The sequence below is a fragment of the Pseudomonas sp. LB-090624 genome (genome assembly GCF_003205205.1).
Taxonomy (GTDB): Bacteria; Pseudomonadota; Gammaproteobacteria; order Pseudomonadales; family Pseudomonadaceae; genus Aquipseudomonas.
Genome location: NZ_QJRL01000006.1, coordinates 1 through 57,671 on the forward strand (window position 1 = coordinate 1; position 57,671 = coordinate 57,671).

A 57,671-nucleotide genomic window follows, 5' to 3' on the forward strand; every position below is an offset into this window, starting at 1 on the left:
ATGCTCCCGGGAGTACGCGCCGAAGGCCCCATCCATGGGGCCTCAGCGCTTGACGGGCATCCATGCCCGTCACCTCCCTCCGCATGCCCTTCGCTCGGCCTACTGAAGTCGCAATCTGTGTCGCCTGAACTATCGCGCGCTCAGAAGCAACAGCCAGAGCCAGAGCCAGAGCCAGAGCCAGAGCTAGAGCCAGAGCTAGGGCCAGAGCTAGAGTTTAGGCGTCGGGGGCGTGTGATGGTCAGCTCAATGCCCCGCTGACGCTGGCCCCGCCTTGGCAGTAAACGGTGGCTTGGCGAACCACACCAACAGGATCAACCCGGCAAACACCCAGGTCATCAAGGTGAAGTAGTCCACCGTGGACATCATGTAAGCCTGCCCGTTAAGCATCTGCTCCAGCTGCGCATAACTCTGTGGGCTGGCCCCACCCAGTTGTTCGAGGGTATGCCGCGTTGCCGGGTCAAACTGGCTGATGTTCTCGCTCAGGTAGGCATGATGCTGGTCTGCCCGACGAATCCAGATCCACGTCGTCAACGAAGCGGCAAAGCTCCCGCCCAGAGTACGAAGGAAGGTCGCCAGCCCCGAACCATCGGCAATCTGGTGCGGCGGCAGGTCGGACAGCAGGATGCTCAAGGTCGGCATGAAGAACAGCGCCACACCTATCCCCATGAACAACTGCACCAACGCCACATGCTGGAAATCCACTTCACTGGTGAACCCCGCACGCATGTAGCAACTGGTACCGATCGCCAGGAACGCCAGCCCCGCCAACACCCGCAGATCGAACCGGTGGGCATACTTGCCCACGAACGGTGACATGATCACCGGCAGCAGGCCGATAGGCGCCACCGCCAGGCCCGCCCAGGTCGCGGTATAACCCATCTGTGTCTGCAACCACTGCGGCAGGATCAGGTTGATCCCGAAGAACCCGGCATAACCACCGACCAGCACAATCGTGCCAACGCGGAAGTTACGGTGCACGAACAGGCGCAGGTTGACCACCGGGTGCCGGTCGGTCAGCTCCCAGATCACGAACACCGCCAGGAACACTACCGAGATCAGGCTGCCGACAATGATGAACGACGACTCGAACCAGTCCAGGTCGTTGCCTTTGTCCAGCACCACCTGCAAGGCCCCCACGCCGATGATCAACGTCATCAGCCCGATGTAGTCCATCGGCTGGCGGCTGGTGACCACTGGCCGCGCGCGCATCTGCTGGCGCACCACAGCGGCGGCGAACAGGCCGATCGGCACGTTGATGAAGAAGATCCACGGCCAGCTGTAACTGTCGGTGATCCACCCCCCCAGAATCGGCCCGGCGATGGGCGCCACCACCGTGACCATCGCCAGCAGTGCCAACGCCATCCCCCGTTTCGCCGGGGGGTAGACGGCAATCAGTAACGTCTGGGTCATCGGGTACAGCGGCCCGGCGACCACACCTTGCAGCACACGAAAGCCGACCAGTTCGGGCATCGACTGCGCGATACCGCAGAGGAACGACGCCAGCACGAACAGCAGCGTGGCCCAGATGAACAACTTCACCTCCCCAAAGCGCCGGCTCAGCCAGCCCGTCAATGGCAAGGCGATGGCGTTGCTCACCGCGAACGAGGTGATGACCCAGGTGCCCTGCTCGTAGCTCACCCCCAGGTTGCCGGAAATGGTCGGCAAGGCCACGTTGGCAATGGTGGTGTCCAGCACCTGCATGAACGTCGCCAGCGACAGGCCGATGGTGGTCAGCAGCAGGCTTGGCGGCGTGAACTGCGCAGCGGCATTGTTGCTCATCGCTGCGCCGTCTTGCCCGGAGCGCTGTTTTCATGAATCAGCTGGGCGATCAGGTGGTCGGCTTCGACCAGCTGGCGGTCATAGACCTGGGTGGTGTAGCTGGCTTGCTGGGGTGGCTGCTGGGCAAGGGTCGGGCCGCTCTGGTCGTGCAAGTCGACTTCCACCACGGTGGACAGGCCAATACGCAGCGGGTGGTCCTTGAGCTGGTCCGGGCTCAGGTGAATTCGCACAGGTACGCGCTGGACGATCTTGATCCAGTTGCCGGTGGCGTTCTGCGCTGGCAACAGGGCGAAGGCGCTGCCGGTACCGGCGCCGAGGCTGTCGACCGTGCCGCTGTACTTGACCTCGCTGCCGTACAGGTCGGCACTGATTTCCACCGGTTGGCCGATGCGCATGTCACGCAGCTGGGTTTCCTTGAAGTTGGCGTCGATCCACACCTGGTCGAGCGGGATTACCGCCATGGTCGCAGTGCCCGGCTGCAGGCGCTGGCCCAACTGCACGGTACGTTTGGCGACGTAGCCGGTGACCGGTGCCACCAACGTAGTGCGGGCGTGGTCGAGGTAGGCCTGACGCAGGTCGGCAGCAGCCGCCATGACCTCGGGGTGAGAGGACACCACGGTGTCGTCGACCAGCGCGCTGCTGGTGCTGAGCTGCTGGCGCGCACTGTTGACCGCAGCCTGGGCCACGCTCAGGTCATCGCGGGCGTGGGACAGTTCTTCTGCGGCAATCGCACCGCTGTCGGCCAGCACCTTGCGCCGATTGAAGTCCTGCTGCGCCTTGCGCAGTTCGGCCTGGCGCGTTTCCAGCTGGGCCTTGAGGGAGTCGACGTTGCTGTACAGCCCGCGCACCTGGCGCACAGTCCGTGCCAGCTTGGCTTCTGCGGACTGCAGGGCCACTTCGCTGTCGGCCGGGTCAAACTTCAGCAACACCTGGCCGGCATGCACCAGGTCGCCGTCATCGGCGCCAATGCTGGTGACCGTCCCGGTGACCAGCGGGGTGATCTCCACCACATTGCCATTGACGTAGGCATCGTCGGTGCTTTCGTGCCAGCGACCGACCAGGCTGTACCAGGCCCAGGTGCCGATACCGGCAAGGATCACCAGTAACAACAGGCCAAGCAGCCAGGCTTTGCGCTTACGCGAAGGCTCGGGCGCTGCGGAGGGAGTCGGGGTGTCAGCGGGAGTAGCCATGACAATACCTTGGATAATTCGTGACAGGGTTCAACGGTCGCCAAAGCGGCGGATCGTCAACGGGTCGCCAGCAGCGAGCAGGACTTTGGCCAGCAGGCCTTCCAGGGCCTTCAACTCTTCTGGGGCCAACGCACCGCATAATTCGTTCATGGCGCCAGCGCCGATTTCCGGCAGTCGGTCGGCCAGGCGCTGACCGTCGGCAGTCAGCGCCAGGCGCACCAGGCGGCGATCATCGGCGCAGCGGGTGCGCACGATCAGGCCCTTCTGCTCGAGGCGGTCGAGCATGCGGGTCATCGAACCGCTGTCCAGACCCAGGTAGCGGCAGAGCTCCGCCGGGGTATCCACCTGGTACTGGGTGACGATGATCAGCACCTTGAACTGCGCGGCAGTGACGCCCTCGGATTCAAGATGCCAGTCGAGGATGCGGTCCTTGAGGATCGCCGCCCGGCCAAGCAGCATGCCGATGGCGCAGGTCTGAAAGTTTTCGGGAGAAAAATGGGCCATCGGGGACTGCTCGGGTAATTGTGTAAAAATATTACTGCCTAGGCAGTGAATGTCAAAGCTTTGATTAGCCTGCTATGGAAAATTCATGATTTTGCTTCGATCGGCTCAACGCGAACCGTGTTGCAGAAGAGAACCCGAGCCGCAGTTACAGCGCTCGCAGGCCCAACGCTTCGACCGCCCCGCAGGCAATGGCCATGCCCACCAACTCCGCGAGGCTAGTGGCCTGCAGCCGCTTCATCACCCGACCGCGGTACAGGTCGACGGTTTTCACGCTGATGCCCAGTTGCTCGGCGATCTCACGGTTGTTCAAGCCTTGGGCCAACGGCACGAACACATCCCGCTCACGCGGGGTCAGGCTGTCTATACGCGCTTGCACCAGCGCTTGCGCCTGGTCACCCTGCCGCACGCGCCCGGCGTGCTCCAACGCCGCCTGCACACTATCGAGCAGCAACTGGTCGTTGTAAGGTTTTTCGATGAAGTCGCAGGCTCCGGCCTTGAACGCCCGCACCACGATCGGCACATCGGCATGGCCGCTGACAAAGATCACCGGCAGCGCCAGACCACGCTCGCGCATCGCCTGCTGCACCGCCAAACCACCCAGCCCCGGCATACGTACATCCAGCAACACACAGGCGGGGCCATCATCGACGCAAGCATCGAGAAACGCCTGCCCGCTGGCGAACGGCAGGGCCTGCAAGCCCACCGACTGCAGCAGCCAGACTGTCGAGTCACGCATCCCCTGGTCATCATCGACCACATACACCTTCGCTTGCACCGCCACGTCCCCCCTTATCCCCTGCTGACCGCCAGCCGGCAGCACAGTACCAGACCACCGCTGTCACCCGCCCGCGCCCACAGGCTGCCGCCAAAGCCTTCGATCAGGCTGCGGCTCATGCTCAAGCCAAGGCCCAGGCCGTCCGCCTTGCTGGTGGTGAACGGCGTGAAGATTTCATCCAGGCGTTCGGGTGCAACGCCTCGGCCTTGGTCGGCGACCTCGATCTGCACGCCGTCGCCCTCGCGCGCAGCACCGAGCAGGATACGTGACGGCCGCTCGCCATGCTGCTCGCGATTGGCATCGATGGCATTGCGCAGCAGGTTGAGCAGTACCTGCTCCAGGAGCACCCGGTCGGCATAGACCAAGGGCAACTGCCCCGCCATGCGCAATTCGACCTGCACCTGGTCACGCGCCGCTTCCCACGCACACAGGCGCATGGCTTCACCGGCCACCTCGGCCACATCCAGGGCCTGCAGGCGCCGTGGCCCTTTGCGCAGGAAGGCGCGCAGGCGGCGAATCACCTCGGCGGCATGAGTAGCCTGCTGGCTGATGCGCAGCAGGCCTTCCCCCACCCGCTCGCGGGCCAAGGGATCGTGCTCCAGGCTTTGCAGGTAACGCTGGCTGGCGTTTGCATAGTTGACCACTGCAGCCAGTGGCTGATTGATCTCGTGGGCAATGCCCGAGGCCAGTTCACCCAGCGTGGCCAGGCGCGCACTGTGGGCAAGGCTTTCCTGCGCTTCGATGCGCAAGGTGATGTCGCGAGACACACTGACTACCTCCACTACCGCGCCGGTGTAGGTCTCGCGGATCGCCCGGCTGGCGATTTCGAACCACCGGTAGCCGCCGCTGGCCTGGCGTACCCGGCAGGTCATGGTGTGGTAGCCGTCCTGGTCCAGAGCCGCGGCCGCCTGGCGCAGCACCTGGCGGCGCTCCCGCGGGTGCAGCAGGCTGTGCACGCGCAGGCCACGCAGTTGCTCGGGCCACAGCCCCAACAGGCGGTAGGCGGCCGGTGAAGCATCGAGAAAGCGGCCATCGGGGCTGTGCCGCGAGATCAGGTCGGTAGTGTTTTCGATAATCAGCCGGTACAGGCGCCTTGCGCGGCTGGCTTCGCGTGCACCTTGGCGCTCTTCGCTGGCGTCACGGCAGCGGCCCAGCACGCGCTGGCCCTGATCGTCCGGCATGAAGGTCCACAGCACGACGCGCTCGCCAACCTGCACCTCGACGTCACTGATTGCCCGGTGCTGGCGCAGGCAGGCACGTACCAGCGCCGCGCAGTTTGCCGGCAGCCAGCCCTGCAGGGTAGGCCCTTCGGCGACCCACGCCTGCAATGCCGGGTTCAGTGCCAGCGGGCTGGCATCGCCGGCCAGCAGCAGGCTGGGTTGGGGATCCTTGGCGAGCAAGGGGGAAACAGTGTTATCCAAAGTGACCGGCTCTTTTTATAGTAGTTTTACTATATTGCTATAGTCGATATTCCTACTACCATAGCGAATCGCGTAAAACTGCGACAGAGGGAGCGGCCCACCGTCCGCTTCCCTGCACCCTGAACAGAGCTAACAATCAGCCACCGGGGGCCAGGCAGCACAGCTGCGCCTGCCTCCCTTACAGGACTACCGCATGTCGATCTATGCCCAGGGCCTGATGCCCGCTGCCGTCAACCACATCGCCTTGACCCCACTGAGTTTCATCGAGCGCACCGCTGCCGTCTACGGCAGCTACCCCGCAGTCATCCACGGCGCCATCCGCCGTAACTGGCAGGAAACCTACCAGCGCTGCCGGCGCCTGGCCAGCGCCCTGGCCGGCCGCGGTATTGGGCGAGGTGACACTGTGGCGGTCATGCTGCCCAACACCCCCGCCATGCTCGAAGCCCACTTCGGCGTGCCCATGACCGGTGCCGTGCTCAATACCCTGAACGTTCGCCTGGACGCCGAAGCCATCGCCTTCATGCTGCAGCATGGCGAGGCCAAGGTACTGATCACCGACCGCGAGTTCCACACCGTCATCGAGGCTGCCCTGGCGCTGCTGCAGCACCCGCCGCTGGTAGTCGATGTGGATGACCCGGAGTACGGCGAAGGCCGCGCGGTCAGCGCGCTGGACTATGAAGCCTTGCTCGCCGAAGGCGACCCGGAATTTGCCTGGGAATGGCCGGATGACGAGTGGCAGGCGATTTCGCTGAACTACACCTCCGGCACCACGGGCAACCCCAAGGGCGTGGTCTACCACCACCGTGGCGCCTACCTGAACGCCCTGGGCAACCAGATGACCTGGGCCATGGGCCACCGCCCGGTGTACCTGTGGACCTTGCCGATGTTCCACTGCAACGGCTGGTGCTACCCCTGGACCATCACTGCCCTGGCCGGTACCCACGTGTTCCTGCGACGGGTGGACCCGCAGAAGATCCTGACCCTGATCCGTGAACACCGGGTCAGTCACCTGTGCGGCGCGCCGATCGTGCTCAACGCGCTGGTCAACATGCCCGAAGCGGCCAAGGCTGCCATCGAGCACCCGGTGCAGGCCATGGTCGCCGGCGCCGCACCACCTGCCAAGGTCATTGGCGCAGTGGAAGAAATGGGCATCAAGGTGACCCACACCTATGGCCTGACCGAAGTCTACGGCCCGGTGACCGTGTGCGCCTGGCACGACGAGTGGGACGCACTGCCGCTGGAAGCGCGGGCACGGATCAAGTCGCGCCAGGGCGTGCGTTACCCGACCCTCGATGGCCTGATGGTCGCCGACCCGCAAACCCTCGAACCGGTGCCGCGCGACGGCGATACCCTGGGCGAGATCTTCATGCGGGGTAATACGGTGATGAAGGGCTACCTGAAAAACCCCGAGGCCACCGCTGAAGCTTTCCGAGGTGGCTGGTTCCACACCGGTGACCTGGCGGTGTGGCACGCCGACGGCTACGTCGAGATCAAGGACCGGCTCAAGGACATCATCATTTCGGGTGGCGAGAACATTTCCACCATCGAGGTCGAAGACGCGTTGTACAAGCACCCGGCAGTGCTCGAAGCCGCCGTGGTAGCCCGCCCGGATGAAAAATGGGGGGAAACACCGTGCGCCTTCGTTGCCCTCAAGCCAGGCCGGGAAGACACCCGTGAGGCCGACCTCACCACCTGGTGCCGCGAGCACCTGGCCGGGTTCAAGGTGCCGAAGACGGTGGTGTTTGGCGAGTTGCCCAAGACCTCCACCGGCAAGATCCAGAAGTACCTGCTGCGCGACCGGGCCAAAGCACTCTGACGCCCGCGCGGTCAACCTCACTTTTTCAAGAGCAACCGATGACCACCTATTCCGCCCCCCTGCGCGATATGCGCTTCGTCCTGCACGACGTGTTCAACGCCCCGGCCCTCTGGGCCCGCCTGCCTGCCCTGGCCGAGCGGATCGACGCCGACACCGCAGACGCCATCCTCGAAGAAGCCGCCAAAGTCACCAGCCAGCTCATCGCACCGCTCAGCCGCAACGGTGACGAGCAAGGCGTACGCTTCGATGCCGGTACGGTTACCACCCCCGATGGTTTCCCTGAAGCCTGGAACATCTACCGCGCGGGCGGCTGGGTGGGCCTGGGCGGCAACCCTGAGCACGGCGGCATGGGCATGCCCAAGATGCTCGGCGTGCTGTTCGAAGAAATGCTCTATGCCGCTGACTGCAGCTTCAGCCTGTATTCGGCGTTGAGCGCCGGCAGTTGCCTGGCAATCGACGCCCACGCCAGCGAGGCACTCAAGGCCACCTACCTGCCGCCACTGTACGAAGGCCGCTGGGCTGGCACCATGTGCCTGACCGAACCCCATGCCGGCACCGACCTGGGGCTGATCCGCAGCCGCGCCGAACCCCAGGCCGATGGTAGCTACCGTATCAGTGGCAGCAAGATTTTCATCACCGGTGGCGAACAGGACCTGACCGAGAACATCGTCCATCTGGTGCTGGCCAAGCTGCCGGATGCGCCTGGCGGCGCCAAAGGTATCTCGCTGTTCCTGGTGCCCAAGTACCTGGTCGAGGCTGGCGGCGGGCTGGGCGAGCGCAACGCTGCCCATTGCGGTTCGATCGAGCACAAGATGGGCATCAAGGCGTCGGCCACCTGCGTGATGAATTTCGACGGTGCCACCGGCTACCTGGTCGGCGAGCCGAACAAGGGCTTGGCAGCGATGTTCACCATGATGAACTACGAGCGCCTGTCCATCGGCATCCAGGGTATCGGCTGCGCCGAAGCCTCCTACCAGAGCGCCGCCCGTTACGCCAACGAGCGCCTGCAAAGCCGTGCGGCCACAGGCCCGCAGGTGCAAGACAAGGTCGCCGACCCGATCATCCACCACGGCGATGTGCGGCGCATGCTGCTGACCATGCGCACCCTTACCGAAGGCGGCCGGGCGTTCGCCGCCTACGTTGGCCAGCAGCTTGACTTGGCGCGCTACGCGGAGGATGCCGGTGAGCGCGAGCATGCCCAGGGCCTGGTGGCGCTGCTGACCCCGGTCGCCAAGGCATTTTTCACCGACAACGGCCTGGAAAGCTGCGTGCTGGGCCAGCAGGTGTACGGCGGCCATGGCTATATTCGCGAATGGGGCCAGGAGCAACGCGTGCGTGATGTGCGCATTGCGCAGATCTATGAAGGCACCAACGGCATCCAGGCCCTCGACCTGCTCGGGCGCAAGGTGCTGGCTGACGGCGGGCAGGCACTGGCCAGCTTTGCCGCCGAGGTTCGGGCGTTCAGCGTGAGCGCACCCCTGCACCGTGAGGCTTTGCAGGCCAGCCTGGCGCGGCTGGAGGCGACCAGCGCCTGGCTACAGGCACAGGCCGTTGAAGATGCCAACCTGGTCAGCGCGGTGGCGGTGGAGTATCTGCACCTGTTCGGGCTGACCGCGTATGCCTATATGTGGGCGCGGATGGCGGCAGTGGCGCTGGCCAGGCGCGAGCAAGACAGCGCTTTTTACGGGGCCAAGCTGGCGTGTGCGGCGTTTTTCTTCCAGCGAGTACTGCCGCGGGGGTTGGGGTTGGAGGCCAGTATTCGGGCAGGCAGCGCCAGCCTTTACGGGCTGGAGGCAACGCAGTTCTGATGAACCGCCGGGGGCGCATTGCGCCCCCTTCCCCACCTGAGGCCGCTCTCCCACCTCAAGCACAGGCGCGCGAAGGGTTCTCAAACACTGAAAAACCGTTGCAAATCCGACGAAAAACCGTCACAACTGATAGTCATTCGCCATTACGCCGGTTCTCGTGGGCCCTTCAGCAAGGGTAGAATGCGCAAAACCCGGAGCCGCAATGAACCACGACCGCCTCAAGCCCAGCCCAGACGATGATGCCATCACCGACGCCGCCGCGCATTGGTGCATGCGCCTGCATGCCGAAGATTGCACAGCGGCCGAGCGTGAGGCATTCGCCCGTTGGCAGGGGGCTGACCCGCGGCATGCCGAGGAATACCAGGCGATGCTGGAAATCTGGCAAACCGCCGACCTGCTGCCGCGCACGGCCACCGTCATCGACTTCAACCCGCCCGTCAGGCCAGCCGTGCGCCCGCGCAGCTGGCGGCCACTGGCATCGGCGGCCGCCATCGCCCTGGCGGTGTTGCCGCTGGCCGGCTGGATGGGGTGGGAACAGGGCTGGCTACCCAACCACTACCAGCACTTCGAAGCCGGTGATCGCATGCAAACCGTGGAGCTGAGCGACGGCAGCACGGTGCAGCTCAACCTCAATACCGAGCTTACCTACCTCAACTACAAGGATCAGCGCCAGGTCACGCTCAAGCGTGGCGAGGCGTTCTTCAAGATACAGCACGACAGCAGTCACCCGTTCGTCGTACGTGCAGGGCGCGGCCAGACGCGCGTCACCGGCACCCAGTTCAACGTGTGGAAATATCAGGATCAGGTCAAGGTGACGCTGGTGGAGGGTTCGGTGCTGGTTTCCAGCGACGGCAGCGCCAGCGGCTATCGCCTCGGTCCTGGCATGCAGGCCAGCTACCACCAGGGTGATTTCGAGCCGCAACTGGAACAGAACGACGACTACAGCAACAGCCTGGCCTGGCGCAACGGCAAGCTGGTGCTCGACAACCTGAGCCTTGAACAGGCACTGCCGATGATAAACCGCTACCTCGATGCGCCGCTGTTGCTGGCCGATGCCAGCACCGGGCGCATTCGCATCAGCGGCGTCTACAACACCCGTGAAGTGGGGCGCCTGGTCAACAACCTGCCCAAGGTGCTGCCGGTCTACCTGACCCGCAGCAAGGACGGCAGCACCGTGCTCAACCGCATCTCGCCGCCCCCCGACAAGGGCTGACGCCCTCCCCGCCTTACAAGGTCATCGCCGCCAGCCAACCGAACGCCAGCAGCGGCAGGTTGTAGTGGATGAAGGTCGGCACCACGGTGTCCCAGATGTGATGGTGCTGGCCATCCACGTTCAGGCCTGAGGTCGGGCCAAGGGTCGAGTCCGAGGCCGGCGACCCCGCATCGCCCAAGGCCCCGGCAGTGCCGACGATGCACACGGTGGCCAGCGGATCGAAGCCCAGTTGCACGCACAGCGGCACAAAGATAGCGGCCAGGATCGGCACCGTGGAAAACGACGAACCGATGCCCATGGTCACCAGCAGACCCACCAGCAGCATCATTAACGCGCCGACACCCTTGCTGTGGTCTATCCACTGCGCCGAGGTTTCCACCAGGCTTTGCACCTCACCCGTGGCTTTCATCACGTCGGCAAAACCGGACGCGGCAATCATGATGAAGCCGATCATGGCCATCATTTTCATGCCTTCGGTGAACAGGCCGTCGGTATCCTTCCATTTGACGATGCCCGACAGCGAGAAGATCAGGAAGCCGACCATGGCGCCGATGATCATCGAATCCAGCAACAACTGGACAATGAACGCGGCGGCGATTGCCAACCCGGCCACCATCAAGGTCAGCGGGTTGTACTGCACACTGACCTGCTCCACCTGCTCGATGCGCGCCAGGTCGTAGTCACGCTTGCGGCGGTAACTGACGAACACCGCCAGCAACAGGCCGACGAGCATGCCGGCGGCCGGAATGGCCATGGCATGGGTGACATTGACGCCACTCACATCGATACCGGCCCGGGCGACGTTGGCCAGCAGGATTTCATTGAGGAAGATGTTGCCAAAACCCACCGGCAGGAACATGTACGGGGTGATCAGGCCGAAGGTGATCACACAGGCGATCAAGCGGCGGTCGATGCGCAGGCGGGTCAGCACGTACAGCAGCGGTGGTACCAGCAGCGGGATGAAAGCAATGTGGATGGGCAGGATGTTCTGCGACGAAACCGCGACCACCAGCATCAGGCCGATCATCAACCATTTGACCTTGCCGCCATGGGTGTGGCCCTGGCGGTCGATCATGGCCAGGGCGCGGTCGGCCAGGGCATGCGCCAGGCCGGACTTGGCAATCGCCACCGCAAAGGCGCCGAGCAGCGCGTAAGACAAGGCCACCGTGGCGCCGCCACCGAGGCCGCCGTTGAAGGCCTTGAGCGTGCCTTCGATACCCAGGCCCCCGACCAGCCCCCCGACCAGAGCCCCAATGATCAGGGCGATGACCACGTGCACGCGGGACAGGCTGAGTATCAGCATGATGCCGACCGCGGCGATCACTGCATTCATGGTTGGCTTACCTCATTGCGACAGAAAAAAGCGCGAACTCTGAAGCAGTGGGCGGCAGATGTCAAAAATGCCATGTTGCGGCGGATTACCAATGCCTGGCGCGAGGACCGCATCGGCAGAGATTAAATTGAACGTTCGAATAAAGAAAAATGCACGCGCGCCGACACAGTCGCTAGCCACACTCTTATTACAAGGGATCCGCCCCATGCCTTTGCGACAACTTTCCATCCAGTGGAAGATCACCCTGCTCGCCGGTCTCTGCCTGGCCGGCATCGTTACCCTGCTCGTCGGCCTGTCGCTGTACCGCATGGACCACAGCTCGGACCTGGTCAAGGCCAGCAGCATGCAGATGCTGACCGAAGCGGCGCAGTCACGCATCGAGTCGCAAGGTGAAGTGCAGGCGCTGAACATCCGCCGCCAGTTCATGGACGCCTACCAGTACGGCGCAGGATTTGCCCGCCAGGTGCTGTTCCTGCGCGAGCAGGCAGAAAAACGCTTTCTCGATGCGTTCGACCTGCGCGAGGTCATGACCCGCCAGGTACGCGCCGCCCTGCAGGCTAACCCCGACCTGCTCGGCCTGTCGCTGGTGTTCGAGCCTGACGCACTGGACAACAAGGACAGCCTGTTCGCCGGCAAGGCGGAACTGGGCAGCAACGAAACCGGGCGCTTTGCCCTGTATTGGTCGCAACCGCGCGCCGGCCAGTTGACCTCGATGGCCCTGCCTGAACATGACATGGCCGACACCAAAATCGGCCCCAGCGGCCAGCCGGCCAACACCTGGTGGGTATGCCCGCGTTCGTCCGGCAAGGTCTGCGTGGTCGAACCCTATTTCTACAACATCGATGGCCAACAGGTGCTGATGACCAGCATCGTCTTCCCGCTGGCGGTCGATGGCAAGATCATTGCCACCCTCTCCATCGACATCAACCTCGACAGCCTGCAGGCCCTGAGCCAGGAGGCCAGCCGCAGCCTCTACGAAGGCCGCACCACGGTCGGCATCCTCAGCCCGGTCGGTTTGCTGGCCGGCTACAGTGCCGACGCCAGCAAGCTGGCCCAGCGCTTCGATCAGGTCGATCCGTCCAAGGGCGCCGAACTGGTACGCAAGATGGCCGATGGCAAGCTGAGCATCCTGCACGACCAGCAGCGCCTGAAAGTGCTGGCGGCATTCCGGCCGATCCCCGACGCTCAGCCTTGGGGCGTGTTGCTGGATGTACCGGAAAACGCCCTGACTGGGCCAGCCGAAACCCTGAAGCAGGAACTGGACGCGCTGAACACCAGCGGCACCCTGCTGGAGCTGGGCCTGGGCCTGGCCGCCGCAGTGGTCGGCCTGCTGCTGGTCTGGCTGATGGCCCGTGGCGTTACCCGGCCGATCCTGGGCGTGGCCGCCATGCTCAAGGACATCGCCAGCGGCGAAGGCGACCTGACCCGTCGCCTGACTTACCAGAAGCATGACGAACTGGGTGAACTGGCCGGCTGGTTCAACCGCTTCCTCGACAAGCTGCAGCCGACCATCGCCGAGGTCAAGCGCTCGGTGCAGGCCGCCCGCGGCACTGCCGACCAGTCCTCGGCGATTGCCACGCAAACCAGCGCCGGCATGGAGCAGCAGTACCGCCAGGTCGACCAGGTAGCCACGGCCTCGCACGAAATGAGCGCCACCGCCCAAGACGTCGCTCGCAGCGCTGCCCAGGCCGCGCAGGCAGCGCGCGAGGCCGACCAGGCGACTCGTGAGGGCCTGGCAGTGATCGACCGTACCACCACCAGCATCGATACCCTGGCCGCCAACATGAGCGACGCCATGGCCGAAGTCGAAGGCCTGGCACAGAACAGCGAGAAGATCGGCTCGGTGCTGGAGGTGATCCGCTCGATCGCCGAACAGACCAACCTGTTGGCGCTCAACGCCGCCATCGAGGCAGCCCGCGCCGGTGAGGCCGGCCGTGGATTTGCGGTTGTCGCCGATGAGGTGCGTAACCTGGCCCAACGCACCCAGGAATCGGTGGAAGAAACCCGCCAGGTCATCGAGGCATTGCAGAACGGCACCCGCGAAGTGGTCGGTGCCATGGACCACAGCCACCGCCAGGCACAAGGCGGCGTGGAACAGGTCGGCCAGGCGGTTAGCGCTCTGCAGCGCATTGGCCAGGCGGTCACGGTGATCACCGACATGAACCTGCAGATCGCCTCGGCCGCCGAGGAACAAAGCGCAGTGGCCGAGGAAATCAACAGCAACGTGGCAACCATCCGCGATGTCACCGAGTCGCTGTCCGGCCAGGCCAACGAGTCGGCGCGGGTCAGCCAGTCGCTGAACAGCCTGGCCAACCAGCAGCAGGCACTGATGGACCAGTTCCGCGTTTGAGGCAAAGGGGCTACGCCTGTGGCCCCGCAGCTGGCTTCACCTCGTCGTCTACACTTGCCTCCACTGTCGACGGCGAGGTATGCATGAAAAGAATTCCAGCACTGCTGGCCGGGCTGCTGATGACAGTGGGCCTGGCCAGCACCGATAGCGCCGCCTCAGCAGAAAAGCCGGCGCCCATCCATTTTGGTGCCATCACCTGGGAAAGCGGCGCACTGACCACCGAAATCCTGCGGGTCATTGTCGAGCGTGGCTACGGCTACCCCACCGACACCCTCCCAGGCAGCACCGTCAGCATGGAAGTGGCTTTGGCGCGCAACGACATCCAGGTAATCGCCGAGGAATGGGCCGGGCGCAGCCCTGCCTGGGTCAAGGCCGAACAGGCCGGCCAGGTGATCGCAGTGGGCGACACGGTGAAGAATGCCGAGGAAGGCTGGTGGGTGCCGGCCTATGTGATCGAGGGCGATGCTGAACGCAAGCTGAAACCCGTGGCCCCCGAGCTGCGAAATGTCGAAGACCTGAAACGTTACCCGCAGGTGTTCCGCGACCCCGAATCACCCGACAAAGGGCGTTTTCTCAACAGCCCCAGCGGCTGGACCTCAGAGATCGTCAACACCCAGAAGCTCAAGGCCTATGGGCTGAATGATCTGTATAGCAACTTTCGCAGTGGCTCCGGCGCTGCCATGGATGCCGAGATCGCCTCGGCCATCCGCCGCGGCCAACCGGTGTTGTTCTACTACTGGAACCCGACGCCGCTGATGGGCCGTTACAAGCTCATCCGGCTGGAAGAGCCACCATTCGACGCCCAAGCCTGGGCTACGCTCACCGACGCGAGTAACCCCAACCCCAAGGGCAGCCGCTCGCTGCCGGCGAAACTGTCGATCGGCGTGTCCAAGGCCTTTCATGAACAATACCCACAACTGGTCAGCGTGTTCGAACAGGTCGACCTGCCCATCGACAAGCTGAACAAGGCCTTGGCTGAGATGAGCGAGCAACGCACGCCGGCGCGCGAGGCTGCCCTGGGTTTCCTGCGCGATAATCGCGAGGTGTGGAAACCCTGGCTGCCGACGGACGTTGCCACCAAGGTCGAGGGCAGCCTGTGAGCGGGGGCTTTCCGCAATCCTTGCAGTTCTCGTTTGCCGACATCGTCAACCGCCTGGTCGACTGGCTGGTGCTGAACTACGGCGACCACCTGCGCAGCGTCTCTGACCAACTGCTGCAAGTGCTGGTCGGCCTGGAAAACCTGCTGCGTCTGATCCCATGGTGGCTCCTGTTGCTGCTGGTCGGGTTGCTGGCCTGGCATGCCAGCCGCAGCCTGCTGCGCAGCGCCGTGCTGGTGGTACTGCTGGCACTGATCGGTATGCTCGGGTTGTGGGACAAACTGCTGCAGACCTTGGCCCTGGTGCTGGTGAGCACCGGCTTGTGCGTGCTGGTCGGGGTGCCGCTGGGTATCCTGCTGGCTTACCGGCCAATGGCCAGGCGGTTGCTGTTGCCGGTACTGGATGTGATGCAGACGCTGCCGGCTTTCGTCTACCTGATTCCAGTGCTGATGCTGTTCGGCCTGGGCAAGGTGCCCGCCGTGTTCGCCACCCTGATCTATGCCCTGCCGCCGCTGGTGCGCCTGACCGAACTGGGTTTGAGCCAGATCGACCCGTCGTTGCTGCAGGCCGCTCACGGCCTGGGCGCCAGCCGCTGGCAGCGGTTGCGACGTATTGCCCTGCCGCTGGCGTTGCCGAGCATCATGGCCGGCCTGAACCAGTCGGTGATGATGGCCTTGTCGATGGTGGTGGTGGCGTCGATGATCGGCGCCCGCGGGTTGGGTGAAGATGTACTGGCCGGGATCCAGACCCTGAATGTCGGCCAGGGTGTAGAGGCTGGCTTGGCCATTGTTGCCCTGGCCATGGTGATCGACCGGATCAGCCAAGCCTATGGGCGCAGTACACGCTAAGCGCAACCGACCACGGAACACTGACCATGCTGCACCTGCTGCTGACCACCTTGCTACCGATCATCCTGCTGATTGCTCTGGGCACTTTCCTGCGCTTGAGGGGGTTTCTGGCAGAACACTTCTGGCCCGGCGCCGAGCGCCTGAGCTATTACGTGCTGCTGCCGTCACTGTTCCTGCACGGTTTGGCCACCGCCAACCTCGATGGCGTACCCGTGCTGAGCATGGTCGGCGCACTGATGCTCTCGACCTTGGCCGGTGCTGTATTGCTGGTGCTGTACCAGGGTGTGGTGAGCCACGATGGCGCCGACTTCACCTCGGTGTTCCAGGGCGGCATCCGCTTCAACAACTACATCGGCGCCACCCTGGCCGCTGGCATCTACGGCAGTGCCGGAATTGCCCTGGCGGCGGTGGCCAACGCGGCCATCGTGCCCTTGGTCAACCTGCTTTGCGTACTGGTGTTCGCCCGTTTCAGTGCCCGCCACAGCTCACCGGCCCACGTACTCCGGGCGATCTTCGCCAACCCGCTGATTGTCGGCTGTGCGGCCGGCCTGCTGCTGCGGGTTACCGGCCTGGGTCTGCCGCCGGGCATCGAACCCACCGTCAAAGCCTTGGGCCAGGCCGCCCTGCCACTGGGCCTGCTGTGCGTGGGGGCGGCACTGGGTGGCGCCAGCCTCGGGCAGCAAGTGCGCCCGCTGATGGCGGCGTCGATGTTCAAGTTCATGGTCATGCCACTGACCACCTGGGGCCTGTGTCGTTTGCTCGGCCTGAGTGGCCAGGCGGCGGTGGTCGCCGTGCTGTTCCAGGCGCTGCCCACCGCTTCGTCGTCCTATGTAATGGCCCGGCAAATGGGCGGCAATGCGCCTCTGATGGCGACCATCATCGCCCTGCAGACGGTGGCGGCCGCCGCCACTCTGCCTTTGGTGTTAATGCTTACGCTTGACTAGACTGTGACTCATCCCACAGTTCGGAAACTTGCCCATGCGCTTTTCGTGGATGGTGATCGCTTTGATCTCGGCCCTGCTCGCAGGCCCCTTGCATGCGGCCGATCCGGCCAAGGCCGCGGTTGCCGAGGACAAGGCCGAGGCGCTCGAAGAAAAGGTAGTCGAGGATGCACCACCGCCGCAAAAAGCAGAGAAGCTGACCCCGAGCGAAGCACAAGCGGTCGACCCGGCCGGCAAGGCACCGCTGGATGACAGCATCACCTGCCTGGCCCGCACCATCTACTGGGAAGCCAAAGGTGCCGACAAGGAAGACATGACGGCCGTGGCCAGCGTGGTGCTCAACCGACTGGGCCACGATGGCTTCCCGGATACCATCTGCGGGGTGGTCAAGCAGGGTGTGGAAACCAAGGCCTGCCAGTTTTCGTGGTGGTGTGACGGGCGCTCGGACCAGGTCGAGGAAGCGCAACGCTACGACGTGGCCAAGGAGATCGCGCGCAAGGCGCTGAACCAGCAGTTACCGGACCCTACAGGTGGCGCGTTGTACTTCCATGACCGCACGGTGAGCCCGGATTGGGCCAAGGCTTATCGCCGCACGGCCAAGACCACGCACTTCCTGTTCTACAAACCCCACCCAGCGCTGGCCCGTTGAACAGGCAGATCAGAACCCGATGCTGCAGGTTGACGTTCCCGTTCGCGCCGGCACTGGTCGGGCTGGGTCCGATAAGGTTCGGCATTGCTTCCAGCCGGTGTTACGAATGATTACCAAGTAGTCGCACTTTTCCGCAGGCCAGTGGTCTACTCCCTCTTTTGCCGCCAGCAACGATTGCCGGCGTTTTCATTGCTTTGCACGAGCCCGGGCCAAAAGCCGCGGGCTTGTGTAGGATGAGCAGCGCATACCACGACGCTGCCAGTCATAGGGAGATCCACATGCGCGTCCTGTCATCCGTTGCCGCCTTGTCGCTGGGCCTGCTCGTTTCGAGCGGGGCACTGGCTGTCACCGGCGAAGAGGCGCAACTGATCGATTCGATCAATGTCTACCGCAGCCAGGCCCAGCCCTGCGGCGGCGAGGCATCGCTGGAACTGCCCCCCCTCAACAGTGACACTCGCCTGGCACTGTCGCCGGAGGGTACCCGCGACCTGCAGCAGGCGATGACCCGCGCCGCCTACCCCATGGTCAACGTGCAGGCCATCAGCCTGTCAGGGCCGCGCGATGCGCGTGCGGCCATGCATGCCATCGAAGAAAGCTTTTGCCAGGTGGTACTTGACCCGCAGTTCGTCGATATCGGCGTCAGCCAGGAAGGCCGCGACTGGCGCATCGTGCTGGCCCGGCCACTGCTCAGCGGCCGCCTCGGCGACTGGCAGGCCGAAGGGCAAAAGCTGCTGCAGGAGATCAACGCTGCGCGCCAAGTACCGCGCCAGTGTGGCGGCCAGCCCTTCGCCGCTGCCCCGGCATTGAGCTGGAGCACGGTTCTGGCCGGGGTCGCCGCCAACCATACGCGGGCCATGGCCAACCAGAACTTCTTCGACCACATCGACAAGGATGGCCGCACCCCCGGTGACCGGGCAGAACTGGCCGGCTACCTGTACCAGCAGATCGGTGAGAACATCGCCGCCGGGCGTGATACTGCGCGCAAGGTGGTCGATGGCTGGCTGGACAGCCCAGGGCACTGTGCCACGCTGATGAACCCGGACTTCCGCGAGCTGGGAGCCGCCTATGCGGTAGACCCGAAGAGCGATGCCGGCATCTATTGGACAGGGTTGTTCGGCACGCCGCAGTAAGCCTACCTGAGGGCGATCGATGCGGAAGTGAGGAATGGCGCAGGGCTTCAGACCGCTTGCCGGCCCTCACGCAGCCCCAAGGCAGTGCAGCCGAACCGCCGACGTATGCACTTGCCCAAATGGCTGGCATCCCCCAACCCCACTTCATCCGCAATCTGCGCCAGGCTGTGGCTGGAATTGAGCAGCCGCCAGCGCGCCTGTTGCAGGCGTATTTCCAGCCACCAGGCCTTGGCGCTGACGCCGTGGCTGGCCTGAAACTGCCGGTCTAGCTGGCGCCGGCTGATGCCCAGCTCTGCGGCCAGTTGCTCCACGGCCAGCGGCGAACCCAGGTGATGACGCATCAGCGCCTGCGCCCGCTGCACCTGGCGCCCCTGCCCGGCATCCAAGTCCAGCGAGCGCAAGGCATGACGGCTGTCACGGGTTTCATCCACCAGCATGTCGGCCAGCCCCTTGAGCGCGCGCGTTCGCCCACAAGCCCCTGACAGCAGCGCGACGGCGAGGTCGATGGCAGCAGTGCCGCCGGCACAGGTTATGCGATTACCGTCGATGCAGTACAACTGCTCACGCAGTACCTGCAAGTGCGGGAATGCAGCGCGAAACTCGGCTTCGTGGCGCCAATGCACCACCACCTTACGCCCCCGCATCAGGCCGCAGGCGGCCAGCAGGAAGGCGCCGTTATCAACCCCCACCAGCTTGACGCCGGCCTTGCCGGCCTGCCTGAGCAATGCCTGGTAGCGGGGGGCCAGTGCAGCTGTGGCCATGGCATTGCGCCCGCCAAATACTACCAGGTAGTCGAAACTGCCCAGGTCGAGCTGGCCGGCAACGGCCTCGACCTGCACTACTGCGCCGCTGCTCGATGTCACCGGGTCAAGGCTGAGCCCTGCCACGGTCCAGCTGCAGTAGCGTTGCTGGCTATAGTCCTCGTCATCGGCGCTGAAGCGCAATTTGTCGAGAAAGGCGCCAAATGGGAGCAGGGCAAAATCCGGTAACGGCACGATCAGCAAGCGGATGTCGGGTTGCACGGTTAACGTCCAGGAACGACCATTGAATGTCCAGATCATACTCTTGCAGATTAAGGGGTGCGCCATAGACTGACGCCCTCCCTGTCTTCTGGTATTTCCGGCATGGCCCTCGACACTTGGCTCATCTACTTGCTCGCCAGCATCGGCCTGTCGCTGACCCCTGGCCCGAACAGCTTGCTGGCGCTGACCCACGGTGCCCTGTACGGCGCGCGGCGGACATTGTTCACCATCGTTGGCGGGGTGTTCGGCTTCAGTGCCCTGATTGCCCTGGCAATGTTCGGCCTCAGCGCATTGCTGCAGACCTCGGCCTCTGTGCTGGGTGTGCTGAAGTGGGTCGGGGGGGCTTACCTGGTCTGGTTGGGCGTTCAGCTGTGGCGCAGCCCAGCCCTGCACCTGGAGCTGACCGGCCGCAGCGCACAACTGGGTAACGCGGGGTTGTTTCGCCAAGGCCTGCTGTCGGCCATGGCCAACCCCAAAGTGCTGCTGTTCTATGGCGCTTTCCTGCCACAATTCATCGACCCGCAGCGCGGGCTGGTGCTGCAGTTCGTGGTGATGGCGGCGACCTTTGCCAGCATCGAGTTTCTGGTGGAATACCTGCTGGCGCGCCTGGCGTTTCGCATTCGGCCCTGGCTGGCCAAAGGGGGCAAGGGCTTCAACCGTTGTTGCGGCAGTTTGTTTGCGTTGATTGGCGTGGCATTGCCGCTAAGCCGATAGCCTGCACCGCCCCTCTTGCCGCGACTGCCTTGGCGGGTTAGCGGTCACCCCTGACGTGCCTTGAACAGAAACACCAGCAACGCCAGGCCCGGCAGCGCGGCCCCCACCAGTGCCACCCCCGTCCAGCCAAACTGGCTGAACAGCGCGCTGGCCACTGCAGAGCCCAGGGCCCCGCCCAGGAAGATGCTGGTCATGTAGACCGCATTCAGCCGGCCGCGGCTGGCCGGGTCCAGCGCGTACACTTCACGCTGGCCGATGACCATGTTCATCTGCACCGCAAAGTCCAGCAGCACACCGGTCAGGCCCAGGCCAATCACGCTGTAACCCGGCACCGTCAGCCCCAGCAACAAGGCCACCGGCGCCAGCAGCAGCGCCAGCAGCGAACCGGCGCGGGCATGTCCGGCATCGGCAAGGCGACCGGCCATCGGCGCCGCAACCGCACCCACCGCACCGACCAGGGCGAACACGGCGATCTGGCTCTGCGACAGGCCATGCGCACCGGCCAGGGCCATCGGCACCGCCGTCCAGTACAGGCTGAACGCAGCGAACATCAAAGCCTGGTACAGCGAACGCTGGCGCAGCAGTGGATAACGGCGCAGCAAGGTCAGCAGCGACAACATCAGCCCGGCATAACTGGCCTTGTGCTCGGGGCGCCGCTGCGGCAGGGTCAGCGCCAGCAACAGGATGATCGCCAGCATGACTGCAGCGGCGCCAATGAATACCGCGCGCCAGCCAAAGTGGTCTGCAACCAGGCTCGACAATGGCCGCGCCAGCAGGATACCCAGCAGCAGGCCCCCCATGATGTTGCCGACCACCCGCCCCCGCTGCTGCTCCGGCGCCAAGTGCGCGGCCAGCGGGATCAGCATCTGTACCGCCACCGAACTGAAGCCGATCAGCAATGCATAGGCCAGGAACAAGCGGCCCTGGCCGCTACTGCTGGTGCCCGCCAGCAGCAGGCTGATGCAAGCCAGCACCGCGGTAGCCACCATCAGGCGGCGGTTTTCCAACAGATCGGCCAGCGGCACAAGCAGCAGCAGGCCCAGGGCGTAACCCAACTGGGTAAGGGAAACGATCAGGCTGGCATGTTCGGTGGACAGCCCGAGGTCTGGGGCGATCAGGCCGACGATAGGCTGGGCATAATAGATATTGGCGACGATTGCGCCGCAGCAGAACGCCAGCAACACGATTAGCGCCCGGCTCAGGCCGGCGGCGGCCGGTTGCGCTGCGGCAAGTGAAGGGTTCATGGGTGGTTCCTCGACAAGCAGTGGAATATGTTGGCCACCTTACCCTTGCGCCATGGCGCCCGGAATCCAGGCCCGGCGCAATGCGCCTTTGCGTACTGCGCAACGTCGCACGCCCTAGTTCAGCAATTTTGCGCAAAACTCGATAAAGGCATTCACCCGCCGCGAGCCACGGTGGTTGGGCAGGTAAAGGGCACTGATACTGTCGCTGGCCATGCCAGGGCTGGCCTGCCAATCGGTGAACACCCGCTGCAGGCGCCCGGCCTGCACATCATCACGCACCAGCCAGTCAGCCAGCAGCGCGATGCCGCTGCCCGCCAGCGCCGTTTCGCGCAACATATCGGCATTGGCACTGCGCAACGGCCCGCTTACGTCCAGCTCCAGGCTGTCCTGGCCGCGCGCCAGGCGCCAAGGTCGCGCTTTCTGCCCATAGCGAAAGCGCAGGCAGGCATGGTCGAGCAACTGACTGGGGTGTTGCAGCGGCTCGCGCCCGGCCAGGTAAGCCGGGCTGGCCACCAGCCAGCGCTGGAAGCGACCCAGCTGGCGGCATACCAGTTCGTCATCGGGCGCGGGGTCACCCAGGCGTATTGACAGGTCATAGCGCCCGTCGAGCAGGTCATCCAGGCGGTCGCTGAGGTCGATATCCAGTTCCAGGCCCGGGTAGCGTGCCAAAAACGGCCCTAGGTGCGGGGCAATGACCCGCCGGCCGAACTCCACCGGCAGGCACAGGCGCAAGACACCGACAGGCTCTTCGCCGCGATCGGCGACGCTGGCATCGGCCTCGTCCAGCGCCTCGAAGATACCCCGTGCACGTTCGTAGTAACGGGCACCGGCCTCGGTCAGGCTGACCTGACGCGTCGAGCGGTTGAGCAAGGTAGCGCCCAACGCCGTTTCCAGGGCATCGACCAGGCGCGTCACCGACGATGTCGCCAGCCCCAGCCGGCGTGCGGCAGCAGAAAAGCCTTGGGCATCGACGGTGGCCACGAACATCTTCATCGCCATGAGTTTGTCCATGTGCTGGCCGCCTTCCAAAACTCGGAAAGTTCTTACAAATCGCTGGGCAGGTCAAGCAGCGCGGCGTACGGCAATTACGTCCATAGTGGACTTATCTCCATCCAAACGAGGCATGCCATGACACCGACCAACCTGCTGACGCCACTGTGTTCTACAGCAGCGCGCCCCCTTGGCCCGTTTGAGATGGCTGCCGCCATGGAGAGGGGCTTATGCCGCACGCCATACCCGACCAAAGTATGAATCGCGTTGCATATATGAACACCTCGTTTAATGCATTTTTCGCCGCCTGATCTAAACTTTTCACCACAAACCAGCAAGTTCAGCCCTGCGACAATCAGCCTCACAAAATTATGTACCAACTTGTTAATTAGCAAGCTAAGGGCTTAAACTGCGCGCATTCCACCTGCTGAGATCCCTGGCATGAACGAAACTCCGCGCGCCTCTGGCGCCACAAACATCATCCTGATCGGCCTGGGCGTAATCATCGCCCTGCTCGGTCTCCTCCTGGCTGCGGGTGGCGTCAAGCTCGCTGGCCTGGGTGGTTCCTGGTACTTCCTGATCGGCGGCCTGGCCATGGCCATCGCCGGTGTGCTCATTGCCCGCCGCAAAAAGGCAGGCGCCTGGCTCTACGCCGTGTTCCTGGTGGGCACTGTCATCTGGGCGCTGATCGACGCCGGCCTGGTGTTCTGGCCACTGTTCTCGCGCCTGTTCATGTTCGGCGCGATCGGCATGGTGGTAGCACTGGTCTACCCGCTGCTGGCCCGAGCCAATGGCGCGAGCGCTGGCCGTGGTGCCTACGGCATCGCCGCAGTCATGGCGGTGGTACTGGTGATCGCCGCAGGCAACATGTTCGTTGCCCACCCAAGCGTCGCCCCTAACGGCAAAGGCCCGGGCATGACGCCGGTCGAGGCCGGCAAGGAACAGAAAGACTGGGCCCACTACGGCAACACCGAAGGTGGCAGCCGCTTTGCCGCGCTGGACCAGATCAACCGTGACAACGTCAACAAGCTGAAAGTGGCCTGGACCTACCACACCGGCGACGTGGCGGTCAGTGACGGCAACGGTGCCGAAGACCAGCTGACCCCGCTGCAGATTGGCAACAAGGTGTTCATCTGCACCCCGCACAACAACCTGATCGCCCTCGATGCCGACACCGGCAAAGAGCTTTGGAAGAACGCGATCAACGCTCAGTCCAAGGTCTGGCAGCGCTGCCGTGGCATGGCGTACTTCGACGCCACCGCCGCCATCGCCCAACCAACCCAGCCGAACAGCTCGCCGATCACCGGCGGTACCGTACCGGCTGGCGCCAACTGCCAGCGCCGCCTGCTGACCAACACCATCGATGGCCGCCTGATTGCCGTCGACGCCGACACCGGCGAGTTCTGCCAGGGCTTCGGCAACAACGGCCAGGTGAACCTGATGGCCGGCCTGGGTAACGTGCCAGACTCCTACTACCAGCTGTCTTCGGCACCGCTGATGGCCGGCACCACCGTGGTGGTTGGCGGCCGTGTTGCCGACAACGTCCAGACCGATATGCCAGGCGGCGTGATCCGCGGCTTTGACGTGATCACCGGTGAGATGCGCTGGGCTTTCGACCCGGGCAACCCGGAAGACCGCCAGGCTCCGCAGGGCGACAAGACCTACGTGCGCAGCACCCCGAACAGCTGGGCACCGATGTCCTACGACCCGGCGATGAACACCGTGTTCCTGCCGATGGGCTCGTCGTCCACCGACATCTACGGTGTTGAACGCAGCAAGCTGGACCACACCTACGGCGCTTCGGTGCTGGCCCTGGATGCCGCCACCGGCAACCAGAAGTGGGTGTTCCAGACGGTGCACAACGACCTGTGGGACTTCGACCTGCCGATGCAGCCGAGCCTGATCGACTTCACCAAGGACGACGGCCAGTCGGTACCTGCGGTGGTGATCGGCACCAAGGCCGGGCAGATCTACGTGCTCGACCGTGCCACCGGCAAGCCGCTGACCCAGGTCGACGAAGTACCGGTCAAGCCAAGCAACATCCCGAACGAGCCGTACTCGCCAACCCAGCCGAAGTCGGTGGGCATGCCACAGATCGGCGCGCAAACCCTGACCGAATCGGACATGTGGGGCGCTACCCCGTATGACCAGCTGCTGTGCCGTATCGATTTCAAGAAGATGCGTTACGACGGCCTGTACACCGCGCCAGGCACCGACCTGTCGCTGAGCTTCCCGGGTTCGCTGGGTGGCATGAACTGGGGCAGCCTCTCCACCGACCCGGTGCATGGCTTCATCTTCGTCAACGACATGCGCCTGGGCCTGTGGATCCAGATGATCCCGTCGCAGAACAAAGGTGGCGCGGCGTCCGGTGGCGAAGCACTGAACACCGGCATGGGCGCAGTGCCGCTCAAAGGCACCCCGTATGCGGTGAACAAGAACCGCTTCCTGTCGGTTGCCGGTATTCCATGCCAGGCGCCACCGTTCGGCACCCTGACCGCTATCGACATGAAAACCCGTCAGGTTGCCTGGCAGGTCCCGGTGGGCACCGTTGAAGACACCGGTCCGCTCGGTATCCGCATGCACCTGCCAATCAAGATCGGCCTGCCAACGCTGGGCGGCACCCTGTCCACCCAGGGCGGCCTAGTGTTCATCGCCGGTACCCAGGACTTCTACCTGCGTGCCTACGACAGCAGCAACGGTAACGAAATCTGGAAGGCTCGCCTGCCAGTAGGCAGCCAGGGCGGCCCAATGACCTACGTCTCGCCGAAGACCGGCAAGCAGTACGTGGTGATCACTGCTGGCGGTGCACGCCAGTCGACTGACCGCGGCGACTACGTGATTTCTTACGCCTTGCCGTAAGACCGCGTCGCCCCCTTCGCGGGTGAGCCCGCTCCCACAAGGTCAACGCTGGCCATGCGGGAGCGGGTTCACCCGTGAAGTGCCCCGAATAACAACCCGAGACACAGCAATGCCATCCGCACTCCGCATCACCCCTACCCTGCTGCTGGCACTGGCCAGCACCACTGCCCTTGCCAACGACGACCTGCTGACCCGCAGCACCCTGACCGGTGACTGGGGTGGCCTGCGCCACCAGCTGGAAGAAGACGGTGTGAAGATCACCGGCGACTACAGCGGTGAAACCGCCTACAACGCCCACGGCGGCCTGCACCGCTCGGCGCGCTACTCGCAGAACGTCAAGCTTGGCGTGCAGTTCGACCTGTCGAAACTGTACGGCCTGGACAACGGCGGCAAGGTCCAGCTGACCATCAACGACCGCCGCGGCAATAGCGCCTCGGAAGACCTGGTCGGCAACCGCCTGCCAATCCAGGAAAACTACGGTGGCCTGTACACCCGCCTGACCGAGCTGAGCTACGAGCGCACCCTGTTCACCCCCGCGCTCAACGTCAAGCTGGGCTACATGGCCATGGGCAACGACCTCGGCGGCCTGGACAGCGGCATCCTGTGCAACTTCATGAACGCCGGCTTCTGCGGCCACCCGCTGAACATGTCCGGTGGCAGCGGCTGGACCAACTACCCCAACGCCCACCTCGGCGTGCGGGTGAAGTACGACCTGTCGCCAGCCTGGCAGCTGCGCGTGGCGGCGTTCAACGTCGATCCCGAGAGCAACGGCAACTCCAGCCGCGCCTGGCACCTGGGACCCAAGCACACCACCGGCACCGTTGTACCCGTGGAACTGGTGTACAAGCTGCAAGGTGAGCTGCCGGGCGAGTACAAGCTGGGCTACTACTACGACAGCTCCGACGTGAAACGCATCGGCAGCGACGACGAAGTGTCTGGCCGCGGGGGCCACTACCTGCTGGTCGACCAGGCGGTGTGGAACGATCAGAATTCGCCTGGCCGCAGCCTGCACGCGTTCGGCCAGTACTCGGCTTCCAGCAAGGCCGCCTCGCCGTTCACCAAGTGGTATGGCGCCGGCGTGGTGTTGTACAAGCCATTCGAAGGCCGCCCGAAAGATACCCTGGCACTGGGTTACGGCCGCGCGGTGCCCAACCCGCGTAGCCGCGATGTGCTGGAAGATGCCGCGTTCGATGCAGGCCAGCAGTTCCCGGATATCGACAGTGCCGAGGAGTTGATCGAGCTGAGCTACGGCTACCAGGCCACGCCATGGCTGAACCTGCGCCCGGATGTGCAATACATCATCGAGCCGGGGGCGTTCTCCGGTAAGGATATCGACAACGCGCTGGTGGTAGGCCTGCAGGTCAAGGCTACCTTCTGAATCGCCAGGGCCGCGCTGCGGCCCATTCACCCCTGCCTGAGGTAATCCGCCAGCCTCAGCAGCATGGCATCACAGCCCTGCAACTGCTCGACGCTGACAAACTCATCCGGCTTGTGCCCCTGGTCCATGCTGCCAGGCCCGCAGACCACGGTCGGAATGCCCGCCTGGTCGAACAAACCACCTTCGGTACCAAACGCTACGGTGCCGAATTCATCCGAACCACTGAGCAACGCTATCCAGCGCGCGGCCTCGCTGTCTTCCGGCGTGGCCAGCCCCGGGTAGGCACTGAGCGGTTCAAGGCGGATGTCGCTGTCGGCGTGAACCTGGCGCATACGCGGCAGCAACTCGGCCTCGGCGTATGTCTGCAACTGGTCGGCCACCGCCTGCGCCTCGAACCCCGGCAAGGCGCGGACTTCGAAATCGAACGAGCACTCGGCCGGCACGATGTTCAGTGCCCTGCCCCCTTTGATTACCCCAGTCTGTACCGTGGAAAAGGGTGGGTCGAAGCGCGTGTCGTGATGCGCCGGCAAAGCCAGCGCATCGCCGATATCGCCCAGCTTGCCGATCAGCCTGGCCGCATACTCGATGGCGTTCACCCCGTATGGCGCATACGCAGAGTGGCAAGCCGCGCCCTGCACCTGGCAGCGCATGGCAAGCTTGCCCTTGTGCCCCAGCACCGGCTTGAGCTCGGTAGGTTCGCCAATCAGGCACAGGCGCGGCTTGTGCGGGCGCTGCTCCAGCGCTGCGAGCATGGAGCGTACGCCCAGGCAGCCCACCTCTTCGTCATAGGAAAACGCCAGGTGCACCGGCATGCGCAACGGCTGGGCAAGAAACGCGGGCACAGCGGCAAGTACCGAGGCAATGAAGCCTTTCATGTCGGCTGTGCCACGGCCATACAAACGGCCATCGCGCTCGCTGAGGGCGAACGGCTCCACGGTCCAGGCCTGGCCGTCCACCGGTACCACATCGGTATGCCCGGACAGTACAACGCCGCCAACATCTTTTGGCCCAATGGTCGCGAACAGGTTGGCCTTGGTGCCTTCCGGGTTGTGGAACAGCTCGCACACCACGCCCTGCTCTGCCAGGTAGTCACGGATGAAACCGATCAGCGCCAGGTTGGAGTCGCGGCTGACCGTCGCAAAGCCGATCAGCCGGGCCAGCAGTGCGCGACTGGGGAACTCACTCATCGCCCGGCACCCCGTAGCTTGGCGCGGCGGTCGGGTTGAGCGCGCGGGTGACATAATCCTGCATCTGTGGTCGATAGGCTTGCCAGAGGCCATCGAGCACCCCGATCGGGTCGCTATCGGCCCAATCGACGCGCAGGTCCACCAGCGGCCAGGTCAACTCACCGGCGATTTTCAACGCAGCCGAGTGCACCGGCCCCGCCTCACCGCCAGCAGCCATCGCTGCGTGCATGGCAGCCAGAAGGCGGTCGGCCAGGTGCCCGCCGGCCTGCTCGAAGGCCAGCACCATCGCTTCGATCACCTGGGTCGAGGACAGCAGGTTGCCCGCCGCCGCGCATTGCTCGCCGGCCACGGCATTGTGCGTACCCAGCGCCTCGCGCCCCGTGAACAAGGCTACCTGGCCATGACTGTCAATCACCGTCACCTGGCGATATTCGCTCCAGCCATTGGCGCTCAGCACGCGGTCCAGCGCTGCTGCGGGCGGTAACTGGGCCTGCTCCATGGCATCGAGAATCTGCGGGCCCAGGGCCGGCAGGGTGATGTTCTGAGTAGAGACTGCCCCTACGCCTGCACGCACCCACGGGCAACGGGCCCCCACGGCGATGCTCGACGAGCTGATGGCGATACCGACCTGGCCGGTTTCCTGGCAACGACCGATGATGGAGAACGTCATGTCTTGGTTCCTGTTGTGCTGTGCGATACAGGGCATTCTGGGCGCAACGTTCTTCACCACGAAACCAACATTTTCCTAGGGGTTAGGCATGAAAAAGCTGGGTTCTGCCAGCGTTCGAGCGCCGCCCGCGCGGTGTTCGAACCCTGCGCCACTTCCAAAACCACGACATGCACTGGGTCGCCCTCACCGCAAGCCACTAAATCCAAGGCCTTCGCCGTTTTATCGGCAAGCAGCAGCTAAATACTATTTTCGCCATTTCCACAGCATCCCTAGTCTGGCCCCAGGCAACGGCGGTCCTCCAAACCGACCTGACAAAAACCGCCTGAACAAGGGCTCGGACATGACACTGAACAATCTCGAAATCGATACCCTCGTGGTCGGCGCCGGCCAGGCCGGCGTGGCCATGAGCGAACACCTGAGCAAACTTGGCGTGCCGCACCTGGTGCTGGAGCGCAACCGCATCGCCGAAGCATGGCGCACCGGCCGCTGGGACTCGCTGGTGGCCAACGGCCCGGTATGGCACGACCGCTTCCCCGGGCTGGAATTCAACCTCGACGCCGACGCCTTTGCCGGCAAGGACCAAGTGGCCGATTACTTCGAACAGTACGTACGCAAGTACAACCTGCCGGTTCGCACCGGTATCGAAGTGAAGAAAGTGCTGCGCAACACCGACCGCCCCGGCTTCACCATTGAAACCAATGAGGGCGTGATCCGCGCCAACCGCGTGGTCGCCGCAACCGGCCCGTTCCAGAAACCGGTCATCCCGGCCATTGCACCGAAAGACCCCAACCTGCACCAGATCCACTCCGCCGCCTACTTCAACCCCGAGCAACTGCCTGAAGGCGCTGTGCTGGTGGTGGGGGCCGGCTCCTCTGGTGTGCAAATCGCCGAGGAGCTGATGCGTGCAGGCCGCCAGGTGTACCTGTCGGTCGGCGCCCACGATCGCCCGCCCCGCGCCTACCGTAATCGTGACTTCTGCTGGTGGCTGGGCGTGCTGGGTGAGTGGGACGCGGAAATCGCCAAGCCCGGCCGCGAGCACGTGACCATCGCCGTGAGTGGCGCGCGTGGCGGCCACACCGTGGACTTCCGCGCCCTCGCCCACCAGGGCATGACCCTTGTCGGCCTGACCCAGTCGTTCGAAAACGGCGTGGCGCGCTTCCAGGACAACCTGGTCGACAACATCAACCGTGGCGACGAGAACTACCTGGCCTTATTGGATGCCGCGGATGCCTACATAGAGCGCAACGGCCTGGACCTGCCGGAAGAGCCCGAAGCGCGCCAGCGCCTGGCCGACCCAGCGTGCATGGTCAACCCGTTGCAGCAACTGGACCTGGCCAAGGCCGGTGTCAGCAGCATCATCTGGGCCACCGGCTACGGCGTGGACTTCAGCTGGCTGCAGGTCGACACCTTCGATGCCAACGGCAAGCCCCAGCACCAGCGCGGCGTGGCCCGCGAGCCGGGTGTTTACTTCCTCGGCCTGCCATGGCTGTCACGCCGTGGCTCGTCATTCATCTGGGGCGTGTGGCACGACGCCAAGCACGTCGCTGGCCATATCGCCACGCAGCGTACCTACACCGCCTACCGCGACCGCGATCAGCGCGCAGCGGATGAGCAACAACCCGCCAAGATCAGCAACGTCAGCACCCTCGGAGCCCACTGATGCCTACCCATACTCGCATCCGCATGTTCAACACCAAGGAAACCTACCCCAACCAGACCCTGGACAACGACCTTTGCCAGGCGGTGCGTGCCGGTAACACCATCTATGTGCGCGGCCAGGTCGGTACCGACTTCGAAGGCAAGCTGGTGGGCCTGGGTGACCCGCGGGCGCAGACCGAACAGGCGATGAAGAACGTCAAGCAACTGCTTGAGGAAGCCGGCTCGGACCTGTCGCACATCGTCAAGACCACCACCTACATCACCGACCCGCGTTTCCGCGAGCCGGTGTACAAGGAAGTCGGCAAATGGCTCAAGGGGGTGTTCCCGATTTCCACCGGGCTGGTGGTGGCGGGCCTGGCCCAAGCCGAGTGGCTGATGGAGATCGATGTGATCGCCGTGGTACCCGATCAGGCTTGACCGGTAGCCGGGGTGGCGGGTGGCGACGGCCGCCCGTCACGCAACCACGCCTGGGTTACCTGCGCCGCCGCTTGCAGGCGCTGTTCAGCGTGCACGCCGGCACCAGGCACTTCCACGCTGATACACAGGTCCTCCGGCAAGGCCGCGAGCAACTGCGCCAGCGGCAGTTGCCCTTGCCCCGGCAGCAGGCGCCCCTCACGGGCTTCCGGAATGATCAGGCTGTCGGCAGGTGCCCGCAAAGGCGCATCGCACAACTGCACCGCGCGCAGCAAACGCGGGTCTACTGCCGCGATATCCGCCACCTGGCCACCAGAACGGAACAGGTGCAAGGCATCCACCAGCACGCCCGCGTTGCCCTGCGCCGCCCCTGCAACCACCGCGCAAGCCTGGTGCAGGTTTGCCACCGGGCGCCAGCGCATGAATTCCAGGTCCACGCGCAAACCGTGGCCTCGCGCCATTTCACACAACGCCGCAAAGTTGCCGGTCAGCCGCGCAAAGTCGTCATCGTCCCCGGATACCGTCAGGCTGTGCGCGCCAAGTTCGGCTCCTGCTGCCAACAGCGCCTCGTAGTCGGCGACCTGTGTCTGCGCCGTCAACGAAACGAATTCGATGTCGGCAACCCGCACACCTTCACCCGCCAGTACCGCGCGCAGTTCACGCAGCGCCGGGCTACCGGCTGCCACCGGGTAGGCCAAGGCCCCCGGCAGCACCGGGTGCAGGCGCAGGCCGACCGCGCTGAAGCCTGCACGCCGCGCCTCACGCACCAGCCTGGCCGGCGCCAGCTGCAACGCCGTCAGGTGTGCGACACCCAGCCCTTTCAATAGGTCGCCCTCCCGCCACTGAGGTCGAATACGAAGCCGGTGGTAAAGCTGCATTCCGGGCCGGCAATCCAGCTGACCATGTTGGCGATCTCCTCGGCCTTGAGAAAGCGCCCCATGGGGATCTTGGCCTTGCTCGCAGCGATGTGTTCTGCGGTCATCTCGGCCATCAGCGGCGTCTCGACCATGGCCGGTGCCACGCAGTTGAGCAGCACCCCGTCCTGTGCCAGCTCCTTGGCCGCCGCCTTGGTGAAGGCGATGACCCCGGCCTTGGCGGCGGAGTATGCCGAGATGTACTGCACGCCATCCTTGCCGGCCATGGAGGCGATGTTGACGATGCGCCCGTAGCGGTTCTGGCGCATGTGCGGGATGGCGGTACGGCAGCAATAGAACACACCGTTAAGGTCGATGGCGATGACCTTGTCCCACGCTTCTGGCGGGTATTCCCACGAGGCTACCACCGGGCCGTTGATGCCGGCGTTGTTGACCAGGACATGCACCTGGCCAAGGCGCGCCAGCGTCTCGGCGAAAGCCGCCTCTACCGAGGCCAGCGAGGCAACATCCACCGCTTGGCGCAACACCGGCTCGAAGCCGTTTTCGGCGTGGCTCCAGCCATCGACGGCGAGGTCCCAGATCACCACCTGGGCGCCGGCAGCATGCAAGCGCTGTGCGATTGCCAGGCCGATGCCGCGCATGCCACCGGTCACGATTGCGGTCTGGCCTTGCAGGTACTGGCTCATTGTCTTGCTCCATTTTCAGCAGAAGGAATATCCGGCAAGCGACGCAGGTCGCTGACCATGAACAGGTAGCACAGCGCCCCGAGCACGGTGATCGACGCCACGAACGCCAGGGCCCAGACGAACGAGCCGGTCAGCGAGACGATGATGCCGATGGTCAATGGCGTGACGATGCCGGCCGCGTTGGCGAACAGGTTGAACAGGCCGCCGCTGAGGCCCAGCAGGCCTTTGGGAGCGATGTCGGAAACGATCATCCAGGCCAGCGCCGACATGCCTTGGGCGAAGTAGGCAACGCACAGGATGGCGATCACCAACGCGTCGGACTCGACATAGTTGGCCAGCACGATCACCGAAGCGGTCAGCAACCCGGCGATCACGGGCAGCTTGCGCGCCACGTTCTGCGAGTAACCCCGGCGCAGCAAGGCATCGGAAAGCCAGCCGCCGACCAGCGTGCCCAGCGAGGCGGCAATGAACGGTAGCACCGCCACCCAGCCGACCTTGAGCCAAGGCATGTGCCGCTCGGTCACCAGATAGGTGGGGAACCATGTGAGGAAGAACACATTGGTCGAGTTACAGGCGAACTGGCCAAGGCAAATGCCGAGCATGTTGCGGTGTTTGAGCAGCGCCGGTATCTGCGACCAGCTGAACGACGTGGCTTTCTGCCCGCCATCGACGACCCCGCCGCCCGCGGCGATGTAGTCCAGCTCGGCCTGGTTGGCCGTGGTCGACTGGTACGGCTCATGGTATTTGCGCCACCACACCAGGCCATAGAGGATGCCCAGCAGGCCCACGGCCATTAGCAAAAAGCGCCAGCCATAAGTGTGCAGCACCCAGAACAGAAGCGGCGTCAGGAACGCCAGGCCGGTGTATTCAGCGAAGGTGTAGATGCCGGTTGCCCTGGCCCGCTCGCTCTGCGGGAACCAGGTGGCCACCACCCGGCTGTTGGTGGGAAAGCACGGGGCTTCGGTCGCGCCCACCAGAAAGCGCATGCCCAGCAGGGATAAAAAGCCCTGTGCCAGCCCCTGCAGGCCAGTGAAAAGCGACCACAGGGTCAGTGCCAGCCAGTAGGTCAGCTTGGTACCCAGCCGGTCGATGAGGATGCCGCCCGGGATCTGCGCGGCGGCGTAGGTCCACGAAAAGGCGGAAAAGATAACCCCCATCATCGCTGCGTTCAGGCCTAGGTCGGCACTGATGCTGGGTGCGGCAATGCCCATCACGCTGCGGTCGAGGTAGTTGATCATGGTGCCGCCGGAAATCAGCGCCAGGATCATGAAACGGGTGCGTGTGCGCTGCTGGGCGCGCGCCGGTGTGTCGAACACCCCGAGGCTGGCGTTCTGTTCAGTGTTCATGACGAATGCTCTCTTGTTATTGGAATGGCAAAATCGCGCGCTTGTAAGCGTGGGGGCCGTGGGGCTGCCATGCAGCCCCAATCCATTGGCTGACGGACATCAGTCTTCAGCCGAACCCGAACAACCGACAGGGGGTATCCCACATCACCGCGCGGCGCTGGCGGGCATCGGGCATCAGCTGTTCGGCAAGCTTCAGCAACGGGCCGTAGTCCACCCGCGAGCGCTGGCGAATGAAGGGCCAGTCCGAGCCCCACACGCAGGCCTCGGCGCCAAACGCTTCGAGCAGGGCCTGCACATAGGCGCGGCTCTGCTCCAGCAAGGCATCGGCCGCAGCGAACTTCTGCATGCCCGACAGCTTCACGCACGCGCGGCCACTGTCGGCCAGCCGCAACAACGCTTGAAAACCGGCTTGCTGCACCCCGGCCGCTACCTCGGGGCGACCGCAGTGGTCGATCAGCAGAGGTGCCTTGGCGTTTTGCAGCAAGCCATGCAGGGCCAGCAGCTGGTCTTCGCACACTTGTACCTGGGCGAACATGCCAAGCTCGGCCAACTTGCCGAACAACGGGTCAACGCCCTGCAGGCTCGAGACGCCGTACAGCGCGGGGTTGAAGGCGATGCCGACCACGCCTTGCGCCTGCAATGCCGCCAGCGCGTCGAGGGTGATATCCGCCTCGACCACCGCCACACCCTTGAACCGCCCCTGGCCGGTGGCCAGGGCATGCAACAGGCAGCGGTTGTCGGTGTGGTAGCCACTGTTGGGGCCCACGAGCAAGGCGTGCTGCACCCCGTAGGCGTCCATCACCCGGGTGAACTGCGCCTGGGTGGCGACTTCCTGGCCGGAGGGTGCATAGGGTGCGTCTGGGTGGTAAGGGAAACGCTCAGGGTCAAACAGATGGTTATGGCAATCGATCTTCGCTTCATCAAAGATGTTCACGCAGCACTCCCTTCAAGCGCCACTGCGCTTGCCTGCAGATCTTGTTATTGTGCGCCGCAAGGGCGATCAGGACGGGGTTCACGATACTGCGTGGCGGGGTTTGGCGCTCATACCCAGATGGCGAAAACCATAACCAAAGGTAATACACATGCTGCTTGGCAACGAAGGCGCAGATACCAGCCCGATGGTGTTCAAACTGCGGCACATGGAGGTGTTCCGCGCGGTGATGCTGACCGGCTCGATCAGCGCTGCGGCCAAGTTGCTCTACGTGTCGCAACCCGCGGTAAGCAAGCTTATCCAGTACATCGAAGGGCGCCTGACCTACCCGTTGTTCGAACGGATCAACAATCGCCTGGTGCCCACGGCCGAGGCGCAGGTGCTGTTCCGCGAAGTGGAGCGGGTGTACCAGGCAGCGTTGGAGGTCAACGAGTGCGCCCTTGCCCTGGGCGCTGGCGGCCAGCGCAAACTGCGTATCTCGTGCAGCGCATCGTTGTCGACGGTGGTAATTCCTATCGCCTTGGCCCAGCTCAAGCGTGAATCACCGTCGCTCAACATCGAATGGCAGACCTCGCTGATGGGCGAAATGCCCAACCAGATCCTGTCGAAGAAGGTCGACCTGTCGATTGCCGCCCTGCCGGTGGTCCACGACCACCTGCATTCACAGGCGTTCATGCGCGGGCGGATGGTGGTGGTGATGCCACCCGACCACCCGCTGGCCGGGCAGGCCGCGCTCACCCTGCAGCAGCTGGAAGGCCATGCCCTGCTGCTGTTCCGGCCCGACATGCCGTTTGGCAAACTGCTGGCCGGGCATATCGAGCGGCGCGGTTTGCAACTGAAATCGCTGTTGTCGTTTACCAACGCCAACGAGGCTGTAGCGTTGGTCAGGCAAGGCATGGGCATCAGCGTGATCGACGAGTTCGTGGCGCAGGACAGCGGGCTGGCGGTGGTGCCACTGGCCGATGAGATTCACTTTGATATCAGCTTCGTCCACTCGCGCTTCGAGCCCCCGTCGCATGCAGCGCTGCATTTGATGAGGGTGCTGCAGGGACAGGCGCAGAAGCTGGGGCGGGCCATCTCAGATTGAGGTCATTGGGGGCCGCACAACGGCCCCAGGCGTTTGAGCTAGAAGCCGACTGTCGCCGACAGCAGATAGGTTCGCGGCGTGGACAGGGTCAACCCCGGCTCGCTGTCATCCGATGCCCCCGCCGAGCTCCAGTAGCGGTCATCCAGCACGTTCTCGACACTGGCGCGCAAGGTCACCTCGGTTGCATCCACCTTGAACGCATAACGCGCGCCCACGTCATAGCGTTCCCAGCCATCGATCTGCTTGCTGTTGTTCTGGTCCAGGTACTGCGAGCTGGAATGAATGCCGCGCGCCGTCAGGGTCAGGCCGTTCACCCCGGGCACGTCCCACTCGGCACCGAGGTTGACGTTGTACTCAGGCGTGGCCGGCGCACGGTTGCCATCGTACGCCCCGCCGACGGTGTCGGTCAGTTCGCTGTCGATGTACATCACCCCACCCAGTACTCGCAGGCCCTGCACGGGCTCACCGAACACACTCAGCTCGATGCCACGGTTGTCACGCTTGCCATTGGCGCCGAACACCCGCGTGGTGGGGTTGGTCTCGTAGGCCGGCTGGCGAATGCGGAAGGCACTGGCAGTGAATGCCAGCCGGCCAAAGTCGTACTTGGCCCCTACTTCGACCTGTCGACTGATGAACGGTGGGAAGATCTGGTCTTCGTTGATCGAGGTCGAGGGGGCGATCTTGCCTTGGCTCAGGCCTTCCATGTAGTTGGCGTACACCGACAGCTGGTCGGTGACCTTGAGCAGCACACCGCCCGAGGGCGACACCTTTTCTTCGTCGTAGGCCGTGGCGCCCTTGATCCCGTCACTCCAGTCATCCACCTGTACCCGCTGCCAGCGCGCGCCCAGGGTCAGCAGCAAACGGTCGTCGAAAAAGCCCAGCGTGTCGGCCAGGGCTACCCCCGAGAAACGGTTTTCCGTGTACACCTCGGGGTCGATGCGGGTGGGCGTGCCCGGCGTCGGTGTGGCCACCGGGTTGTACAGGTTGCTGGGCGCCGAGGCATAGCGCGCACCGCCGTTGGTGAAATCCATGTAGAAGTAGCTGGCGGCCAGGTTCAGTTCGTGGCTGACCGGCCCGGTATGGAACCAGTTGCGCAGGCCGGCCATGGCGGTGCGTACCGACTCGTCCCGCGTGAAGTCGCGTGGCTGCACGGTGAAGTCGCCAGCATCATTGGTGATCGACACGTTGTGGCGCAGGAAGTCATGGTTGCTCTTGCGCGCGCCGACCGCGCCATAGGCCAGCAACGACTCGCTGATGTCGTACTCGGCATGCAGCGCGCCAAAGGTGTCGTTGGTGCGTGCCTTGCTCCAGGCCTGGGCATAGTTCCGGCGTACCTCGCTGGCATCCGGTACCCGGGCATTGGCGCCGACCAGCACGCGCTCCTGCGGCGCATCGGTGTTGCGCTCGGTGTGCCCCAGGTCTGCCGACAGGCGCAGGCGCTCGCCGCGAAAATCCAGGCCCAGCACGGCCATTTCACGCTCGACGCTTTGATGATCCCATTCGGTATCACCTGACTGCTTCACGCCGTTGAAGCGCACGCCGAACTGGTCGCCCTCGCCAAAGCGGCGCCCGATATCCACGGCGCCGCCGGTCTGGCTGCCGGAGGCATAACTGCCGGTGAACTCGGTAAGCGGCGTGTCGCCTGCGCGCTTTGGCTGCACATTGATGCCACCGCCCACGCTGCCACGCGGCGAAATACCGTTGATCAACTGGCTGGGGCCTTTGATGATGTCGACCCGATCGGCCATTTCCATGTCGATGGAATAGGTCGGCAAGATGCCGTACAGGCCGTTGTAGGCCACATCGCTGTTGAACAGGCTGAAGCCGCGGAGGGTGAATTGCTCGAAACGCCCGCCGGCCGGGTTGGTGGCGCGTACCGACGGGTCACTGGCAATCAGCTCGCCCAAGGTGCGCGCCTGCTGATTCTTTACCAGCTCGCTGGTATAGCTGGTGATGCTGAATGGCGTTTCCATGAAGTCACGAGAGCCGAGCAGACCTTGCGCCCCTTGGCGTGCCGCCTGGCCGCCCGCATAAGGTTGCGACTCGCCGCTGGTCGCCAGGCCGCCAACAATACTGGTTGGAGCGATTTCCAGCGCCTCGCCCGCCTGGGGCGCAGGCACCAGTGTGAAGGCACGCTCACTCACCGGCAGCAACTGCAGGCCGCTGCCGCGCAGCAGTTGGGCGAAGCCTTCGTCGATACTGTAGTTGCCAGACAGGCCGTTGCTTTGCCGGCCTTGCACCAGTGCCGGGTCCAGTGAAAGGCTCACGCCCGCCTGATCGGCGAAGTGGGTCAGTACGGCCCCAAGGCTGGCTGGCGCTACCTGATAGGTGCGGCGGACGGGTTCATCGGCCCAGGCCGGTGAACACATCAACAGGCTCATGGCGAACAACGGATGCGCGGCACGCGCCAGTGGGCGCAGGCGGCAAGACTTTACTGCAGGCATTGAACAAGGCTCCCCTTTATTTTCTCCTACCGGTAATGACCGGCGAGTGAAAAAAAGGGGACAGCCTTACGCACGATTTTCTCGCGCAGACAGGGTGACCCAATAACGTGTGCGTGACTGCACCTGCAACGGCAGGCTGGCAGCAAGCAAGGCCAGCACCCGGTCGGTATCGTCCAGGCGGAAGGTGCCGGTCACGCGCAGGCGCTCAAGCGCTGGCGCCCAGCGCAAAAGCCCGGGGCGGTACCTGCGCAGTTCCTGCAGCAACTCGCCCAGCGGGCGGTCGTCCAGCCGCAGCACGCCTTCGCGCCAGCCTAGCGGCCAGGTGTCGAACGGTCTCGCAGGGCCGACGCCCACCGCCTGCAGGCTGGCCTGCTGCCCGGCCTGCAGCAGCACCGTCGAGGCCCGCAACGGCTGTAGGCGGGCCGCACCGTTGAGCACCGACACCTGGCAGGCATCATCGGACAGACGCAGACAGGCTTCCCCGTCACTGAGCACCACCTGGCCGTAAGGCACCTGCAAGGCCAGGCTCAAGTCAGCGGGCACCTTGACCGCCACTTCGCCCCGCAGCAGTGTCAGGCGGCGGGCGCCCAGGTCAATATTCACGGCACTGTCGGTGTTCAACTGCACGAAAGTACCGTCGCTCAGCAGCACCTGCCGTCGCTCCCCTACCGACGTGCGCAGGTCGGCAGCCCAGGCATCCAGCGGCAGTTCCCGGCTCACCAGCCATGCTGCGGGCAATAGCGCCGCCACGCCCAGGGCCTGTTTGAGCAACGCACGGCGGCCAGCATCCGGGCGGTCCAGGGTGGCCATCGCCAACGCCCCGGGCAACCCGGAAAAACGCGCACGCAACGCCGCTGCCTTTTGCCAGGCGTCTTCGTGCAGGCTGTTGCTGGCACGCCATTGCGCCAGGCGCCGCAAGTCTGTCTCACTGGCGTCGCCAGAATCCAGCAACGCCAGCCAACGGGCGGCAGCACGCACCGCCTCGCGGGTTTCGGGAGCATGCTGGGTCACTGCAGGTCGGCCAGCAGGCAATGCTCGTAGGCCTGCGCCATGTAGCGCTTGACCGAGCGCTCGCAAACGCCCAGGCGCTTGCCGATTTCGGCGTAGCCCAGGCCTTCCAGCTGGCTCCAGAGAAAGGCCTTGCGTACCGGCGCCTTCAGGCCGTCGAGCAGTTCATCCAGTGCTTGCAGGGTTTCCAGCACTATCCAGCGTTGCTCTGGCGAGGGCACATGCTGTTCGGGCAGTTGCACGATGGCATCTAGGTAGGCCTGCTCAAGGCTGCGGCGCTGATGGAAGTTGCTGAGCAGGCGCTTACCCACGGTCAGCAGGTAGGCGCGTGGTTCGCGAATGTCTGCCAGCGGCTGGGCACTGGCCAGCACGCGCAGGAACGTATCCTGGCTGAGGTCGGCGGCATCCCAGGCATTGCCCATGCGCCGGCGCAGCCAGCTCTCCAGCCAGCTACGATGCTCCCGGTACAGGGCAGGCAGACTAGGCTCCGGTGGCGGCGCGGCATCGATCATGGGGAAGGCCCTGCGGCGGCGTAAATAGGATTAATTCTAATTTACATCGCGCCACAGAACCAAGCGGTTTGTTACCGGTCAGGCAATTGCCGCGTCCACCAACACCTGGGCTTCCTGCACCAGGCGCTGCAGGTGCGCCTCGTCGATGAAGCTTTCCGCGTAGATCTTGTAGATGTCTTCGGTGCCCGACGGGCGCGCGGCGAACCAGCCGTTGGCGGTCATCACTTTCAGGCCGCCAATGGCCTGCCCGTTGCCTGGGGCGTGGCTGAGAATCTGCACGATCGGCTCACCGGCCAGTTCGGTCGATTTCACCTGCTCCGGCGCCAGCTTGCTCAACAGGGCCTTTTGCCGGGCGTCGGCCTTGGCCTCGACACGGGTGGCGAACGGCTTGCCCAGCGCTTCGGTCAGGTCGGCGTAGGCCTGGCTCGGGTTGCGCCCGGTGCGGGCGGTCATTTCGGCGGCAAGCAAGGCCGGGATCAGCCCGTCCTTGTCGGTAGCCCACACCGAGCCATCGCGGCGCAAGAACGAAGCACCCGCACTTTCCTCGCCACCAAAGCCCAGCGAACCATCGAACAGGCCCTGGGCGAAGAACTTGAAGCCAACCGGCACTTCGTACAACTCGCGGCCCAGGCGCTGGGTAACGCGGTCGATCAGGCCACTGGAAACCACGGTTTTGCCCACGGCGGCGTCGCTGCGCCATTGCGGGCGGTGGCGATACAGGTAGTCGATGGCAACGGCCAGGTAGTTGTTCGGCTGCAACAGGCCGTCGGCGGTCACGATGCCATGGCGGTCGTGGTCAGGGTCGCAGGCAAAGGCCACGTCGAAGCGCTCGCGCAGGCCGATCAGGCCCTGCATGGCGTACGGCGAGGACGGGTCCATGCGGATCTGGCCGTCCCAGTCGACGGTCATGAAGCGGAAGGTTGGGTCGACCTCGGTGTTCACCACTTCCAGGTCGAGCTGGTAGTGCTGGGCAATCGCCGACCAGTAGCGCACCCCTGCCCCACCCAGCGGGTCAACGCCCAGGCGCAACTTGGCATTACGGATGACGTCGAAGTCGATGACGTTCTCCAGGTCGGCCACATAGTTGCTCAGGTAGTCATGGCGCTGGGTGGTGGCTGCCTGCAGCGCCTGGGCATGGTCCATGCGCTTCACGCCCGCCAGGTTTGCCGCCAGCAGCTCGTTGGCCTTGGCCTCGATCCACTTGGTGACGTCGCTGTCGGCCGGGCCGCCATTGGGCGGGTTGTACTTGAAACCACCGCTTTGCGGCGGGTTGTGCGACGGGGTGATGACGATACCGTCGGCCAGGCCTTGGGCGCGGTCACGGTTGTGGCAGAGGATGGCGTGCGACACGGCCGGCGTTGGCGTGTACTCGTCATCTTTGGACAGCATCACCTGCACGCCGTTGGCGGCCAACACTTCCAGGGCGCTGGCAGTGGCCGGTGCCGACAGGGCATGGGTGTCGGCGCCAATGAACAGTGGGCCATCGATGCCCTTCTCCTGGCGGTACAGGCAAATGGCCTGGGTAATGGCCAGGACGTGGTACTCGTTGAAGCTCAACTCAAGTGAAGTGCCCCGGTGCCCCGAGGTGCCGAAGGCCACCCGCTGGGCCGCCACGGCAGCGTCGGGGCGGCCGGTGTAGTAGGCGGTGAGCAGCCGGGGAATATCAACCAGCACGCTGGCCGGAGCCGGCTTGCCTGCCAAAGGACTGAGCGTCATGCAAAAACCTCGAGTTCAACGGATGTTGGTATTTGAGCATGCAGTGTACTGAGAGTTGCAATGCCGTGCGATGGGCGACCTCAAAGAAAACAGCAGGTAACGCGCCCGTTTCCTGGGAGCGGACTGCCGTCGCCCGAGGGCCGCAAGGGCGATCCCACAAACACCCTTTGAACCAGTACTCAGGCGGCAACGGTCTAGAGTAGAAGCCACACCCACAGTAAATGAGGCCCCATGGCTTTCCACCGCCTGACCCGAACCCACCCCCGCCTTAGCCTGGCCGCGGCCGTTGGCCTTCTCGGCGCCTGGCTGATCCCCGCCGGTGACACCGTGCAGCACATCCTCGCTGGCTGGAACCTTGGCGTGTGGCTGTACCTGCTGCTGGTACTCTACCTGACCTGTACCGCCAGGCCGGAAAAGGTCCGCAAGGTTGCCCGCGTCGAAGACGAAAACGCAGGCATCGTCCTGCTCACCGTGTGCATCGCCGCCATCGCCAGTCTCGCGGCAGTCACCCTGCAGCTGGTGTCGAGCCGTGGCCTGCAAGGCAGCGCGCTGGCACTGCATTACCTCTACACCGGCCTGACCGTGGCTGGCTCGTGGCTGCTGATCGGCTGCATTTTCAGCCTGCACTACGCCCGGCTGTTCTACACCGGGCAAAACCACGAACCACCGCTGCGCTTCGCCGATGGCCAACGCAACCCGGATTACTGGGACTTTCACTATTTTTCGTTCACCATCAGCGTGGCCGTGCAAACGTCCGATGTGGGCGTTGCCGGGCGGGGGTTGCGGCGCGTGGTGCTGGCGCATTCACTGGTGGGGTTTGTGTTCAACACGGCGATTTTGGGTTTTACCATCAATATCGCCGCTGGCTTGCTGGGCTGAGTGCGCCGTTCGTCTGAAAACGCTGGGCGTGGAGCGTCGGTGAAATCGGTAAAAACACCGGATCCAAGGGGGCATTCCGGCCGGGAAAACGTTTGCCATGCGGGCCCTTGAAAACCTGCAGCCGCGACAATCATGTGACGCTAGTCATGCATTAGCACATTTGTCGTATTTGCAGCCGAGAATGGCGCGTGCCAGGTGCTATGTTTACCTTCCCAGCGGCCGCATCGATGTGGCCACGCGCTCACCACGTCCAGGCATGGACAAGGAGGCTGGCATGAACAAGATGACGTTCCCCAACGCCTGCCAGGTGATGCGCTGGCATTTCCACCCGCTGGGGTTCGAGGCCAGCATGGATGCGCCACGCAGCATGGTTGCGCGGCTGTTCGATCGTGCCACCGGTGAAACCGTGCTGGCCATTGCCGGCATTCCCTGCGCGGCAATCATGGCCGCCGCCGATGTAGAGCGCATCATCGAGGCCGTCGAGACGGAGATGGATGCGTTCATACCCGCCTTCACCTTGCGTGACGCTGTTTAACCCGTAGCCCTGCTTTCCTGGCCAATCGCCTGCAACTTGCCCATGAACTGCTCGGGGGGTACTGGCTGGCCCAACAGGTAGCCCTGCAGCGAATCACAGCCCAGTCGGGTCAGGAAATCTTGCTGCCGGTCGGTCTCTACCCCTTCGGCAACGATGCGCAGGCCCAGCGCCTGGCCCAGCGCGACAATCGCCGAGACGATCGCCGCATCGTCGCTGTCGTGCTCCAGGTCGCGCACGAAGCCACGGTCGATCTTCAATTCGTTGGCCGGCAGGCGCTTGAGGTACATCAGGCTGGAATAGCCGGTACCAAAGTCATCGATGGACAGGTCCACGCCCATGTCGGACAAGCGCTGCAAGACGGTCAGGCTGGCATCCGCGTCGTGCATGGCGGTGGTTTCGGTGATTTCCAGGGTCAGGCAGTTGGCTGGCAGGCCGTTCTGCTGCAGGGCCCGGGCGACGCTCTCGACCAGCCCGGCGTGGCAGAACTGGATCGCCGAGAGGTTCACCGCCATGCGCCAGCCATGATGCCCCTGGTCCAGCCACTGGCGCATCTGCCGGCAGGCTTCATCGAGCACCCACTCACCGATAGGGATGATCAGGCCGGTCTTTTCTGCCAAACCGATAAAGCGGTCGGGCAGCAGCAGGCCCTGCTGCGGGTGCTCCCAGCGCAGCAGCGCCTCGGCCCCGATCGGCTGGCAGGCCTGGGCGTCGAACTTGGGCTGGTAGTGCAGGCGGAACTGGCGATGCTCCAGGGCCTGACGCAAATCCTGCAAGAGTTGCAATTGCTGGCGGGCGTTGCTGTTCATCGACACGTCGAAGAAGCTGTAACCGTTCTTGCCGGCGCTCTTGGCGTGGTACATGGCGGCGTCGGCATTGCGCAGCAGTTCATGCTGGTCCTGGCCATTGCCCGGGTACAGGACGATGCCCAGGCTCGCCGACAGTTGCAGGTCATGCTCGGCCACGCGGAATGGGCGCGACACCAGGTTGACCTGCTTGACCGCCACGTCCATGGCATCGTCCGGTTCCTGCAGCTCTACCAGCAGCACGAACTCGTCGCCACCGATGCGCGCCAGGGTGTCCTGGCTGTGCAGGTGGCCGCGCAGGCGCGCCGCCACGGCCTTCAGCAGCAAATCGCCGATGTGGTGGCCAAAGGCATCGTTGACCGGCTTGAAGCCGTCCAGGTCGATGAACATCAGGGCAAAGCAGCCGCCCTGCTCCGCTACCTTGGCAATCGCCTGCTCGATACGGTCGGCCAGCAGGGTACGGTTGGGCAGGTCGGTGAGGGTATCGTGCAGGGCCAGCTGGGTGAGCTCCTGGTTGGCCAGGGTCAGCGAGCGGGCCAGCTCGGCAGTACGCGCTTCCAGGCGGGCGTCCAGCACCGAGGTCAGCAAGGCCGCCGCCAATACCGCCAGGGTGGTGATCAGCACCAGGTAAACCAGGCCGTCGCCTTGCAAGCCGCCCCCCACCAGCGCCCCACAGAAGCTGCCATCAGGGAAGTTCGCTGCCGCCATGCCGGTGTAATGCATGCCAACGATCGCAAAGCCCATCACCACCGCCGCCAGGCCCCGAATCTGCCGCACATAGGGGGTGTGCGCACGCAGGCGGAAGGCGATCCACAACGCCGCTGCCGAGGCCCCCACGGCGATCAGCAGCGAGGCGCCAAACAGCGTCGGGTCATAGTCGATGCCCGGCAGCATACGCAGCGCAGCCATACCGGTGTAATGCATGCACGCGATACCGGCGCCCATGATCAGCGCGCCAAACGCCAGCTGCAGCCCCGGCATGCTCGGCTGGCTGACCAGCCACAGGGCAAAGCCCGAAGACAGCACGGCAATCAGCAGGGAGAACGCGGTCAGGGCCAAGTCGTAGCCCAGGTCGATGGGCAGGCTGAAGGCGAGCATGCCGATGAAATGCATCGACCACACACCGATGCCCATGGCCAGCGCCCCGCCGCCCATCCACAGATAGGCAGCACGGCCCTTGGCCGTGGCGATGCGGCCGGTCAGGTCTAGGGCGGTGTAGGACGCCAGGATCGCCACGCACAGCGAGATCAGCACCAGCGAAAAGGAGTAGCTACCGGTCAGCATTGGGAGTACCAGCGTCGGGACAAGGGGGCCCGGAAAAGGCTGACGATTGTACTCAAGCGCAGGCGAAACGCACGGGGTTTTTGCGAATGGGAATGGATCCAAAGGAAAAACCCGATACGCTCCGTCAAGCACCGATGTGCAGCCCATCGCTGAAAAACCCGCTGCCACTGCCAGTGCGCCGCTGCAAAGGCCTGCGTTTGAGCGGCTGGAGCGGGTTTGCCGGCGATGCGGCCTGCAGGGTCAATACGAGGGCAGACTATCGGCCCTGCTCGGCAAAGGCCTGTCCGGCATCCCAGCCACCGCCCAGCGCGGCCACCAGTTGCACGCTGGCCACCAGCCGCCCTTGCAGCAGGTTCAGCACGCTGCGCTCGTTGCTCAGCGCCGTGGTTTGCACGTTGACCACATCCAGGTAACCGATCAGGCCCGCGCGGTACTGGTTCTCGGTCAGGCGCAGCGACTCGCGGGCGGCGTCCAGTGCCTCCTGGCGCACCACCGCTTCATCGCCGTACACCTTCAACTGCACCAGCAGGTTCTCCACTTCCTTGAAGCCGTCCAGCACGGTCTGCCGGTACTGCGCCACGGTCTGGTCATACACCGCCACCGTGCGGTCCACCTCGGCGCTGCGCTTGCCGGCGTCGAACAGCGTCAGCGCCAGTTGCGGGCCTACCGACCAATAGCGGTTGGGCAACTCGATCCAGTTGCTGAAGCTGCTGCTGGAGTAACCGCCGCTCATGCTCAGGCTGAGGTCCGGGAAGTACGCCGCCCGCGAGACACCGATGTTGGCGTTGGCGGCCATGACGTTACGTTCCGCAGCAGCAATGTCCGGGCGCCGCTCCAGCAATTGCGAAGGCAGCGCAACCGGTATCTGCGGCAGCGCCGGAATATCCTTGCTGTCGGCCAGGGCGAAGTCGGCCGGGGTCTTGCCCAGCAACACGGCAATCGCGTTCTCGAACTGCGCGCGCTGCCAGATCAGGTCGATCAGGTCAGCCTGGGTGCTTTTCAGCTGGGTACGCGCCTGAGCCACCGCATCCGGGCCGGCAACACCGGCGCGGTACTGGTTTTCGTTCATCCGCAACGAGCGTTCGTAGGCCGCCACGGTGGCTTCCAGCAAGCGTTTCTGCTCGTCGATGACGCGCAATTGCAGGTAGTTCTGCACCAGTTCCGACTGCTGGCTCAAGCGGATCGACGCCAGGTCGGCGAAACTGGCTTCGGCACTGGCCTCGTTGGCATTCAGGGTTTCCCGCAGCTTGCCCCACAAGTCGATTTCCCAACTTACGCCCAACTGCGCGTTGTAGGTATTGCGAATGCCACTGCTGTTGTTGGAAAGGCTGGAGCTGGAGCTGCCGGTACCCTGCGCCGAGCGGTTCTTGCTGGCGCTCAGGTCAAGGCTTGGGAACAAGGCCGCACGGCTGCTGCGTACCAACGCCTGGGCCTGGCGATACTGGGCTTCCGATTGGGCCACGGTCTGGTTGCTGCGGTTGAGCTCCTCGACCAGCGCATTGAGCCCGGCATCGCCATAGATTTCCCACCAGGCGCCACGGGCGATGGCATCGGAAGGGGTAGCCTGGGTCCAGCCTTCGGCGTGCTTGAACTGCGCCGCCGTGCTGTTCAGCTCGGGGCGGTGGTAGTCCGGGCTCAGGGTGCAGGCACTGAGCAGGGCCACGCACAACCCGGCGCCGAGCAGGCGCGAGCCACGCCCACGGGTCAGCGCTTGCAGGGCACGGTGAAGTGGGGTCTGGGCAAAAGTCATAGCGGGGTTTCCAGGGCGGCGTCGGTGCGCACGCCGCGCCAACGGTTGAAACGGTGACGCAGGCGGTCGAGGTACAAGTAGACCACCGGTGTCGTGTAAAGGGTGAGGATCTGGCTGAAGACCAGGCCGCCGATGATGGTCAGGCCCAGCGGCTGGCGCATTTCTGCGCCTTCGGCTTGGCTCAGCAGCAGCGGCAAGGCGCCAAGGATGGCCGCCAGGGTGGTCATCAGGATCGGCCGCAGGCGCAGCAGGCAGGCGCGGCGGATCGACTCCTCCGGCGATAGCCCTTGGTGGCGCTCAAGCTGCAGGGCCAGGTCGATCATCAGGATGGCGTTCTTCTTCACCACGCCAATCAGCAGGAACAGCCCCAGCAACGAGATCAGGCTGAACTCGCCGCCGGTGACATACAGCGCCAGCAAGGCACCGACGCCGGCCGAAGGCAGCGTCGAGAGAATGGTCAGCGGGTGGATGTAGCTTTCATACAGAATACCCAACACCAGGTACACCAGCAGCAACGCACCCAGGATCATGAACGGCTGACCCTGCTGCGTCTTGGCAAAGGCATCGGCGGTGCCACCCAGCTTGGCGATCACTTCCTCGGGCAGGCCAAGGGTGGCCACTGCCCGCTCCACAGCAGCCATGGCCTGGTCGGGGCTATAGCCTTCGGCAACGTCGAAGGCGATGTCCTCGGCGGCGAACTGGCCTTCGTGGCTGACCCGATCGTTGGCCAGGCTGTTCTCGTAGTGGGCAATGGTGGACAGCGGCACGCGCGCACCGTCGGCGGTAATCACCTGCACTTGCTCGAGGGTACTCGGGTCCCAGGCATATTTCGGGTTGATCTCCAGCACCACCTGGTACTGGTTGAGGCTGTCGTAGATGGTGGAGATCTGCCGCTGGCTGTAGGCGTTGTTCAGCACAGTGGTGACCATGTCCATGTCGATACCCAGCCGCTTGGCCTGGTCGCGGTCGACCACCAGCGTCACCTGCTGGGTGCCGGCACCGTCGCGGGCGTCGATGGCGGTCAATTGCGGCAGGGCGCGCAGGGCCGCAACCACCTTGGGGAACCACTCGCGCAAGGCCGTGAGGTCGCCACTTTGCAGGGTGTACAGGTATTGCGACGAGGTCTGGTCACGGCCACCGCCGCCCAGTTGCAGGTCCTGGTCGGCCATCAGGAACAGCCGCCCGCCCGGCACCTTGGGCATTTCCTTGCGCAGGCGCTCGATCACTTTCTGGGCGTCCAGCTTACGCTCGCTGATCGGTTTCAGGCGCACCAGCACCATGGCATTGTTGGTGCCGCTGTTGCCACCGATGAAGCCGGCAACGCTCTGCACCGCCGGGTCGGCGAGCAAGGCGCGGCGATAGATTTCCATCTTCGGCTGCATCACGCCGAACGACAGGCCATCGTCCCCCCGGATAAAGCCCATCAGCTGACCGGTGTCCTGCTGTGGCATCAGCGTCTTGGGTACCACCACATACAGGGCGATATTGAGGCCAATGGTGGCCAGCAGGCTGAACAGGGTCAGACGCCTGTGGCGCAGCGCCCAGCCCAGGCTGCGGTCATAGGCGGCGACCATGCGTTGGTGGAGCTTGTCGCTCCAGCGCTGCAGGCGGGTCTGCTCGGCCTGGTGGGCCTTCAGCCAGCGTGCGCAGAGCATTGGCGTGAGGGTCAGCGACACCACCAGCGAGACGATGATCGCCGCGGCCAGGGTGATGGAAAACTCCTGGAACAGGTTGCGGACGATGCCCCCCATGAACAGGATGGAGACGAACACCGCCACCAGCGACACGTTCATCGACAGCAAGGTGAAGCCCACTTCCCTGGCGCCGAGGAAGGCCGCCTTCATCGGCGGCTGGCCGTCCTCGATATGCCGGGAGATGTTCTCCAGCACCACGATGGCGTCGTCCACCACCAGGCCGGTGGCGAGGATGAGCGCCATCAGCGACAGGTTGTTGAGCGAAAAGCCACACAGGTACATGACCGCGAAGGTACCCACCAGCGACACCGGCACCGCCAGGCTGGGAATCAGCGAGGCGCGCAGGCTGCCGAGGAACAGGTAGACCACCAGGATCACCAGGACCACCGCGATCAACAGGGTATGCTCGGCTTCCTTGAGACTTGCCTTGATCACCGGCGAGCGGTCCATGGCCACGTTCAGTTGCACACTGGCTGGCAGCAGCGACTGCAAGGCTGGCAGCTGCGCCTTGATCTGGTCGACCGTCTCGATGATGTTGGCACCGGTCTGGCGGTTGACCACCAGCAATACCGCAGCCTGGTCGTTGAAGAAGCCACTGTTGTAGCGGTTCTCGACCCCATCGGTGATGGTTGCCACGTCGGTCAAGCGCAAGATGGTGCCGTTCTGCTGGCGGATCACCACCGGCTCGTAGTCCCTGGCCGTTTCCAGCTGGTCATTGGCCCGCACCTGCCAGTTGCGCTCGGCATCCTCGACAAAGCCCATGGGCCGGCGCTGGTTGGCGTTGGACACGGCAGTGCGCACTTCATCCAGCGACAGACCGTACTGGTTGAGCAGCTGGGGCTCGACGGCAATGCGCACCGCCGGCAACGAACTGCCACCGATCTGCACCTCCCCTACCCCAGACACCTGCGCCAGGCTCTGCGACAGGATGGTGTCGGCCAGGTCATACAACTGGCCTTTCTGCAGCACGTCCGAGGTCAGCGACAGCACCATGATCGGCGCTTGCGACGGGTTGATCTTCTTGTAGGTGGGCATGCTGCGCATGCCACTGGGCAGCAGGTTGCGGGTGGCGTTGATTGCCGCCTGCACCTCGCGCGCCGCCCCGTCGATATCACGCCCCATCTCGAAGCCGATGATCACGCGGGTCGAGCCCTGGTTGGAGCTACTGGTCAGCGTGGTCACCCCGGCGATACTGCCCAGCTTGCGCTCCAGGGGCGTGGCCACGGTAGAGGCCATGACCTCGGGGCTGGCGCCGGACAGGTTGGCCGACACCACGATCACCGGGAAGTCCATTTCCGGCAGCGGTGCAACCGGCAGCAGCTTGAAGCTGACACCGCCCAGCAGCATGATTGCCAGGCTCAACAGCATGGTCGCCACCGGGCGACGAATGAAGGGTCCCGACAGGTTCATGCCTCGGCCTGCTTCGCGTCAGTGGCCGGGCGCCAGCGGCGTGCCAGGCGGTCGAAGTACAGGTAGATGACCGGGGTGGTGAACAGCGTCAGCACCTGGCTGACCAGCAACCCGCCCACCATCACCAGGCCCAGCGGCTGACGCAACTCGGCGCCGGAACCGGTGGCGAGCATCAACGGCACGGCCCCGAACAGCGCCGCCAGGGTGGTCATCAGAATGGGCCGGAAGCGCAGCAACGCGGCCTGGTAGATGGCATCGCGCGGGGTCATGCCCTGATGGCGTTCGGCCTCGAGGGCGAAGTCGATCATCATGATCGCGTTCTTCTTGACGATACCGATCAGCAGGATGATGCCGATGATGGCGATCATGCCCAGGTCGTTGCCGCTGATGAGCAAGGCCAACAAGGCACCCACCGCTGCCGAGGGCAGGGTCGAGAGGATGGTCACCGGGTGGATGTAGCTTTCGTACAGCACCCCCAGCACGATGTACATGGTTACCACCGCCGCCAGGATCAGCAGCAAGGTGCTCGACAGCGACGCCTGGAAGGCTTCTGCCGCGCCCTGGAAGCGGGTTTGCACCCCTAGCGGCATGCCGATGTCCTTCTGCACCTGCTCGATCACCTGCACCGCCTCGCCCAGCGAAGCACCGTGCGCCAGGTTGAAGGACATGGTCACCGCCGGGAACTGGCCAATATGGGATATGGCCAGTTGCGCCTGGCGTTGTTCCACCCGCGCCAGGGCCGACAGGCGCACCTGGCCGCCATCGGCGGCCTTGACGTGGATCGACTCCAGCGCCTGTGGGCCGATGACTGCTGCATCTCTGGACTGCAGCACCACCCGATACTGACTGGCCTGAGTGTAAATGGTCGAGATCTGGCGCTGGCCAAAGGCGTCGTACAGGGCGTTGGTGATCTGCGACACGCTGATGCCCAGGCGGCTGGCCATGTCACGGTCGATCAACAGGTAAACCTGCAGGCCCTTGTCTTGCAGGTCGCTGGCCACGTCGGCCAGTTCCGGGCGCTGCTGCAGCGCCTGTACCAGCTTGCCGCTCCATTGCGCCAGCAGGTCGGCGTCGGGCGACGACAGGCTGAACTGATACTGGGTGCGGCTGACCCGGTCTTCGATGCTCAGGTCCTGTACCGGTTGCATGAACAGGCGGATACCGACCAGTTTGTCGACCTGTGGCTGCAAGCGGCTGATGACCTCGCCGGCAGTGACATCGCGCTCACCATGGGGCTTGAGGTTGATCAGCAAGCGGCCGCTGTTGAGCGTCGCGTTGTCGCCGTCGACGCCGATGTAGGACGCCAGGCTCTGCACGGCCGGGTCCTGCAGAATCACCTTGCTCAGCGCCTGCTGGCGTTCGCTCATGGCGGCGAACGACACGGACTGCGGCGCTTCTGAAATCCCCTGGATCACGCCGGTGTCCTGCACCGGGAAGAAGCCCTTGGGCACCACCATGTACAGGAACACGGTCAGGGCCAGGCTCGCCACCGCGACCAACAGGGTCAGCGGCTGGTGCTTGAGCACCCACTGCAGGGCGCCGCCGTATTGCTTGATCAGCCAGTCGATCCAGGCGCCGCTGGCGCGGTAGAAGCGGCCCTGCTCCTGTTCCTTGGGTTCGCGCTTGAGCAGCCGGGCGCACATCATCGGCGTCAAGGTCAGGGAAACCACCAGGGAAATCAGGATGGCCACCGCCAGGGTGATGGCGAACTCGCGGAACAGGCGGCCGACCACGTCAGCCATGAACAGCAGCGGGATCAGTACTGCAATCAGCGAGAAGGTCAGCGAGATCAGGGTGAAGCCGATCTGCCGGGCGCCCTTGAGGGCGGCCTGCATGGGCGTCTCGCCTTCTTCTATGTGACGAGAGATGTTCTCCAGCATGACGATCGCGTCATCCACCACGAAACCGGTGGCAATGGTCAGCGCCATCAGGGTCAGGTTATTGACCGAGAAACCGGCCAGGTACATCACACCGAAGGTGCCGATCAGCGACAGCGGCACGGCGATCGACGGGATCAGGGTGGCACTGAAGCGACGCAGGAAGACGAAGGTGACCATGACCACCAGGACGATCGCGATCAGCAGTTCATGCTGCACGTCCTTGACCGCGGCGCGGATGGTCTGGGTGCGGTCGGTCAATACTGAGACGTCGAGGCCGGCCGGCAGGTTGTCAGTAATCGACGGCAACAGGTCCTTGATGCGGTCGACCACTTCGATCACGTTGGCACCCGGCTGGCGCTGGATGTTCAGCAATACGGCGTGGTTTTCGTTGGCCCAGGCGGCGAGGCGCTCGTTCTCTGCGCCATCGACGATTTCTGCCACATCCTTCAGGCGCAGCGGCGCACCGTTGGTGTACGCCAGGATGAGGTTGGCATATTCCTCGGGGGAACGCAGCTGGTCGTTGGCATCGAGCATCGACACCCGGGTCGGGCCGTCGAAATTGCCCTTGGGCTGGTTGACGTTGGAGGCACCGATCAACGTGCGCACGTCATCCAGGTTCAAGCCGTTGGCCGCCAAGGCATCGACATTGACCTTGATCCGCACGGCCTGGCGCTGGCCGCCAGCGATGCTGACCATGCCCACGCCACTGATCTGCGCCAGCTTCTGCGCCACGCGGGTATCGACCAGGTCGTTGAGCTTGGGCAGCGGCATGGTCTTGCTGGAAATGGCCAGGGTCAGCACAGGCGTATCGGCCGGGTTGACCTTGTTGTACACCGGCGGGGCCGGCAGGTCGCTGGGCAGCAGGTTGCTGGCGGCGTTGATCGCGGCCTGCACCTGTTGCTCGGCCACATCCATGTTCATGTCGAGGTTGAAGCGCAGGGTCAGCACCGAGGCCCCGCCGGAGCTGGTCGACGCCATTTGCTCCAGGCCCGGCATCTGGCCGAACTGACGTTCCAGTGGCGCAGTCACTGCACTGGTCATCACTTGCGGGCTGGCCCCGGGGTACAGGGTCATGACGCGGATGGTGGGGTAGTCGACCTGCGGCAAGGCCGACACCGGCAGCAGCTTGTAGGCGATCAGGCCGGCCAGGACGATCGCCAGCATGCTCAGCGTGGTGGCGACCGGCCGCAGGATGAACAGGCGCGAAAGGTTCATGCGCCCGCCTTGCCTGCTGCTTTACCAGGGTGCGCTTCACCGCCCTGCGCCGAGCCATTGGCATCCTGCCCCTGCAGGTGCTGCCCAGGCGTGGTGGGCACTTGCGAGCTGTCTTCGACCACCTCCACCTTGGTGCCTTCACGCAGGCGGTCGGTGCCTTCCAGTACCAGACGGTCGCCGGCCTTGAGGCCGTCGAGGATGACGCTGTTTTCGCCATCGCTGGCGCCAACCTTGAGCTTGCGCACGTTCACGGTATTGTCGGCGTTGACCACGTAGGCGAAGGTGCCGTCGTTGCCGAACTGGATGGCTGCTGCCGGGGCCAGGACCACCTGTTTGAGGGTATCGGCCAGCAAGCGAACGTTGACGAACTGGTTGGGGAACAGGGCCAGGTCCTTGTTCTCGAAGCGGCCCTTGAACTTCAAGGTGCCGGTAGTGGTGTCGATCTGGTTGTCGATGCTGCCAAGCACACCCGTGGACTGCAGCTTGCTGTCGCTGCGGTCCCAGGCCTCGACGGGCAGGCTGGCGCCGCTGCGGTAGCGCTCGAGCACGGTGCTCAGCTCGGTTTCCGGCAGGGTAAAGGCGACGCTGATTGGCTCGGTCTGGGTAATCACCACCAGCGCGGTAGTGTCGTTGGCGGCTACCAGGTTGCCCAGGTCGAGCTGGCGCAGGCCTACACGGCCGTTGATCGGTGCGCGGATCTGGGTGAAATCGAGGTTCAGGCGAGCATCGTTGACCTGCGCCTGGTTGGTCTTGACCAAGCCGAGGAACTGCGCGACCTGGGCGTCGGCGGTATCGAGGGTTTGCTTGGCGATGCTGTCTTCGGCATACAAGCCTTTATAGCGGGCGAGGTCGACCTGGGCGTTCTTCAACTGCGCCTGATTCTGTGCCAGCGTGCCCTCGGCCTGTTGCAGGGCAATGCGGTAGGGGCGCGGGTCGATTTCGGCGAGCAGGTCGCCGGCCTTGACCTGTTGGCCTTCCTTGAAGTGAATCTTCACCAACTCACCCGCCACGCGGCTACGCACATTGACGGTGTTGGTCGCGGTGACCGTACCCAAGGCCTTGTAGTACAGCGGGAAATCACCCACCTTCACCGGCTCGACGCGCACGGGCACCGGGTCGGTGGAGCCGCCAAACCCTGGGCGGCCGCCCATGCCCATGCCCACGCCTTTGCCACCACGCCCACCACCGGCTTCTTTATGCACAGGCGCCGCTGCGGGCCACAACCACCAGGCGAGGGCCGCCACCAGCAGCAGGATCAGCAGGCCGACGAGCCAGCGACGAGGGGAACGGGAATTGGACGCTTGCATGGGTTGAACGAACCTTGTTCGGAATGACGACTTGGGGAGGATGAACCATAAGCACTGGCATTGTTTTAGCAAAGGGCCTTTACCAGAGGTTTACCTTTGGCTGACGTTGCCAAGATGCGGAATTTTAAATGAAAACGGCCCGGAACGTGTTCCGGGCCGTTACAGGGTGTTGCTTGGAGCAATGGCGGGCTGAAAGGTTTCCCTAGCCCGAACCGGCCTTGACGCACGCAAGCCCGCGCCAACGCCGGAACAGGCAACAGGTGCCCGCCCTGCCCCCCACAACCCTTACTTCAGTACAGCCAGCGCGGCGTCGTAGTTCGGCTCATCGGCAATTTCGCCAACCAGCTCGCTGTGCAGCACCTTGTCGTTCTCGTCCAGCACCACCACGGCACGGGCGGCCAGGCCGGCCAGCGGGCCGTCGGCGATGGCTACACCGTAGTTTTCGAGGAACTCGCGGCCACGCAGGGTCGACAGGTTCTTCACGTTTTCCAGGCCTTCGGCGCCGCAGAAGCGTGCCTGGGCGAACGGCAGGTCAGCCGAGATGCACAGCACCACGGTGTTGGCGACGTCGTTGGCCTGGGCGTTGAACTTGCGTACCGAGGTGGCGCAGGTCGGGGTGTCCACGCTTGGGAAAATGTTCAGCACCTTGCGCTTGCCGGCGTAGTCTTTCAGCGACTTGTCAGCCAGGCCTTCACCTACCAGGGAGAAAGCCGGAGCCTGGGCGCCGGCCTGTGGCAGGTTGCCGTTGACCTGGACCGGGTTGCCTTTGAGAGTCACTTGAGCCATGACGAAATCCTTATGCGGGGTTTGAAAAGGACACTGAGTTAAGCATGAAGGCGGCCGGGTGCCTATGGGGGGATGTGAAATTGTTCCAATTCCGGATTATTTTTGTGGACAAACCATGCCGCAATCAGCCGTCACGCCCCTGTTACTTTTCAGTTGGCGAGCGCCTGTCCAGAGCTCCAGATATGGGCCCGCTACAACGCGGGATATCTAATTGCTCAGGGCTGTACAAGCCTGCCATCACTCTTGAAGTGAAGATTCCTACAGCCCTATCGGAACTTTCGCCAACAAGTTCACCTTGTGCATCTTCAAGATGACGCTACCATCAGGTGCGCGGCAAAAACAACACTTAATTGGGGATACCTAGATGAAATGAAAAATTCCTATTGTTTGCTTTTCAAAACTCGGCAGTCGGCGGGATTAGTCATATGAGCCGCCATCCGGCTTCCCTACAATGCCATTTGAATTCTGTGTTGCTAATTCTGATGTGTCTTTTAGGCGTATTTCCGTTAGATGTGATCCTGCCATCATTCCCAGCACTCGCAGACACATTTCGGGTCGACCCCAAGCACATAGCGTATTCGGTGAGCGCTTTCGCTATTGGTGTCGCCATGGCGCAAATAGTGATTGGCCCTCTTTCAGATCGCATCGGGCGCAAGCGTTTGCTGCTTGCCGGATTGGGCGTATCCATTGCGGGGGCGCTCGGTTGCGTATTTTCAACCCGCTATGAAACGTTCATGGTCTTTCGTCTGGTGCAGGCGCTGGGTTGCGGCAGCCTCGTACTGGGCCAGGCGCTTGTGCAGGACCTCTACAGCGGTACGCAACGCAATGCCATGCGCATCCTGTTAACAAGCGCGAGCGGGTTGTTCATCTCCCTGTCACCGCTGGCAGGCGCTTTTCTTCAACAGTCTTTCGGCTGGAAGGCAAGCTTTACGGTATTCGTGATCATCGCTGTAATCGTTTCACTTCTATCGTGTGTGCTGCTTCATGACACACCTGCGTCGCATGACCGGGCGCCAAGTATATCCAGTTATCGGGTGATGCTGCGAGACACCAACTATCTCGCGCACTCCATACTGTCCAGCCTCGCCTTTGCCTGCCATTTTTCCTTCATCGTCACAGCGCCATTGCTGCTGATGGATAGGCTGGAGCTCACGACTTATCAATTTTCTATTGTATTTATCGGCTATGGGTTGGCCTACATCGCTGGCGGCATGGCTGCGACCTACCTGAACAGTCGCGTAAGCACGCAAGCTCAAATAAAAGCAGGCCTGCTGCTTATAAGTACTGCCGGCATTACCCTTTTGATGTGGGAATGGGTGGCAGGTTTATCTGTGCTAGGGGTTCTACTGCCGATGATTGTCTGTATCACCGGCACAACCCTGGTACGCCCCGCCGCAACGACCCAGGCTTTGGCGCGCTATCCGCGTCAGGCAGGTGCGGCAGCGTCGCTCAATACGACACTGCTGTTTGCTGGCGGCGGTTTGACGAGCAGTCTGGTCACAGGCTTCGAAAGCGCGCTGCCGGCGGGCCTGGGTGTGCTGTTCGTGATGGCCAGCCTGTGCGGAGGGTGGCTGCTTGCGTGCACCAAGGACGATGAAATGCAACGCTGCTGAAACCTTGATCAGGCAAAAAAATGCCCGGGTGGCGACAAGCGACCCGGGCATTCTTGAATGAAACGGTGAATCAGCTTACAAGGCCGTACACCACCGAAGTCAGCGCAACAAGGCCCACCACCACAACGAACACGTTGGAGGCCGCACCGCTGTACTTGCGCATCGATGGCACCCGGCGGATGGCATACATCGGCATCAGGAACAACAGCACCGCGAGAATCGGGCCGCCGAGCGACTCGATCATGCGGAGGATGCTAGGGTTGAGGGTGGCGACTATCCAGCACACCACCAGCATCAGTGCAGCAACCACGCGGTCAAGGGTCTTGGCGCCCGGACGCGCACCGGTCTTGGCGATAATACCCTTCAGGCCTTCGCTGGCACCGATGTAATGGCCCAGGAACGACTTGGCGATGGCCACGAAGGCGATCAGCGGCGCAGCGAACGCGATGGTCGGGTTGCTGAAATGGTTGGCCAGGTACGACAGGATCGACAGGTTCTGCGCCTTGGCTTCGGCCAGCTGGGCGCTGCTCAGGGTGAGCACGCAGCTGAACACGAAGAACAGCACCATCACCACCATCAGCAAGTGGGCGCGGCGCAGGATCTGGCCGCTGCGCTCATCGGCGTGTTCACCGTAACGGCGCTTCTGGTCGACGGCGAAGGCCGAGATGATCGGCGAATGGTTGAATGAGAACACCATCACCGGAATGGCCAGCCACAGGGTGTGCAGGAAGGCCGAGGCCGGCGGCACCTGAGTGGCGCTGTCGAGAATGCCACCGGTCCAGTGCGGCACCAGGTACAGGCCCAGCAACGCCAGGGCGACGATGAACGGGTAGACCAGCAGGCTCATGACCTTGACTGTGGCCTGCTCCCCGCAGCGCACGATGGCCAGCAGGCCGAGGATCAGCACGAATGACAGGAT

The 57,671-nt window shown here is 63.9% G+C and carries 44 protein-coding genes and 1 pseudogene (1 of these 45 running past the window's edge); 19 read left to right on the forward strand and 26 right to left on the reverse strand.

Annotated elements, in window-relative coordinates:
- Positions 1-243 precede the first annotated feature (243 nt).
- The 5 genes from DMX11_RS08475 to DMX11_RS08495 form a co-directional block, all read right to left on the reverse strand.
- A complete protein-coding gene (locus DMX11_RS08475; RefSeq protein ID WP_110744098.1) occupies positions 244-1,779 on the reverse strand; it encodes a DHA2 family efflux MFS transporter permease subunit in 1,536 nt (511 codons plus the stop codon).
- Positions 1,776-2,969, reverse strand: a complete 1,194-nt coding sequence (locus DMX11_RS08480; RefSeq protein WP_110744099.1) for an efflux RND transporter periplasmic adaptor subunit — start codon at positions 2,967-2,969, stop codon at positions 1,776-1,778. The genes DMX11_RS08475 and DMX11_RS08480 overlap by 4 nt, the downstream gene beginning before the upstream one ends.
- Before the next feature lie 30 nt (positions 2,970-2,999).
- Positions 3,000-3,473 (reverse strand): MarR family winged helix-turn-helix transcriptional regulator, encoded by a 474-nt coding sequence (locus tag DMX11_RS08485; RefSeq protein WP_110744100.1) that lies wholly within the window; start codon positions 3,471-3,473, stop codon positions 3,000-3,002.
- A 145-nt stretch (positions 3,474-3,618) separates the two neighbouring features.
- Positions 3,619-4,248, reverse strand: coding sequence for a response regulator transcription factor (locus DMX11_RS08490; protein ID WP_110744270.1), 630 nt, complete (start codon positions 4,246-4,248; stop codon positions 3,619-3,621).
- Between the two features lie 14 nt (positions 4,249-4,262).
- Positions 4,263-5,669: a sensor histidine kinase gene (locus DMX11_RS08495; RefSeq protein WP_110744101.1), complete on the reverse strand. Its 1,407-nt coding sequence runs from the start codon at positions 5,667-5,669 to the stop codon at positions 4,263-4,265.
- Positions 5,670-5,862: 193 nt separating this feature from the next.
- Between DMX11_RS08495 and DMX11_RS08500 the strand changes: the two genes are divergently transcribed.
- The 3 genes from DMX11_RS08500 (at position 5,863) to DMX11_RS08510 (ending at position 10,506) form a co-directional block, all read left to right on the forward strand.
- Positions 5,863-7,485: an acyl-CoA synthetase gene (locus DMX11_RS08500; protein WP_110744102.1), complete on the forward strand. Its 1,623-nt coding sequence runs from the start codon at positions 5,863-5,865 to the stop codon at positions 7,483-7,485.
- Between the two features lie 38 nt (positions 7,486-7,523).
- The gene (locus tag DMX11_RS08505) at positions 7,524-9,293 is read left to right on the forward strand and encodes an acyl-CoA dehydrogenase C-terminal domain-containing protein (RefSeq protein WP_110744103.1); all 1,770 of its coding nucleotides are present in this window, start codon (positions 7,524-7,526) and stop codon (positions 9,291-9,293) included.
- Positions 9,294-9,495: 202 nt separating this feature from the next.
- Positions 9,496-10,506, forward strand: a complete 1,011-nt coding sequence (locus DMX11_RS08510) for a FecR family protein (RefSeq protein WP_110744104.1) — start codon at positions 9,496-9,498, stop codon at positions 10,504-10,506.
- A gap of 13 nt (positions 10,507-10,519) precedes the next feature.
- On the opposite strand, the gene DMX11_RS08515 is transcribed toward DMX11_RS08510, so the two are convergent.
- Positions 10,520-11,839 carry a Na+/H+ antiporter family protein gene (locus DMX11_RS08515; protein WP_110744105.1) on the reverse strand — a complete coding sequence of 440 codons (1,320 nt, stop codon included), beginning with the start codon at positions 11,837-11,839 and terminating at the stop codon, positions 10,520-10,522.
- Positions 11,840-12,365: 526 nt separating this feature from the next.
- On the opposite strand from DMX11_RS08515, the pseudogene DMX11_RS26405 reads away from it, so the two are divergent.
- From DMX11_RS26405 to DMX11_RS08550, 7 genes and pseudogenes are all read left to right on the forward strand, one after another.
- Positions 12,366-13,331: pseudogene (locus tag DMX11_RS26405) on the forward strand (HAMP domain-containing protein); the annotation flags it as partial.
- A gap of 102 nt (positions 13,332-13,433) precedes the next feature.
- On the forward strand, positions 13,434-14,189 hold the full coding sequence (locus DMX11_RS26410) for a methyl-accepting chemotaxis protein (RefSeq protein ID WP_371921785.1): 756 nt from the start codon (positions 13,434-13,436) through the stop codon (positions 14,187-14,189).
- An 83-nt stretch (positions 14,190-14,272) separates the two neighbouring features.
- Entirely contained in the window at positions 14,273-15,289 is a 1,017-nt protein-coding gene (locus DMX11_RS08530) for an ABC transporter substrate-binding protein (protein WP_110744108.1), read from the forward strand.
- Entirely contained in the window at positions 15,286-16,134 is an 849-nt protein-coding gene (locus DMX11_RS08535) for a proline/glycine betaine ABC transporter permease (protein ID WP_110744109.1), read from the forward strand. The genes DMX11_RS08530 and DMX11_RS08535 overlap by 4 nt, the downstream gene beginning before the upstream one ends.
- Before the next feature lie 26 nt (positions 16,135-16,160).
- A complete protein-coding gene (locus DMX11_RS08540; protein WP_110744110.1) occupies positions 16,161-17,078 on the forward strand; it encodes an AEC family transporter in 918 nt (305 codons plus the stop codon).
- Between the two features lie 34 nt (positions 17,079-17,112).
- Positions 17,113-17,724 (forward strand): cell wall hydrolase, encoded by a 612-nt coding sequence (locus DMX11_RS08545; protein ID WP_110744111.1) that lies wholly within the window; start codon positions 17,113-17,115, stop codon positions 17,722-17,724.
- Positions 17,725-18,002: 278 nt separating this feature from the next.
- Positions 18,003-18,854 carry a CAP domain-containing protein gene (locus DMX11_RS08550; protein ID WP_110744112.1) on the forward strand — a complete coding sequence of 284 codons (852 nt, stop codon included), beginning with the start codon at positions 18,003-18,005 and terminating at the stop codon, positions 18,852-18,854.
- 47 nt (positions 18,855-18,901) lie between these two features.
- On the opposite strand, the gene DMX11_RS08555 is transcribed toward DMX11_RS08550, so the two are convergent.
- Entirely contained in the window at positions 18,902-19,876 is a 975-nt protein-coding gene (locus DMX11_RS08555) for a GlxA family transcriptional regulator (RefSeq protein WP_110744113.1), read from the reverse strand.
- Positions 19,877-19,978: 102 nt separating this feature from the next.
- Here DMX11_RS08555 and DMX11_RS08560 point away from each other — a divergent pair, with 102 nt between their 5' ends.
- The gene (locus DMX11_RS08560; RefSeq protein ID WP_110744114.1) at positions 19,979-20,590 is read left to right on the forward strand and encodes a LysE family translocator; all 612 of its coding nucleotides are present in this window, start codon (positions 19,979-19,981) and stop codon (positions 20,588-20,590) included.
- Positions 20,591-20,634: 44 nt separating this feature from the next.
- Here DMX11_RS08560 and DMX11_RS08565 read toward each other — a convergent pair whose 3' ends face one another.
- Positions 20,635-21,834 carry an MFS transporter gene (locus DMX11_RS08565; RefSeq protein WP_110744115.1) on the reverse strand — a complete coding sequence of 400 codons (1,200 nt, stop codon included), beginning with the start codon at positions 21,832-21,834 and terminating at the stop codon, positions 20,635-20,637.
- A gap of 114 nt (positions 21,835-21,948) precedes the next feature.
- Positions 21,949-22,845: a LysR family transcriptional regulator gene (locus DMX11_RS08570; protein ID WP_110744116.1), complete on the reverse strand. Its 897-nt coding sequence runs from the start codon at positions 22,843-22,845 to the stop codon at positions 21,949-21,951.
- Between the two features lie 420 nt (positions 22,846-23,265).
- Between DMX11_RS08570 and DMX11_RS08575 the strand changes: the two genes are divergently transcribed.
- Both DMX11_RS08575 and DMX11_RS08580 read left to right on the forward strand, forming a co-directional pair.
- Positions 23,266-25,683, forward strand: coding sequence for a glucose/quinate/shikimate family membrane-bound PQQ-dependent dehydrogenase (locus tag DMX11_RS08575; RefSeq protein ID WP_110744117.1), 2,418 nt, complete (start codon positions 23,266-23,268; stop codon positions 25,681-25,683).
- A 109-nt stretch (positions 25,684-25,792) separates the two neighbouring features.
- On the forward strand, positions 25,793-27,061 hold the full coding sequence (locus DMX11_RS08580) for a carbohydrate porin (protein ID WP_110744118.1): 1,269 nt from the start codon (positions 25,793-25,795) through the stop codon (positions 27,059-27,061).
- Positions 27,062-27,087: 26 nt separating this feature from the next.
- On the opposite strand, the gene argE is transcribed toward DMX11_RS08580, so the two are convergent.
- Entirely contained in the window at positions 27,088-28,248 is a 1,161-nt protein-coding gene (gene argE, locus DMX11_RS08585; protein ID WP_110744119.1) for an acetylornithine deacetylase, read from the reverse strand.
- Positions 28,241-28,918 carry a DUF1028 domain-containing protein gene (locus tag DMX11_RS08590; RefSeq protein ID WP_110744120.1) on the reverse strand — a complete coding sequence of 226 codons (678 nt, stop codon included), beginning with the start codon at positions 28,916-28,918 and terminating at the stop codon, positions 28,241-28,243. Before DMX11_RS08590 ends, argE begins: the two co-directional genes overlap by 8 nt.
- A gap of 340 nt (positions 28,919-29,258) precedes the next feature.
- Between DMX11_RS08590 and DMX11_RS08595 the strand changes: the two genes are divergently transcribed.
- Together DMX11_RS08595 and DMX11_RS08600 are read left to right on the forward strand one after the other, a co-directional pair.
- Positions 29,259-30,578 carry an NAD(P)/FAD-dependent oxidoreductase gene (locus DMX11_RS08595; protein WP_110744121.1) on the forward strand — a complete coding sequence of 440 codons (1,320 nt, stop codon included), beginning with the start codon at positions 29,259-29,261 and terminating at the stop codon, positions 30,576-30,578.
- Positions 30,578-30,994 carry a RidA family protein gene (locus DMX11_RS08600; RefSeq protein ID WP_016713864.1) on the forward strand — a complete coding sequence of 139 codons (417 nt, stop codon included), beginning with the start codon at positions 30,578-30,580 and terminating at the stop codon, positions 30,992-30,994. The genes DMX11_RS08595 and DMX11_RS08600 overlap by 1 nt, the downstream gene beginning before the upstream one ends.
- Here the strand turns inward: DMX11_RS08600 and DMX11_RS08605 are convergent.
- The 4 genes from DMX11_RS08605 to DMX11_RS08620 all read right to left on the reverse strand — a co-directional run bounded on the left by DMX11_RS08605 (position 30,985) and on the right by DMX11_RS08620 (position 34,832).
- Positions 30,985-31,815 carry a sugar phosphate isomerase/epimerase gene (locus DMX11_RS08605; RefSeq protein WP_110744122.1) on the reverse strand — a complete coding sequence of 277 codons (831 nt, stop codon included), beginning with the start codon at positions 31,813-31,815 and terminating at the stop codon, positions 30,985-30,987. The genes DMX11_RS08600 and DMX11_RS08605 overlap by 10 nt on opposite strands.
- Positions 31,812-32,552, reverse strand: a complete 741-nt coding sequence (locus tag DMX11_RS08610; RefSeq protein WP_110744123.1) for an SDR family NAD(P)-dependent oxidoreductase — start codon at positions 32,550-32,552, stop codon at positions 31,812-31,814. The genes DMX11_RS08605 and DMX11_RS08610 overlap by 4 nt, the downstream gene beginning before the upstream one ends.
- Positions 32,549-33,898 (reverse strand): MFS transporter, encoded by a 1,350-nt coding sequence (locus DMX11_RS08615; protein WP_110744124.1) that lies wholly within the window; start codon positions 33,896-33,898, stop codon positions 32,549-32,551. The genes DMX11_RS08610 and DMX11_RS08615 overlap by 4 nt, the downstream gene beginning before the upstream one ends.
- Before the next feature lie 106 nt (positions 33,899-34,004).
- The gene (locus tag DMX11_RS08620) at positions 34,005-34,832 is read right to left on the reverse strand and encodes an amidohydrolase (RefSeq protein ID WP_110744125.1); all 828 of its coding nucleotides are present in this window, start codon (positions 34,830-34,832) and stop codon (positions 34,005-34,007) included.
- 148 nt (positions 34,833-34,980) lie between these two features.
- Here DMX11_RS08620 and DMX11_RS08625 point away from each other — a divergent pair, with 148 nt between their 5' ends.
- The gene (locus DMX11_RS08625; protein WP_110744126.1) at positions 34,981-35,916 is read left to right on the forward strand and encodes a LysR family transcriptional regulator; all 936 of its coding nucleotides are present in this window, start codon (positions 34,981-34,983) and stop codon (positions 35,914-35,916) included.
- A gap of 38 nt (positions 35,917-35,954) precedes the next feature.
- Here DMX11_RS08625 and DMX11_RS08630 read toward each other — a convergent pair whose 3' ends face one another.
- From DMX11_RS08630 to pgm, 4 genes are all read right to left on the reverse strand, one after another.
- Complete coding sequence (locus DMX11_RS08630; RefSeq protein WP_110744127.1) at positions 35,955-38,360, reverse strand: TonB-dependent receptor; 2,406 nt, start codon at positions 38,358-38,360, stop codon at positions 35,955-35,957.
- Positions 38,361-38,426: 66 nt separating this feature from the next.
- Positions 38,427-39,371, reverse strand: a complete 945-nt coding sequence (locus DMX11_RS08635) for a FecR domain-containing protein (protein WP_110744128.1) — start codon at positions 39,369-39,371, stop codon at positions 38,427-38,429.
- Positions 39,368-39,880: a sigma-70 family RNA polymerase sigma factor gene (locus tag DMX11_RS08640; protein WP_110744129.1), complete on the reverse strand. Its 513-nt coding sequence runs from the start codon at positions 39,878-39,880 to the stop codon at positions 39,368-39,370. The genes DMX11_RS08635 and DMX11_RS08640 overlap by 4 nt, the downstream gene beginning before the upstream one ends.
- A 78-nt stretch (positions 39,881-39,958) precedes the next feature.
- The gene (gene pgm / locus DMX11_RS08645; protein WP_110744130.1) at positions 39,959-41,596 is read right to left on the reverse strand and encodes a phosphoglucomutase (alpha-D-glucose-1,6-bisphosphate-dependent); all 1,638 of its coding nucleotides are present in this window, start codon (positions 41,594-41,596) and stop codon (positions 39,959-39,961) included.
- Between the two features lie 231 nt (positions 41,597-41,827).
- On the opposite strand from pgm, the gene DMX11_RS08650 reads away from it, so the two are divergent.
- Both DMX11_RS08650 and DMX11_RS08655 read left to right on the forward strand, forming a co-directional pair.
- Positions 41,828-42,475: a DUF1345 domain-containing protein gene (locus DMX11_RS08650; RefSeq protein WP_110744131.1), complete on the forward strand. Its 648-nt coding sequence runs from the start codon at positions 41,828-41,830 to the stop codon at positions 42,473-42,475.
- Between the two features lie 274 nt (positions 42,476-42,749).
- The gene (locus DMX11_RS08655; protein WP_110744132.1) at positions 42,750-43,010 is read left to right on the forward strand and encodes a DUF1652 domain-containing protein; all 261 of its coding nucleotides are present in this window, start codon (positions 42,750-42,752) and stop codon (positions 43,008-43,010) included.
- On the opposite strand, the gene DMX11_RS08660 is transcribed toward DMX11_RS08655, so the two are convergent.
- The 6 genes from DMX11_RS08660 to tpx all read right to left on the reverse strand — a co-directional run bounded on the left by DMX11_RS08660 (position 43,007) and on the right by tpx (position 55,139).
- A complete protein-coding gene (locus DMX11_RS08660) occupies positions 43,007-45,097 on the reverse strand; it encodes a bifunctional diguanylate cyclase/phosphodiesterase (protein ID WP_110744133.1) in 2,091 nt (696 codons plus the stop codon). The two genes, DMX11_RS08655 and DMX11_RS08660, sit on opposite strands and share 4 nt — an antisense overlap.
- A gap of 256 nt (positions 45,098-45,353) precedes the next feature.
- A complete protein-coding gene (locus DMX11_RS08665; protein WP_110744134.1) occupies positions 45,354-46,847 on the reverse strand; it encodes an efflux transporter outer membrane subunit in 1,494 nt (497 codons plus the stop codon).
- Entirely contained in the window at positions 46,844-49,951 is a 3,108-nt protein-coding gene (locus DMX11_RS08670) for an efflux RND transporter permease subunit (protein WP_110744135.1), read from the reverse strand. Before DMX11_RS08670 ends, DMX11_RS08665 begins: the two co-directional genes overlap by 4 nt.
- A complete protein-coding gene (locus DMX11_RS08675) occupies positions 49,948-53,046 on the reverse strand; it encodes an MdtB/MuxB family multidrug efflux RND transporter permease subunit (protein ID WP_110744136.1) in 3,099 nt (1,032 codons plus the stop codon). The genes DMX11_RS08670 and DMX11_RS08675 overlap by 4 nt, the downstream gene beginning before the upstream one ends.
- The gene (locus tag DMX11_RS08680) at positions 53,043-54,353 is read right to left on the reverse strand and encodes an MdtA/MuxA family multidrug efflux RND transporter periplasmic adaptor subunit (protein WP_110744137.1); all 1,311 of its coding nucleotides are present in this window, start codon (positions 54,351-54,353) and stop codon (positions 53,043-53,045) included. Before DMX11_RS08680 ends, DMX11_RS08675 begins: the two co-directional genes overlap by 4 nt.
- Before the next feature lie 285 nt (positions 54,354-54,638).
- The gene (tpx, locus tag DMX11_RS08685; RefSeq protein WP_110744138.1) at positions 54,639-55,139 is read right to left on the reverse strand and encodes a thiol peroxidase; all 501 of its coding nucleotides are present in this window, start codon (positions 55,137-55,139) and stop codon (positions 54,639-54,641) included.
- Between the two features lie 425 nt (positions 55,140-55,564).
- On the opposite strand from tpx, the gene DMX11_RS08690 reads away from it, so the two are divergent.
- Entirely contained in the window at positions 55,565-56,752 is a 1,188-nt protein-coding gene (locus tag DMX11_RS08690) for a Bcr/CflA family efflux MFS transporter (protein ID WP_110744139.1), read from the forward strand.
- A gap of 70 nt (positions 56,753-56,822) precedes the next feature.
- Here the strand turns inward: DMX11_RS08690 and DMX11_RS08695 are convergent, their stop codons facing one another.
- Positions 56,823-57,671, reverse strand: partial view of a serine/threonine transporter gene (locus DMX11_RS08695; RefSeq protein ID WP_110744140.1) — the 3' portion only. 432 nt of this gene lie beyond the right edge of the window; only the last 849 of its 1,281 coding nucleotides appear in the window; its start codon lies beyond the right edge, outside the window — the gene reads right to left on this strand; it ends in the stop codon at positions 56,823-56,825.

Excerpts from the sequence above, each read along its gene's own strand:
- DMX11_RS26410 (WP_371921785.1), top strand. The coding sequence starts at position 13,434 with ATGGAGCAGCAGTACCGCCAGGTCGACCAGGTAGCCACGGCCTCGCAC.
- DMX11_RS08675 (WP_110744136.1), bottom strand. The coding sequence starts at position 53,046 with ATGAACCTTTCGCGCCTGTTCATCCTGCGGCCGGTCGCCACCACGCTG.
- DMX11_RS08615 (WP_110744124.1), bottom strand. The coding sequence starts at position 33,898 with ATGAACACTGAACAGAACGCCAGCCTCGGGGTGTTCGACACACCGGCG.
- DMX11_RS08475 (WP_110744098.1), bottom strand. The coding sequence starts at position 1,779 with ATGAGCAACAATGCCGCTGCGCAGTTCACGCCGCCAAGCCTGCTGCTG.
- DMX11_RS08560 (WP_110744114.1), top strand. The coding sequence starts at position 19,979 with ATGGCCCTCGACACTTGGCTCATCTACTTGCTCGCCAGCATCGGCCTG.
- DMX11_RS08515 (WP_110744105.1), bottom strand. The coding sequence starts at position 11,839 with ATGAATGCAGTGATCGCCGCGGTCGGCATCATGCTGATACTCAGCCTG.
- tpx (WP_110744138.1), bottom strand. The coding sequence starts at position 55,139 with ATGGCTCAAGTGACTCTCAAAGGCAACCCGGTCCAGGTCAACGGCAAC.
- DMX11_RS08610 (WP_110744123.1), bottom strand. The coding sequence starts at position 32,552 with ATGAGCCAGTACCTGCAAGGCCAGACCGCAATCGTGACCGGTGGCATG.
- DMX11_RS08565 (WP_110744115.1), bottom strand. The coding sequence starts at position 21,834 with ATGAACCCTTCACTTGCCGCAGCGCAACCGGCCGCCGCCGGCCTGAGC.
- DMX11_RS08505 (WP_110744103.1), top strand. The coding sequence starts at position 7,524 with ATGACCACCTATTCCGCCCCCCTGCGCGATATGCGCTTCGTCCTGCAC.
- DMX11_RS08575 (WP_110744117.1), top strand. The coding sequence starts at position 23,266 with ATGAACGAAACTCCGCGCGCCTCTGGCGCCACAAACATCATCCTGATC.
- DMX11_RS08630 (WP_110744127.1), bottom strand. The coding sequence starts at position 38,360 with ATGCCTGCAGTAAAGTCTTGCCGCCTGCGCCCACTGGCGCGTGCCGCG.
- DMX11_RS08625 (WP_110744126.1), top strand. The coding sequence starts at position 34,981 with ATGCTGCTTGGCAACGAAGGCGCAGATACCAGCCCGATGGTGTTCAAA.
- DMX11_RS08480 (WP_110744099.1), bottom strand. The coding sequence starts at position 2,969 with ATGGCTACTCCCGCTGACACCCCGACTCCCTCCGCAGCGCCCGAGCCT.
- DMX11_RS08540 (WP_110744110.1), top strand. The coding sequence starts at position 16,161 with ATGCTGCACCTGCTGCTGACCACCTTGCTACCGATCATCCTGCTGATT.
- DMX11_RS08665 (WP_110744134.1), bottom strand. The coding sequence starts at position 46,847 with ATGACTTTTGCCCAGACCCCACTTCACCGTGCCCTGCAAGCGCTGACC.
- DMX11_RS08640 (WP_110744129.1), bottom strand. The coding sequence starts at position 39,880 with ATGATCGATGCCGCGCCGCCACCGGAGCCTAGTCTGCCTGCCCTGTAC.
- DMX11_RS08570 (WP_110744116.1), bottom strand. The coding sequence starts at position 22,845 with ATGGACAAACTCATGGCGATGAAGATGTTCGTGGCCACCGTCGATGCC.
- DMX11_RS08660 (WP_110744133.1), bottom strand. The coding sequence starts at position 45,097 with ATGCTGACCGGTAGCTACTCCTTTTCGCTGGTGCTGATCTCGCTGTGC.
- DMX11_RS08550 (WP_110744112.1), top strand. The coding sequence starts at position 18,003 with ATGCGCGTCCTGTCATCCGTTGCCGCCTTGTCGCTGGGCCTGCTCGTT.
- DMX11_RS08655 (WP_110744132.1), top strand. The coding sequence starts at position 42,750 with ATGAACAAGATGACGTTCCCCAACGCCTGCCAGGTGATGCGCTGGCAT.
- DMX11_RS08500 (WP_110744102.1), top strand. The coding sequence starts at position 5,863 with ATGTCGATCTATGCCCAGGGCCTGATGCCCGCTGCCGTCAACCACATC.
- DMX11_RS08545 (WP_110744111.1), top strand. The coding sequence starts at position 17,113 with ATGCGCTTTTCGTGGATGGTGATCGCTTTGATCTCGGCCCTGCTCGCA.
- DMX11_RS08600 (WP_016713864.1), top strand. The coding sequence starts at position 30,578 with ATGCCTACCCATACTCGCATCCGCATGTTCAACACCAAGGAAACCTAC.
- pgm (WP_110744130.1), bottom strand. The coding sequence starts at position 41,596 with ATGACGCTCAGTCCTTTGGCAGGCAAGCCGGCTCCGGCCAGCGTGCTG.
- DMX11_RS08670 (WP_110744135.1), bottom strand. The coding sequence starts at position 49,951 with ATGAACCTGTCGGGACCCTTCATTCGTCGCCCGGTGGCGACCATGCTG.
- DMX11_RS08595 (WP_110744121.1), top strand. The coding sequence starts at position 29,259 with ATGACACTGAACAATCTCGAAATCGATACCCTCGTGGTCGGCGCCGGC.
- DMX11_RS08690 (WP_110744139.1), top strand. The coding sequence starts at position 55,565 with ATGAGCCGCCATCCGGCTTCCCTACAATGCCATTTGAATTCTGTGTTG.
- DMX11_RS08510 (WP_110744104.1), top strand. The coding sequence starts at position 9,496 with ATGAACCACGACCGCCTCAAGCCCAGCCCAGACGATGATGCCATCACC.
- DMX11_RS08580 (WP_110744118.1), top strand. The coding sequence starts at position 25,793 with ATGCCATCCGCACTCCGCATCACCCCTACCCTGCTGCTGGCACTGGCC.
- DMX11_RS08485 (WP_110744100.1), bottom strand. The coding sequence starts at position 3,473 with ATGGCCCATTTTTCTCCCGAAAACTTTCAGACCTGCGCCATCGGCATG.
- DMX11_RS08590 (WP_110744120.1), bottom strand. The coding sequence starts at position 28,918 with ATGACGTTCTCCATCATCGGTCGTTGCCAGGAAACCGGCCAGGTCGGT.
- DMX11_RS08530 (WP_110744108.1), top strand. The coding sequence starts at position 14,273 with ATGAAAAGAATTCCAGCACTGCTGGCCGGGCTGCTGATGACAGTGGGC.
- DMX11_RS08680 (WP_110744137.1), bottom strand. The coding sequence starts at position 54,353 with ATGCAAGCGTCCAATTCCCGTTCCCCTCGTCGCTGGCTCGTCGGCCTG.
- argE (WP_110744119.1), bottom strand. The coding sequence starts at position 28,248 with ATGAGTGAGTTCCCCAGTCGCGCACTGCTGGCCCGGCTGATCGGCTTT.
- DMX11_RS08650 (WP_110744131.1), top strand. The coding sequence starts at position 41,828 with ATGGCTTTCCACCGCCTGACCCGAACCCACCCCCGCCTTAGCCTGGCC.